A 44,404-nucleotide genomic window follows, 5' to 3' on the forward strand; every position below is an offset into this window, starting at 1 on the left:
CTATAAAATCTCCGGATATAAAACGATTATTAATTAAATAAATATCTCTTAAATAAAAGAAATAGAAAAACAAGGCTAAAGTTGTAAATATTAAAAGTAGCAAAACATATTTTTTATTTAAAAACAATAATAAATTAATAAAAATAAAAACCATTAAAAATAAATAATTATTTATATCAATTAAAAAAATCAAAAGTAATAAAGTCGATAATATCGCAGGAGTTATTAATTTTCAATAAGAAAATTGTTTTGTAAAATTTCAATAGTTTTTTCACCAACTCCTGAAATTTCTAATAAATCTTTTCATTGAACCTCATAATTATTTTTTACTAAAAACTGATAAATTTTTTCTGCAATATTCTTTTTGATTTTTAAATTTATTAATACATTTGAATCTACTACGGTTTTAATAGATTTTTTATGGTTTTCTAAATAAGGTATGTAAATTTTTTCTTTATTTTTTAAAATGTAATTTTTGTTTATGTTTTCTAAATTTGCTCCACTTTTTAAAATCGCTAATTTTAATAGATCATTTAATATACTACCGTTTTTTAGTTCGTATTCACCAGGATATTCAACTGCACCAGAAATTGATATTTTATTAATTTTAATTTTTTCATTTTTATCTTCATAATCTGGTTTTTCTTTTTGATATTTAACTATGCCAACGGTAAATAAAATAGCCGTTGATGATAATAAAAATGTAATTCCTATATAAATTGCCTTTTTACTTATATAAACCTCCTGTATTTAGTTTCTAATAATTAAAAAAGTATTAATTATAAATAAGAAAAAATAAAGAAAAACCCGCTTTTGACAGGTTTTTCAAAATTATTTTATTCACTAAAATAAGCGTTATGTCAAACTTCTTGTACGTCTTCGTCATCTTCTAAGAAATCAACAAATGCTTCAATTTGATCAGCTTTTTCTTTATCTACTTCTACTTCTGAATTAGGAATATATGTAACTTCAGCGGTGCTGTAATTTTCAATTTTAAAAGTTTCATCTAAAGCTTGTTTTACTTTTTGAAAATCTGATGGTAAAGTGGTAATAATGTATAATCCATCTTCAACTTTAAAATCTTCGGCCCCAGCGTCTAAAGCGGTCATCATAACTTCGTCTTCGCTAGCAATTTCTGTTGAAAATTCGATTAAACCTTTTTGGTCGAATACGTAAGGCACAGTTCCTTGTTTACCTAATTGACCGTTATATTTGTTAAAGTAGTGTTTGATGTTTGAAGCTAAACGATTAAAGTTATCGGTTAAACAACTTACAATAAAGCTAACTCCACCAAAAGCGGTTCCTGAATATAAATATCCTTGAAAATTAGCAGCATCTTTTGACCCGCCAGCAACTTTGGAAATTGCTTTTTCAATGTTGGCTTTTGGCATACTTTTAGCTTTGGCTTTAGCAATAGCAAGTTTTAAAGCAGGGTTTGAATCGGGGTCTGGTCCTCCGATTGTTGCCGCAACAATTATTTCTTTAGAAAATTTTTGAAACATTTTTGATCTTTTAGCATCTTGAGCTGCTTTATGGTGTTTAGTAGTAGCTCATTTTGAATGTCCTGACATGTTTTCTCCTTATTTTAAGCTTAATTTCAGCTATTTTTTAATAAATTCTTCAATATTATAGCAGATTATTTATATATCTAATCTAATCGCTAGTTAATAAAAGTTTTTATGTTTAAAAGGCTAGTGAAAACTAATTTATTTATAAATAAATTAATTTCTTAAATCAAAAAAAAAAAAAAGAAAAGGTCGCCGCAGTTTAGCTATAATTTTTACATGAAAAAATCAAATTTAAATATATTTAATGCAAAGAAAATATTATCAATAACCAGTTTAAGTTCACTTGCAGTTCTTCCTTTTGTGTCTGTTGCATGTACTGATACTACTAGCGAAGGTGGAAGTGTAAATGGAGTAACTATTAATCAATACAAAGGTTTGATTAATGTTTTAAATGTTAATTCAGAAATGAACAAAAAACAAGTTCATGATGTTTTAGTTCAAGTCAAAGATCTAAACAAAGACGGCTTTTATATTAAAAAATTAAGTTTACAAAACAATGAGCATGATACCGACACTTCAATTGCTTTTAAAGTGGAAGGTTATTATCAAAAAGATAACGGCGAAAAAATTGATTTAAGTAATATCGATTTTTGAATTTCTGGTTTTCAAGTATTTAATCCTGATAAACCTAAACCACAACCAAATGGTGGTGCAAACGCTGGGGAAGATGTTCCTGATGAACCAAGTAATCCTAATTCAGAAAATAAACCATCTCTAAATATTCCTGGTAAACCAGCTGCTGCCGATAGTCCTGAATGAAAAACATATAGTGAAAAACAAAAAACTGATGCCGAACTTGAAGCTTATGTTGATGCTTTAAAAAAATACATGAACGTCTCAGAAGGTCCCAAACCTGCCAATAAAAATTATGACGAAGAAGCGCAAAAATACGGACAATCTTCATTTTTTGATGCTTGAATTAGAAACTTTTCTGTCGATTATGGAGATGGATTAGTTTTAAGACCAAACGGTAAAAAATATGCCGTTGCCGCTTATTGAAAAAGCGATCTTAAAAACAGAGGTCTACCAAGAGTAATTCCTAATGATAAATATAAAGACGTTTTATTACAAAGTTTTCAAATTTCGATTACTAATTCTAATAAATATATTAATGAAAGAAAAGCTAATGTTGGTATCGGAACAGCTTGAATTTTAGATTATAAAATTGAAGAAGGTCAAGAATATCCAACCAAATGATATTTAGCAACTAATTTACACGTCGCTCAAGATTTAACTAAAACTTATAAAGATAACAATACTAATTATTCAAATATTGTTACTGACGAAGATTTAAGAAATACCAAAGCTAAATTAGATGAATTGGAAAAAGGTTTACAAGAACAACTAGAAAAATACAACGAAATCTTAAAAAATCAAGGCCAAGAAGCAGCAGATCAAAGTGAACCGGCTAATAAATGAAGAGAACTAAACAAAGAGTTAAAACTTTTAGAAGCTAAATCAGTTGGTTTGACCGAAGATATTACTTTATATCACTTTAATGAATTAACGCCATTACAACAAGATTTAAACGTAACTAACCTTGCTAATACTGTTGATAGATTTAGTTTTAAACCTTCACAAGTTAAAATAGTTTATGCCGGAAACGACTTTTTAAATCAAAACCCAAGTGATTATTTAGCTAATAATTCACCATACTTTAATAATCAAGAAATGGCAGACTTTGCAGTTTTAGAATTTGATTTTAGCAATCCTCAAAATAAATATTCTTATGTTTCACAAGCTGATGGTTTAAAAGATATTGAAGTAAATTCAGTTTATGAATTAGCTAAAAAAGCAACCGCTAATTACGCTAATTGAGATAAAGATCGTCAACTTAAATTTAATGATAAATCAATGTTAGATATCCCTGAAAGTTTAGCTAATGAAACTGAAAAAGTAACTTTAACTAACGGAAGAGAAATTTCTATTCCAAGAGATGATGTTAATTATATAGCTCTTGGTTTTCCTAATGCAGCAACAGATAATCGTTTAACCAACGAAGAAATTGAAAGAATTGGTCGCGAATCATTAAGTTTTACTTCTTCAGTTTGAGTTAACAAACCTTTTAATATGAGTAAGTTTACTTATGATTTCGGTTCAGGATTAAATAAAGGTTTTTCATTTAGAAACTGAACTTATAAAAAAGGTGTTACAGATATTTTAATTACTAACCCTGTAATTGACACTTTAAATAATAATTCTTCTTATTATTCAGCCAATTTAAAGGATACAACTAGTCCATATCAAGGACAATTTTACCTAAACTACGGTTTAGGAATGATACCTGGGGCTTGAGAACCTTTACAAGGGGCTTCTGGATCTTCAATAAGAGATATTAATAATAATTTGATCGCTATTAACTTTGCTGCCGGTGATACTAATGGAGTTTCACTTCAATCTATAGCCCAAGCATTTAGATCTAATGGTTATGATTACGGTGACTTATACGGTAAATATAAATTAGAGGAATATGACTTAATTTATGGTGGTGGTAAAAACCAAAGAACTTCATATCGTCAAGCTTTATTAGCAGCATATGGAGATAACTATAAAACCAATCTTTTTGCTTCGGGTTTATCAGATGAAAATGTACCTGAACAATTTAAATTTAATAAATAGATAAGGAAGGGATATGATAAAAGCTAAAAAAACAAAAATTATTTTAAGTGTATCCCTGAGTTTAGCAGCGGTCGTTTCGGCGGCTGCTATTACTGGTTTTGTAGCTTTAAATAATAGAAATAACAAATTAAAAAATGATTTTCAAACTTATGAAAAAAATATTAATAATTCTTTAAATAGTGAAATTAAAAGTGATGATGGCAGTTCAACATCAGCACGTGATAATTTACCTAAAAAAGATTTTAATGTTGTTGTTACATACAAAGACAACGATCAAATCATTAAACAATATAACATTACAACCAATGATTTAAATAACGTAAATATCGAAGCCTCTTTACCCGAAGGTTATGAACTAGTTGATAGCAATATCAATTTAAAACACGTTAATTTATCAGAAGATAATTCTAAAAATGTTATTTATGTACGCCCTAAAAAAATCGTCCATAAAACAACATTGATTTTTAAATTAGATGCAAATACTAGTCAAGAATTTAAAAAAATTGTTGTTGAAACCATCAACAATGAACTTTTAGATTATCAAAAATACATTCCCGAAGGTTATCATCTTGTTTCAGAAAACCCAACTATTATTATTGATAAAGAAAATGTATTAGTTATTGCTAAAAATGTATCTGAATATAAAACTATTTTTAATTTTAAGTATAACGGCGAAAATATTGATACCCAAGAAATAATTTCTTATAACGATCAAGCTGTTGTTTGAATGGATAAATTACCACAAGGTTATAAAATTAAAACCGGTTTTCAAATTCCGGAAGTTTTACCTGGTAATACGTACGACATTCAAATTGAGCCTAAAATAGTTAAACATAGTACTACAGTAATTTATCAAACCCAAGAAGGGTTAGAAATCTCTCGTAAAGTTTTTGAAACTAATAACGAGGATAAGGTTGAATATCAAAATTTTGTACCTGATGGATATCATTTGGTTAATCAAGAAAACGAAGTTAAGATTGATCAAGAAAATATAGTTATTGTCGCTAAAAACGTTAACGAATTTACAACTACTTTTAATTTTATTTACAATAATAAAACCATTGAAAGCGCCCAAGTTAAATCTGAAAATGATAATCCTGTTTTATGAGAAGCTAAAGTGCCAACTGGTTATCAAATTAATAGAGAAAAAAGTTTACCTGAAATTAAACCTGGTGGTAATTATGATATTGAAATCGAACCTATTGTTATTAAACACGAAACAATTATTATTTTTAAAACTAATGACGGTCAACAAATTTTAGAACAAAGCGTAACTACTATTAATAATGATCCTGTTGAATGAAAATCTTTAATGCCTAAGGGTTATCACTTAGTGGGCGATGAAAAAAATGTTGACATTAAAGTAGATCAAACTAATGAGTTAGTAGTTGCCAAAGATATTGTTAAATATACAACAACTATTAATTTTAAAGAAGGCGGAAGACTAGTTGAACGGGTTGATTTTACAACTTATAATAATGATCCAATAGATTGAAAAGCTAAAATTCCAAGTGGATATAAATTAGTTAATGATAATAACATTAACATAACCCCAGGAGAAACTATTGATATTCAAGTTGAACAAATTTTAATTAAACATAAAACTCAATTAAAATTTGTTTTACAAAATAAAAAAGTAATTCAACAAATTGAAGTAGAAACAACTGGCGATGAAAAAATTAAATTAAATCAATACGTTCCGATTGGTTATCATTTGGCAAATTCAGATCAAAAAATTAATTTAGATCAATTAAACGAAATTGTTATTGCTTTAGACACTGTAACTTACCATACAACTTTTAATTACGTTAATGGCTCAGAAACGATTTCGTCTGTAATTATTACAACTAAAAATGATCAAGAAGTTAATTGACAAGCTCAAATTCCAAGCGGTTATAAATTAAAACCAGGATTTACTATTAGTAATTTACAACCTGGTAAAACTTATACTGTAAGTGTTGTAAACGATAATATTAAAGACGTTGACGACGATAAACCTAAACCTTTACCAAAAGAAGAGGAAAAAGTTGACATTACTCCTTATGTTGCTAAAGCTGGACCAAATATTGATGTAAATAATATTAAAGTTGATGAACCTAAAATTACAACCGGCGAATCAAAGGGTAAAGAGGTAAGTGCGGCTGACGCTAAAATTATTAAAAATGCTTTTGCTGATATTCAAAAATTATCAGGAATTGTTGTGTCTGGCAAATTAAGTGAAGCCGATATTAATAAACTAGCCGATGCTTATAAAGCAATATATGAAATGAGTTATACCAACGACGGTATGCAATTTAATAACGATTATTTTAAAGATTACATTAAATTTATTAATGATCCAAAAGGCAATCCTAATTTTACTTTCCCCGGTAAAAGAGATGGCGAAGATTACGCTGCTTTATGAAAAACTATGATGGACAATTACATTAAACAAATGGATTCATTTTTAGCAAAAGGAATGATTCCGGTATTGCATTTAGGTTCAATGAGTTTAGGTAATACTTGAGGACCTATAAACCCTGCTGATAATAAAGTTAGAAATAAAATGATTCAAGATAATAAAAATAGAATTTTATCTAACGATAGCGAATATAACCGTAATCCATCAGCAATAGTTAATAACGAATTTATCGGTTGAAAAAAATCTAATGCTACTAGTGAATATGAAAGATACGGGGCATCATCTTCAAAAGGAATTAATGTTTATAGATATACCCCAGCACCATCAAATAAATATGCTATTGACAATAATTTAGGCGATAAGATTTTTGTAGTATTAGATGCAGCTAATCCTCAAGGTTATGCAAGTTTTATTCAATTTATGAATGATGTAGTTAATAATAACAAACAACTCGATGGGGTTATTATTCAAAACATGGGTAAATTTGACGAAAAACAAGATTTCAAAAACATTTTAGCAAGCATACCTAGCGTGGTAAAAAGTGTTACATTGTTCTTTGAAGGGTATAATACTGCTTCTTTAATTGGTTTACATAATAAAAAAATCCAAGAATTGCAAATGTATTCAGGTTTAAACAATATTTCTGATAAATGAGCAATCGACCCTAATAGCATTAATGATGTTAAAAATATAGTTTTTGAATACAACAATAACTACATGAATAATAAAGATCAAAAAGTAGCCGGTGGTATTGTCTTTAATACGCTTAAATACACCAAAGGCTCAAACCTAGCTGAAATTAATGCCGGTCAAAAAATCGCATTTGTAACTAAAGGGGATCAAAGAGTGTTTCAAGGAGCTTTTGGAGAAGGAAGTTGACCTACTTATTTAGATTTTTCTGAAGTTCCAGAAATCCAAAGTTTAAAAGATATTAACTTATATGGTAAAGTCTTTTATCAACTAACTTTATTTGCTAAATCAAATGTTTTCGAAGTAACTGGGGCTAACCTTGTTAAAGATCAATGAAATGCCTTAATTGTTAAAGGTCCAACTAGATCTAAATTGATTTTTAAAGGCGGAGCGGTAGATAGTCTATATATTAAAGGTAATATTTCTGATTTACCAAACGGATATAATGCTCCTTTATACGGATTATTAGAAGCAGGAAGATATGAATTTAGTAAATATTATGTTGATAATCAAGCGATGGCTGATGTTTTAAATCAAACACAAGCGGCTAGAAAATTCAACGTTCACTTTGTGGTTAAACCAGCAAGTTTAGATAATAATGATGAAGGATTTGATTATGACTTCTAAAAAACTTAATTCTAGCTTGCTACTTAAATATTTAACTTTTACTATTCTAACGTTAGGTTTATTTATCTTTTTACTCCTAGCTAGCAAACTTATTAATATTCCTGAATTTTTTAGTTATAAATACCTATTTAATAATGAAAGTTTGGAATTAAAAGCAAAAAACTTTTTAGTTTTATTACATATTTCAATGTTTATATTTCTATTGGTTTTAATTAGCTTTTATAACCTAAGAAACCAACGACTTAATATTAGAAAGAATAAATATTATTTGCCTTGATTTATTATTTATAACTTGTATTTTGTTTTGGTGCTAATTTTAGCTTTCGTTTGAAATAAAACAAGTTTAAATTCATTAGTTTATCAATCTTTATTATTTATTGGGGTTTATTTAATTAATCTAAGTTATTCAATATATGGTTGAATTGTTAAAAAAGAGGTTTTACCTACTTGAAAAAAATATTTAAGCTTAGAAGTTATTTCTTATATTACAAAAGCAATTTTATTGTCAACATTAATTATTCTTTTATATGTATTCACTAAAAATAAAACTGCCAGTGAAGTTAATAACTTATTTGTAGAAAATAATTTAATAAATTGATTTAATAAAACATTAATTAATAACGGTTTTTTAGGTTATTTATTATTGTTTTTATTAGTGGTAATATTTATAACTTTAATTATTGTTAGTTATTTATATTTGGCGTTTGCATATAGCTATAAAAAAGAATTTTTATATGATTTAAAATATATATTTAATGTAATTATTAGTATTTTAATTAGTTTTACTGCTTGATTTATGATTAGTTTATTTACTAATAAATATCAAAATGGTGTGTTTAACGAAAAGTCTAATCAAGTTTGAATTTCAATAATATTTATTGTTATTACTATTGGAATTTTAACTTTTATTGGTTTATCACCAAGAATATTAAAAACTAGAAATCAAATTATCAGTTATTATTCAATAATTACTTTTGCTTTAGAACTTTTACTAGCAATTATTTGACTAATAATTAAATTATCTGGAACCTCACAATTAGTTAATTCAATTAATTTAGGTTTCTTTGCGATTAATTTATTAATTGTTTATGGTTTGAATAAAAAAGTATATAAAACTAAGTTCAATAAAGATAATTACTACTTATTATTTGTTTATCTAAGTTTATTATTTAGTTTAATAACACAACAATTAAACGTATTACTAGCAAGTTATGGTTCAACCCAATTATCTTTAACTCAAACAGCATTTGATTTTGCTGATCTAGGCATCATGTTAATTATTGCTGTTTTAGCTTTAAATCTAATTATTAAAGGTGTTGGTTGAATTATTAGTTCAACTAACTTGATAAAACAATATAAAAAACAAAATCTAAACGAAAAAGGAGTTTTAAATGAATAAAAAAATCTTAAAAGATCAAAAAGCTTATCAAGATCAAGTTTTTGCTTTATATTTTGACATTCAAAAACAAGCAAGTTTAGATTTTGAACTTTTAATTAATCAAACAATAATTAAAAATCCATTGTTAAAAGTAGTTAAAGAAGCCAAAGAAATTAAATCAAAATTAGATCAAGCTATAAAAAATAAAAAACAAATTATTTTCGATAAATTTAACATTAATTGAAATAGAAACGATAAATTTAGTTTTACTGATTTAATTCCTATTATTGATTATGAAATTGATAGCAACAACATTGCCTTAAATTTAAAAAATAATCAAGATATCTTAATTAATGAATTTCTATTAAACTTAAACACCTTAATCGATGAAGTTTTATTTGTTAATCAACAAATTATTAAAATAAATAATGACATTTATATTAAAGTAGATTTTGAAACTCAGACTGTAAAAATTTTCTTTTCACCAAATTTAATCAATGAATCTTAAAGAATTACTAGCTAAAAAACAAAGCTTAGAAAATATTAAAAAAATTATTGATTCAGAAAAAAATCTTACTTTAATCAACATTTTAAAATTAGCTAAAAATAATAACTTTTATTTATCAAGATCTTTTGTTTCTCAAAACTTTTTAAACAATATCAATAAATATTATCAAACTGATAGTGAACTTTTATCCGATAAAAAAGCCAAACAAACTTTGTGAATTTATATAACAGAAAGCGAAAAATATCAAACCGATCCTTACCAAAAACATGAAGCCGATATGTTAAAGACAATCAATTTAAAAAATGATTTTATGATAGCTATCGGTCAAAGGGCGATTGATTTTGCCAATAATAATAAAATTAATTTAGCTTTCGAATACAAAGAAAACAATGTTGCTTATTTATCTAAATTTTTACCCAATTTAATTCAGAATTTTTTAGATAAAAACGGTTTATATAATATTAATTACGTCATTAACTCTTCACGGATTACGAATAGTTGAATTGAAGTTTTACCGCTTAATAATTTCGCTTTAAAAATGGACGATCAAGAAAATATATTAATCGACAATATTGATTTTAGAAAAATTAAAATTTATCCAGATATTAATTTATTTGTAGATAGCGAACTAAATGCTTATTTAAGCTATATTACGCTGGCTTTATTAAACGAATCTTCTATTGTTAACGAAAAATATAATTTAATTGCTGAAAACCAAAAACTAAATGATTTAGATAAACGTTTATTAGCTTTAAATAAACATATTAAAAGAGAACAACAACAATTAGAACAAGAAGAAATTGCCATTTTGTCTTACAAAAAAAATGGGTTATATTCTAAGTAGGTGTTATGACAATCGAGTTTATTTCCGAAAGTAATTACAAAAACTTTTTACAAGTCGAAAATCTTGAAATCAATGTTAATGGTAGTGATGCTTGAACTAAGATTCAGACAAATTCAATTGGAAGTTTTAAAATTTGTTTCTTTAGAGTTAAAAATAACGATGAATGATGATATTTCATATTAGAAAACGTTTTTATTAAATATTTTAATGACAACCTAGTTGTTAATTACTCAGGTAAATTAAATTATTATTTAGAAGATTTAAAAGATATTAAAGAATATAAAAATATTTTAAAAGTAAATCAAACAAAGATTAACGAATATAAAGCTTTACAAAATTTAAATCCTTCTTCTGCTTATCAAACCCAAATTAATAACTTGGAATTAGAAGATAAAAAAATAAAATACAAAATTAATTTTTCATTAGGAGAAGCTCATGAAATTAAAAATTAAAAAAGTTATTTCAACAATGCTACTTGCTCCTAGTTTATTAATTCCTACGGCTTTGATAGCAGCTGAAAGTAATAACGAAAACAACAAAGAAGAAAAAGAAAAAACAGTTGATAAAGATTTTGAAAACTTTAATGATAAAGAAAATCAATTAATCGAAAAAAGTATTGAAAAATATGTCGATTTTGCTATCAATGAACTTAAAAATAAAGTAGAAAAATTATTAGATAATGCTAGTTTAGACGTTTTAAAAGAAAATTTAGTTAAGATAGTTTATTACAAAAAATTAATTAAATATTTAAGCTCTAACAAAGCAGAAATAATTAAAAAACCAAATGAATATGGATTAGAAATAGTTTTTCCTTACGTTTTATCTCAAAATAAAAATTATAAAAACGGCGAAATTATTTTTGAAGATGAAACTTATACAAATATTATTATTGGCGATACAGAAAAAAGTAATTATCAAAGTCAAATAACAGGTGAAAACAATCAAATTAAAACCGATAAAGAATCAACTATCAATACAATTGATTGGAAATCTCTAGAAGAAACGACCCAAACTTATTTTGATGAGTTAGAAAAGAAATTTGAAAGTGTTTTTATTGATGAAGATGATTTGCCTCAAATTGGTAAAAATACAAAAGTTATTAGTCCTGAAGAATCTTTATCAATCGATTTGGCAGTTCCTGATGGCTATGAAAATTGAAATGCTTATTTAAAAACTAAAATCAACAAAAGATTTATTAATTTTGATTTAGAACAAAATCAAAACTTTAACCAACAAAACCAAGAAGAACAAGAAAAAGAACAGCCTGAAATACCGCCTATTATTCCACAAGAAGAAATAATTAATGACCCTTTAATTGATTTTGCTAGAGAAAATGTAGCGAGACTTTCACCTTATGTTTCTTATGAATATTTTGGGTTACATAATGATAATTTAATTGGTGATCATATTGAAGATAGTTCGAAATATTTTTGATTTAAAAATCCAATTGTAACTAGATATGAATATAAAGTTTTAAATATTTTAAAAACTGATGAAGGCTATAAAGCAAATGTAATGTTAGTTGATAAAAATCATCCAACAAGTAGAACAACTTACATTACCGATTTAAAACGTTTTGAAAATCGGCAAATAAGCAAAGCTAATGAACTAGCTTATAAAATTATTCAACAAAGCTTTGATCGCTTTTATCAAGCCTTAGGTATTAACGATGATCTTTATTTTAAAAATTTAAGGTCGCAAAAACTAGCTTCAACGGTCTTTAATATGATTGAAGGAGCCTTAACTGTTTTACATAATGATTATTTTGTAAATGCTTTAAATGATTTTATAAGCAAACAAGCTAATTTATTGAACGATAATTTAACTATTGAAGACGAATTAATAAAAAAAGAAAACAAAGAATTTATTAATGAAGTTAATGGTTTATTTTTAACCTCTTTAAGAGTTTTAAAAATAAACGGAAATGCATATTGATTATATTTAGGTAATTCTTATCAATTTGTTTTTAATCAATTAAAAGATTACATTAGATCAATTAAAGAAAATATTGAAAATAATTTTAAAAATGCAAATAAAAATATTAATAACTATTTAAAAGCTATTGAGGTTTTACAAGAAGATATTATTTATTTAAAAAATGTTGGTATTGGTTCGACTTATAGTGTTCTTAAACAATATAACACTATTATTGAACTAATAACCAAAATCCAAAATCAATTTATTAATATTTCGACTTTATCGCAAGAAGAAAATATTGATTTTGATAATCCAACTAAAAATAGTGATAATTGATTAAAAGCTTATCAAAACTTATATCAATCATCCTACTTTCAACCCGATGCTTCTAAAAAAATAATGATTTCATTAGGGGCAATCACTTTATTAATTTCAATTATCTTTTTAATTATTACCGTGATTTTATCTAAATTAAAAAATGTTAAAAATAATAAAGGAAAATTAATTTTAAGCTCAACAATATTGGCCGTTGCCATTTTAGCAACTGTTGTTCTATTAGTTGTGGGAATAGGAGTTTTATAATGACAAAAAAATCAAATTTAAGAGTAAGTGCTATTATTGACTATATTGTTGAGATTGAAGGGAAATACGACTTTAGTCAAAATAGTTGATTTACTAATAAAGAAGGCGATGTTTCTTTATATTTATTACAAGCTAATGAAGATAAAGCTTATTGTATTTCAAATGATGAATTACATAAAATAAATATCGGTGATGAAGTATTTGAAAAAGAAAAAGATATCATCACAGAAAGTAAATTCTTTAATTCGATAATTGATATATATGGAAATGTTTTAACTACTAATGCAACTAGCAAAAATAAATCAAAAGAATTACAATCAGGTTCAACTTTATACGGTAAATTTATTCCATTAACCGAATATAAACCTATTGATACCCAATTAAAAACCGGTTACTTAATTATTGATTTAATTACACCAATTGGTCTAGGTCAAAGACAACTTATTATTGGAGATAGAAAAACCGGTAAGACACATTTAGCTTTAAATACTATTATTAATCAAGCCAATAAAAATATTAAATGTATTTATGTTGCTATTGGGCAAAATAAAAACTCTGTTAGTGAAGTTTATCAAACCTTAATTAATAGTGATGTAATGAAAAATACTATTATTATTCACGCTTCGGCTTCTAATCCTTACGAACAATATTTAGCACCATATATCGGAATGTTGCATGCGGAAAATATTTCAAAAGAAGATGATGTATTGATTGTTTTTGATGATTTAACAACTCACGCTAATATTTTTAGAGAAATCGCTTTATTAACTAATAAACCGGTTGGTAAAGAAGCTTATCCTGGCGATATGTTCTTTGCTCATTCAAGATTACTAGAAAGATCAGGTAATTTTAAAAATAGAAAATCAATTACTGCTTTACCAATTGTGCAAACTATTGATGGAGATATAACCTCTGCTATTGCATCTAATATTATTTCTATTACAGACGGTCAAATTGTAACTAGTTCTAAACAATTTGATTTAGGCAAAAGACCAGCTATTGATATTGATTTATCTGTTAGTCGGGTAGGCGCTTCTGCTCAATCTAAATCAATGGCAAAATTAGCGAAACAAATTGCTAAATTATATAAAGCTTATAGACGTCAAATTAAGCTTGCTAATATTAATTATTCATTAAACGAAGAAGCTAATAATTTAATGAATAACGGTCAAATTATTGAAAAAATGTTTAATCAACCAAATATAGCTAAATATGATGAAAAAAGTGTTTTTATTTTTTCTAAATTATTAATTTGAAATATTTTAAGCAAAATTGATACACCCGAATTATCTTGTTTAATTATTACTAAATTAATCGACCAAGATAATCAATCAAAAGATTTATATGAAGCTTTAAAAAATAATAAAGACGTTGATGAAAATATGATAAAAAATTACTTTGCTTTTATGCTTAAAGAAGTAGCTAATAAATTAGCCTTAAATTGAAATATTAAAGTTGAAAACGAATTTATTAAACCAGAAGATAAATTAATTAACAATATTATTGCTGAATTAGGAGATAAATAATATGGCAGCTAAAATAACTAAAATTTGATCTGATGTTGTTGAAGTTACTTTTGTTAATGAAGAGCTTCCAAAAATTGACACAGTTTTAGAAATTGAAGATAAAAAAACAACTCTTTTAGTTAAAAAGATTAATGATGAAAATAGTTTATTGGCTGTTATTATTACTTCAAATAATCAAATAAGCGTTAATGACAAAGTTAAAAATACTCAAAAAAGTTTCATGGTTCCGGTTGGATCAAAAGCAAAAGGCAATATTTTTGATATAACTGGTAAAAATTTAGTTGATGAAAAACAAAAAGTCACCTTAGTTGAAATGAATTCAACAATAAACGTCAAAAAAGAATACAAAATCCAAAATAAAATTTTAGAAACCGGAATTAAAGCAATTGATTTTTTTATTCCTATTATCGAAGGTTCTAAAATTGGTATTTTCGGGGGAGCCGGAGTCGGTAAAACTGTTTTAATGAAGGAAATAATTTTTAACCTTTCAAAACAAAACGATAAAACTTCTTCAATCTTTATCGGAGCCGGAGAACGTTCGAGAGAAGGTGTTGAACTTTATCAAGATTTATCAGAATCTGACTTGATGAAAAATTCGATTATGTATATTGCAAAAATGAACGAAAATGCCGGAGCAAGAATGAATATTGTTCCTATTGGAATAACTTCGGCTGAATATTTACGTGATGTAGAAAAAGAAAATGTTTTATTATTTATTGATAACATTTATCGTTATTTACAAGCTGGAAACGAAGTAAGTGCTTCGATGGATAAAAAACCTTCTATCGGAGGATATCAAGCCACTTTAAATAGTGACATCGCAGCTGTAGAAGATCGTATTTTCGCTAATGACAAAGGTTCTATTACTTCATTTCAAACCGTGTTTTTACCAATGGACGACTTTTCTGATCCTTCGGCGGTAGCAACTTTTAAACACTTAGATGGAACCATGTTTTTATCTCGTGAAATTGCTTCAAAAAATATTTTTCCTGCTTTTGATCCTCTTTTATCTAATTCAGCTAGTGTTAATAACAAAATAATTTCACAAAGACATTACAACGCTATTGTAGAAACTAAAAAAGTATTGCAAAAATATAAAGAATTAGAAGATATTATTTTAATTTTAGGTTTTGATCAACTTGACAAAGAATCGAAAATAATAGTTAAAAAAGCAATGCAACTTCAAAATTTCTTTTCTCAAACTTTTGCAATGGCGGCAAACTTTATGCAAACTAAACCACAATTTGTTTCTTTAGAAAAAACTATTGATTCAGTTGAACGTATTTTATCAGGAGAATTTTTAGAAATTAATCCAGAAAAGTTTTTATACATTGCTGATGTAAGCGAAATAATATAGCAAAATGCCAGTTTATTATGCTGGCATTTTTTATATTGGATCTTTAAAATAACTTTATTTTAAAAAAGTTAAATATAGTAAAATTTTAAACATGATTAACATTATATTTTACCAACCTGAAATAAGCCATAATACCGCAAGTATTATTAGAACTTGTATGGCAGGAAATGCTAAATTACACATTATAAAACCAACAGGTTTTGACATTCATCCACATTGGCTAAAAAGAAGTGGAGCAGGGCATTATTTAAGCGAAATTCAACATGAAATTCATGATAGTTATGAATCTTTTTATCAAAAATACGGTAATAAAAATATTTATTACATTACTCGTTATGGATTAAAAGGTTATGATGAAGTTGATTTTCAAAAAGAAGCCAAAGATAGCGGTGAGGTTTGAATTATGTTTGGAACCGAAAGCACCGGTATACCTAAAAGAATAATGCAAACTAATATTGATAACTGTTTAAGAATACCAATGGTTAAAGAATGTCGTAGCTTGAATTTATCCGTTTGTGGAGCAATTGTTTTATATGAGATTTTAAGACAAACTGGTTTTCAAGACTTATCTAAATATGAAGTACAAAAAGGCAAAGATTTTATTTTAAAGAAGGATTAATATGATTCACTGATTTCCGGGCCATATGGCAAAACAGTTTAAGCTTTTAAAAGAAAAGCAAAAACTGTTTGATTTGTTTATTATTATTTTAGATTCAAGAATACCTTTATCTTCATTTAATAGTGAAATTTATAAAATTGCTAATCAAAAAAATATTTTATTTATTTTTAATAAATCAGATAAAACCGATATGTCTAGATTAGAAAAATTTGTCGATCTTTATAAAGATAAAGGTCATACAATTATTACTAATTTAAAATCAAATAAAGCTTATAACAAAATCAATCAAGCCCTAAACAAAGCATTTTTAGATCTCAAAAAGAAAAACGAAGCGAAAGGCAAACTTACTCCTTCATTAAAATGTGTTGTTTTAGGGGTTCCTAACGTTGGTAAAAGTACTTTTATTAATTTAATGGCTAAATCAAAAGTAGCCAAAGTAGGCTCGATTGCCGGAATTACTAGATCAGAACAATGAATTAAATGCAAGAATTATTTATTATTAGACACTCCTGGTCTTTTAATGCCGAAAATTGAAAATGATTTAGTTGGGGCTAAACTTGCAATTGTAGGTTCTGTGCGTCAAGAAGCAATTAATCAAAACGAACTAATTCAAGAAATTTATAAATTAGTTTCTACTTATTATCCTGAACGTTTAATTAGTTTAGGCTTGCAACCTGCTTTTGAAGAAATAGATATTTTAAACAATATCCAAAAATATGCAACGGATCGTAATTTATTACTTAAAAATAATGTTTACGATACTAATAAAGCTATCAATCAATTGATTAGTTATTTTAAAAATATGGATAATGTTATTTATGATCATCTAGAGGTAGAAAATGCCTAGAACATTTGAAGATTTAGATAGATTTTACGCTGTTAAACATAAAGAAAATTTAATTGAAGAACCAATCAATTACGTTGCTATTGGTGATCTTTATGCATCTGGATTTAATAGTAAAATTGGTTTTAATACTAATTCAAAATTAATTAATGGCAATATTAATGGTTTAGGTTATCCTGATTTTTTTGCTCGTTTATTAAAGCTTAATAATAATCAACTTAATTCATATTACAATTTATCTTTACCAAGTGGTAATATCGAACTAACTGAAGCTCTTGTGAAAAATTCAAAAGCCGAGCTTAAAAAACTTTCTAATAAGTTAGATTTAATTCAATCCATTGATTGAGATTCACATAATGTGTTTCAAAATTATTTTAGTAATATTTTTAATAATTGAGCGATTGAAAAAAATGATTTTTCAATTTATCAAAAAACCTTAAAAGAAGCTAATCTAATTACAATTAGTTTGAGTCTTGAAGAAGTTTATACTTCCTTACCTAATGGTTTAATTTTTTCTCTTCGTAAAATGTCTGCTGATTTTAAAGAGCAAACAATTAAAACTATTTGCGAACAAATTGATTTTGCCTCTCATACAATAATTGAAAAATATTTAAATTTAATTAAAGAGATAAAACAATTAAATAATCAAGCCAAAATTATTATTGTTGGCTATCCAATGATAATGCAAGATTATAAAAATATTTTTAATTCTTTTTTATATCGTCATGACGTAATTAAATTTGATTTATTTAAATATATTTTTAAAACTGTTAATTTTATTCAAAAACAAGTTGCTAAACATTCAGATGTTGAATATGTCGATGTTTATGATGAAAAATATTGAGCTGATAAAGCTGAATATTTATTTGAAAACTCTATGGGAGTTTTCCCTTGTGAAAAAGGTTATAAAAAAATCGCTTTTGATTTGTATACGAAGCTAAGTTTAGATCAAGATGATCTTAATTTAATTAAGCAAGATATCCATCTTAAAAAAGCTTATATTTTAGATTTTGAATATTGACAAAAAGACGTTTTATCTCATAATAAAATATTTAAAAATAACAATAATAAACTTTTGTTTGAAAGAGTTTACGGCAACAATTTAAATCGTAATATTTTAATTAGCGATAGCTTTGAATTAGCTTATAACAACCAATTAAGCCCTTATTTAAACATAAGTGATATTATTAATCTTTTTGTTCGATATGGTAAATATAATGCTTATATTATTGCTAAAAAATATTTAGTTAAAAAGTTTGATAATGCACCCGAACAATATGAATCTATTAATTTAATTATTGATTTTTTAACTAATGATATTCATAGCAAAGAAGTATTTTTAACGTTTTTAAAAAATGGTAGATTAAACAAAATTTTATTTATCTTGCAAAATAAATTGCGAGATATTAAACTTAAAAACGGGTATATCGATTTTAAAAATGTTAAAACTGCTTGACATGAAATTATTAAAAATAACCAAGATTTAATTTATAGCGTCTTTAAACAATTTTTCTCAGCCGGAATCATCGAAAAAAACAAAGAATTAATTAAAAAAATATTTAATGCTTTTGTTAGTGATGCTTTAAATACCTCACTTTTAAATTTCTTATTTGGCTTTAAAAATGATGATAGTAAAAATAGTATTAGACAATATTTATCTTCACTTTCAAGCTTTTCAGAGTTTTTAAACTTTATCTTTGATAGTATTGTCAACTATGCTAATAAGTATTCTAAATTAAATAACTTTGATGAGTTATGAAAATTGATTATCGTTGAAAATAAATATAATTTTATTTACAATTTTGACAAGATTTTTGTTGAATTAAGTAATGAAAATCAAATCGAAAAAACTAGCGAATTTATTTATAAAACGATTATATCGACAATTAGAATGCAAAGTTTAGAAGTAAGGGATTATAAACAAGTAAAAAGTTCCATAACTAAGATTTTAAGCTTATTAAGAGTTAATACTAAGTTTGTCAATAATCTTTTTATTAAAATTCTAGACAAGTTTAAAAATGTATCTTTATACGATTGAATCGTTAATAAAAAAATACCTAAAAAATCTTCATTTAAATGAATTAATATTTTAGGTTTAAATTCAGGGATTGGCGTGGCTTTAAAAATCCTTAAAGAAGTTTTAAAAATAAAAGCTATTATCAAAAAAAATAAAATATAAAAATCACGAATTTTAACTTAAATTAAGTTGAATTCGCGATTTTTTATTATCCTTTAAGTGGATCTAAACCACCTGGCATTTTTAAATTTCCGGCAGCCATTTCTTTCATTTGTTTAGTCATTCTTTCAAAGTCAGTAACTAACATGTTAAATTCACGAGCTGAACGTCCTGAACCTTTTAAAATTCTTTCTTTTCTTTTAGCGTTTTTTAGCACTTTTGGATTTTTCTTTTCATAGTTAGTCATTGAATCAATTAAGTAAGTATAAATTTTAAATTTATGTTCGGCTTCTTCAATTTTTTGATCATCAATTTTGTCGCTTAAACCAGGAATCATTCTTAAAATAGCCTTCATCTTACCAAGTTTTTTAATTTGGGCTAAACTGTTCATTAAATCGGTTAAATCAAATTTACCGGTTAACATTTTATATCCGATTTTTTTAACGGTTTTTTCATCGACTTCTTCGGCAGCTTTTTCGATTAGGGTTAAAACATCTCCCATACCCAAAATTCTTTCTGCCATCCTATCAGGGTGAAAAATTTCTAAACCACTAATTTTTTCTCCGGTACCAATAAAAGTAATAGGAACGCCTAATAAATGAGTAATAGATAAAGCGGCTCCACCTCTAGCGTCGGAATCTAATTTAGTAATAATAGTTCCGTCTAGCCCTAAATCTTCGTTAAATTTTTTAGCAGTATTAATTACGTCTTGTCCACTCATGGCATCAACTACTAAAAAGATATAATCTGGTTTAATATATTTTTTAATATTTTTAAGTTCGTCCATTAATTGCTCATCTATCGCTAAACGTCCAGCTGTATCGATAATAATTAAATCATTATGATTTTCTTTACTATATTCAATAGCACTTTTAGCGATATCAATCGCATCATTGCCTGTTTTGGTAAAGAAATTAGTTTGGGTTTGTTTAGCTAATTGTTCTAATTGTTCTCTTGCGGCAGGACGGTAAATATCATCCCCAACTAAAAGCGGGTTTTTAGCTATGCCTTTACGTTTAAAATAAACTGAAAGCTTAGCTGAGGTTGTAGTTTTACCAGAACCTTGAAGTCCAACCATCATAATTTTGGTTGGTATATTATTAAGTTTAACTTCACAAGTTTTTTGACCTAAAATAGCGGTAAGTTCATCTTTAAAAATCTTAATAAAAGTTTGTTCTTTATTAAGTTTTCCGATAACTTGACTTTCAAGAGCTTTAGCTTTAACTTGTTTAGTAAAAGATTTAACGACATCTAAATTAACATCGGCCTCCAACAATGCTAACTTAACTTCACGTAAAGTTTCTAAAATATCTTCTTCTTGAATAGAAACTTTTTTTGACATTTTTTGCATCGCTTTTTGCATGCGATTTTGTAAGAAATTAAACATATTAGAATTATAACAAAAGAAAAAATATCGCTTTTATTTAAATAAAAGCAAATATTTAAAAATAAAAATAAGAGAATAAGTAGTTTTAAAAAGAAACAAGCAATTTTATTTAAATTAGTTTTATTATTTTTAATGATTAAATTTAAAAAACATTGCAAATTAAGTTATTTTTTAAAATAAATTTAAATTAAGAAAATATTTTTATCTTGATAAAAACAAATAATTATTTTGCTATTTTTTAAGTTTATAAATTATCTTGTTTTTAATATATATTAAAAATAGCTGTTTTTGTGTTAAAATTTTAGCATTAATTTTGTATATAAAGAGGTCATTTGATGAGTAATCTAGATAAAAACATTCAAGAAATAATAAATCATTTAAAAACTAGCGGCTTTGTTTATCAAAATTCAGAAATTTATGGCGGAGTTATTAATACTTGAGATTATGGACCATTAACCGTTAATTTAATGCAAAGTATTAAAACAGCTTGAGTTAGAGAATTTATTAACAAAGAAGGCAATTTTCAAATTGATTCAAAAATTATCATGAACCCAATGGTATGAAGAGCAAGCGGTCACCTTGAAAACTTTGCTGATTATTTAATTGAAAACAACGTTAATAAAAAACGTTATAGAGCTGATCACATTGTTAAAGATTTATTCCCAGAAATAAATGTGGAAAAAGCTACTTTCGAACAATTAGAAAGCATTATCAAAGAAAGAGTTAAAGAATACGACGGAACTAAATGTGAATGAAATACCATTAGACCATTTAACCTAATGTTTAAAACTCAAATGGGAGCGATGGATACTACTGCTTCACAAACTTTTTTAAGACCAGAAACAGCCCAAGGTATTTTTATTAACTTTAAAAATGTTTATCGTACCACAAGAGCTAAACTTCCCTTTGGTATCGGACAAATTGGAAAAAGCTTTAGAAATGAAATAACTCCAAGAGATTTTATTTTTAGAACCAGAGAATTCGAACAAATGGAATTGGAATACTTCTGTGAAGCTGAAGATAGTGATAAGTTTTATCAATATTGAATAAATAAATGTGCTAACTTTGTCAAACTTTTAGGTTTAAAAGAAGAAAACATTAGAATTAGAGCTCACGAACAAGAAGAATTAAGTCATTATTCAAAAGGCACATCCGATATTGAATATTTATTCCCATTTGGTTGAGGAGAACTTTTAGGAATTGCTAACCGTGGAGACTATGATTTAAGTCAACACATGAAACATTCTGGCGAAAGTTTAGAATACGTAAGAGATGATGGATCAAAAGTTATTCCTTATGTAATTGAACCTTCAATTGGATTAGATAGATTAACATTAGCTTTATTAATTGATGCTTACGAAGTTGAAAAATTAGAAAACGACGAAAGAGTTGTACTTAAACTAGATTACAATATTGCTCCTTATCAATTAGCAGTATTTCCTTTAATGAAAAAATTAAGCGAAGAAGCTAAAGCGATTTATCGTCAATTGCAAAACGAAACTAACATTAGAATAATTTATGATGAAAGTGGTTCAATTGGAAAAAGATATCGTCGTCAAGACGCGATTGGAACACCTTTTGCTTTAACAATTGATTTTGAAACTTTAGAAAATCAAACAGTAACAATCAGAAATAGAGATACAATGGAACAAGAAAGAATCCATGTCTCAGAAGTTGAAAATTATTTAAAAAGATTTAAAAAATAATTTAAGGAATTAAATGGAAGAAAATGTTTGAGAACTAGTTTTATCGAAGATGGATATTATAAGCGTTATCGCCGAATCACTACCTTTGATAAAACAAGGCAAAAACTTTAAGGCTTGCTGCCCTTTTCATGGTGAGAAAACACCTTCATTTGTTGTTTCACCTGAAAAGCAAATCTTTAAATGTTTTGGTTGTGGTAAAAGTGGCAATGCGATTAAATTTGTAGAACTGCAAAAAAGTTTAACTGCAATCGATGCATTAAAATATATAGCCAATAAATTTAATATTGATATTAGTCAGTATGAAAAAAGATTATCACCCAAACAAGATAGTCAAGAGCATTTAGATATTTATGAAGTTAATAAAACAGCTTTAGATTTATTTGAATATGAACTATTAGTTAAGATAAAAAATAACAAAGACTTACAAAGCTTTGTTATTAAAAGAAAGTTAAATAAAGAATTAATTAAAGCATTTAAAATTGGGTTTGCTGATAAAGAAACTAATTTATATAAGTTTTTAAAAGGCAAAAATTTAAATGAATTTGCAATCGCTAATGCTTCATTAATAACTACTAATCAAAAAAACTTTTTTAATAATCGTGTTATTTTTCCAATTCAAGATAAGAACGGCAATATAGTAGCTTTTTCTGGAAGAAGCTTAAATAGCGAAGATACGCCTAAATATTTAAATTCAGCGGAAACAAGCGTATTTGTTAAAAATGAAGTTTTATTTAATTTTTATAATGCAAAAGCTGAAATAAATAATTTAAAAGAAGTTTACTTAGTTGAAGGTCAGTTTGACGTAATTGCAATGTATAAAGCCGGTTATAAAAATACCGTTGCAGCTATGGGCACTTCGCTTTCTAAACAACATTTAGAATTATTAAAAAACTGTCAAATTAATTTATTTTTTGATAATGATAAAGCCGGTAAATTAGCAACACAAAAAAATTTAAGACAGATTTTATATTGAAGTAAACAATTAAATATAAAGCCTTATTTTATTATCAATAAAGCCGATAAAGATGCTGATGAACTTTATAACCTTGACGAAGGTAAAACTTTAAAAAACATCGTTGAAAATAAAATTGATATAGTTGCCTATTTATTAAATAATTTTGTCGAAGTTAAAAATTCAAATTTAAACGATACGGAAAAAATTAATCAATATCAATTCTTATTTGAATATGTTTATTATTTAGAAACTGATTTGCAATTGGTTTTAAAAAATAAATTATTAGAAAACAAAATTTTTAACGCTGAAATTTGCGATGAATTATTTAAAAATTATGTAAAACCAAATTTCCCTTCTTCTAATTTTAAAGTTAATAAAGAAAAAGCTAAATCTTCTTTAAATTATGTAAATGATTATCCTATTGATTTAAACACAATAGAACCTTCATTTATTGAAGAAGATTATCAAATAAATATCAATCATTTTCCTAAACCTAAAAATAATAAATATAAAAAAAATAATCCGCCTTTAATTGGCAGAGCAAGAATTATTGCTTTATTAATTAAAACAACATTACAGCAACCTCAATTCGTTAAAAATTGAAAAATTGAGAATTTTAGCAGAATTAATTATTATGGTTCGCAAAGTCAATTAAAAAATTTAATTTGTTATCTAGTTAAATTAATTAAAGATCAAAACTTAACTGATAAACAAGATTGAATTAAATATATCGAAAATGACCATAAATTAAGCAATAATATCAAACAAGAATATTTGCAATTAATAGCCCAAATTAATGATATTGCTGAAACCAGTTATAATAAGGATCAATACGATCAACAAATAAATAAACTAAATGATAGTTTGACCACTAAAAAATTATTCACTAAGAGAAAGGTGTAATATGAAATCAGAATTAAAAGATATGCAATCTTCAATTGAAATCGTTGTTGAAAAACTAAAAGAAGAATTAAAAAAACAGCAGAAAAAAAATAAAGATAAAGCCGCTTTTACCCAAGATGAAGTTTTTGCCTTATTAAATAAGAAAAAACTATATGTAGGCGAAGAGGAAGCCGAATCATTATTAGAAAAATTACTAGCGGACGGCGTTATTCAAGACGAAATGGATGCTGAGGACAACGAAGAAGTTGACGAAAACGATATTATCTCAAATCGTGATGACGATGAAGAAGAAGTAAAAACTGACGAAGAAGAAAGTTTTGACGAATCAAAATTACAAGAGTTAGACGGTGAAGACATCGACGAAGACGAGGAAATTGACGTCGAAGAAGTTTATGACGATAGTTCTATTCGTAAAAAAGACGAAGAAAGTGAAGAAGATTTAGACGAATATTCTGATAGCGACTTCATGATTAATAAACATGACTATGGTTATGAAGATGAAGAAGATGAATACTACGGCATGGATTATGACGATGACTTTGATGAATATAGCGAACACAAAGTTAAACCAAAGAAAAAAGAAGATGCTTTTGATGCTAATTCACTTCTAAAAGATTATGACAGTAATGATATTAGATTATCTTCTACCAGAGAATATTCTGCCGAAGATAATGCCTTAGCTAATAAATTAACCGAAACCAATGACATCGTTAAATGATACATGAGATGAATTGGTAAATACGGTAAACTTTTAACTCCAAAAGAAGAAAGAGATTTAGCTATTAAAATGGAAGAAGCTAAAGCAGCTGGCAATGATTATAAGTTTAAAAAAGCTCGTGATATGCTAGTGAAAAGAAATCTTCGTTTAGTTATTAATAATGCAAAAAGATATAAAAATAGGGGATTAAGTTTTATAGATCTTATTTCAGAAGGAAACGCCGGTATTATGAAGGCGGTTTCTAAATATGATTACACCAAAGGTTTTAAATTCTCAACTTATGCAACTTGATGAATAAGACAAGCAATTACAAGAGCAGTAGCAGATCAAGCTAGAACCGTTAGGGTTCCAGTTCACATGGTTGAAACTATTAATAAGATTTTAAAAATAGAAAGAGAATTGCAACAAGAAAAAGGTTATCAACCAACTGACGAAGAAATAGCGGCTAAATACGGTGGAGATTTTACTGCTGATAAAGTAAGACATATTCGAAAAATTAATATCGACCCAATTTCATTGGATAAAAACATTGGTAAAGAAGAAAATTCATCATTTGCCGATTTCGTTAAAGATGAAAGCATTATGAGCCCAACTGATTATGCTTCACATCAAGAATTAAGTGTGATTTTAAACGAAATGATTGAAGAAGGGTTAACCGAAGAAGAAGATCGTTTATTAATTAGAAAAAGATTTGGTATTAGTGATCTTAAAGGGAACGAATATAAACCTCATACTTTAGATGAATTAGAAAAAGAAATGGGTATTAGTAAAGATAAAATTAGACAACTTGAAACTAAGGTTTTAAGAAAATTAAAACACCCTCAAAAACGTAAAAAATTAAAAGAATTTTATGCTAATAATAGTTATGAATCAGACTAGTGTTAAAAAACCACTAGTTTTTTATTATTTAAAATGACGCATAAAAAAGCAAATCAAAAAGCGTATAATAAAAGTGAAAATATATTTGAAGATTAAATTAGAAATTAAAGGGAAAAACAATGAAAAAATTTTTAAGTTATTTTTTATTAACTAATTATTTATTGCTATTTTTAGCTTTGGTGATATATCTGCCAATATTTTTATTAGTTATAACAGGTCAAAATGTAATGGGTTATCAAATTGAAACTAACCAACCACATACCGATCATTTAGTTATTTACGATTTATATTATTTAAGAGATTATATTTTATTTGTTTTGATGGCTTTTATTAATTCCTTATTCATTTTTATATTTTTAAAAGTGAACAAAAACAGTTGATTAGTTTCATTTTTACCATTTGCTTATGTAAATAAAATAAATTTAAAAAATTACAGCAAAAAGAAAGCAAATGTTATGGTGAGTGTAATGTTTGGCTTTAACCTTTTAGCAATAGTTTTACACTTATTTTTTAGCTTAATTACACCTCATTCAGTAGGTTCCTTAATTAGCTTTATTATTTATTTAGTAATTTTTTCTGGAGCAATTATAGGTTTCTTTACAACTTTATTAATATTAATAAACAAAAAGAAACTTTTAAAAAATAAAGCAATATCTAATTAAATTAGTCAATTTAAATTTAAAACCATAGAAATAAACATTTCCAAATTGTTTTATTCCTATGGTTTTTTATTTATTAATATTTTAAAAATTTTGCTTAATTAATTCGGCGACTTTTTCGTTAGCTACTTCTTTTAATTCTTCGAAGCTAGCTTTAATAATATTTTCATATGTTTTAAAATGATTTAATAATTTATCTAATGTTTTAGGTCCGATTCCTTTAATTTTTAATAAGGGGTTATTAAGCATATTTTGTTGATGTTTTTTAAGATATTTACTTCTAGCAAAGCGATCAGCTTCCGTTTGAATATAAGCTAAATAATTAAAGACATCTTGATCTTTAATTTGTATAACATTACCATCGTTATCCATTAAATATTTTGTTTCATGGCGATCGTCTTTAACTAAACCGTATAAAGCAATATTTAGCTTTAATTGAGTTAAAACTTTATTTACTTCTTTAATTTGTTGTTCTCCACCATCACAAATAATAAGATCAATTATTGCACTATTTTCTTTTAAATAATTTAAAGCACTATGATAAATAAATTCCACATCAGCATATCTAGACATTTCAAAGTTTAAATTGTAATAACGATAATATTTTTTATTTGGTAAACCATTTTCAAAATAAACAGCACCACCAATTATTTCTTTTGTCCCTTTTAAAAAAGAATTATCAAACATTACAATTCGATTAGTATTAATACCTAAAATAGCTGCTAAATTTTCGTTAACTAAAATAGTTTTGTTATATTTATCTTTAAATTTTTCTAACTTTATAGCTTCATTATTTTTAGCATTATCATAAGCTTTTGCAATCAAACTTTTTTCAAAAGTATTATTAGCAAAAACAATGTTTTCTCTAAAATCAAAATTTAAAAAATCATATTTATTATCTAAAATAATTTGATCTACTTCTGGGTTTGTTTCGTAAAATTGATCTAAAAATTCTTCAATAAAAAATTCATCAAAAGTTTTTATTTTTAAAGTTATGTCTCTTTGATTAATTAGAGCTCCATCACGATAATTTAAAATATGAATTAACATAAATTCATCAACTTGATAAAAAGCAAATACATCAATTGATTTATTACTATTAATAAAAATATTTTGTTCTTGTTTGTTGTAATTTAAAAGATCTAATATTGAATGATAAAACTTAGCTTGCTCAAAAAATAAGGCTTTATTAGCTTTTTCTATTTTAGCTTCTAAATCTTTTTTAAAGATTAAACCAAATTTCATAATTTTTTTAGCTTCTTCAAATTTTTCTTTAATAAATTCTTTGCTTTGATTTTTGATTAAAATGCCATCTTTTGACAACAAAAGATGTTTAAGGTAAATAATAAGCGGTTTAAAGTCTTTATTATTGGGAAGTGGTCCATAATATATGGCGTCTTTTTTAGTTTTATATTGATTAACTATTTCGATTTTAAGCTCTTTAATATCTGGTTTAATGCGAATATAAGGAAAAGAACTTTGAGTAGGAATTAAAACATTATAGAAAGGTTTATGCTTATTAATTAGTTTTCTTTCTTCAATTAAAGCTTCTCTTTCGGATTGGGTAATGATAGTTTCAAATGAAGTGATGTTTTCTAACATTTGCGGGGTTTTATAAGAATTAAACATCTTCTTATCGAAATACTGGCTCATCCGATTTTTTAGGTTTTTAGCTTTACCAATATAGATAATTTGATTATCTTTATTTTTCCATAAATAAACGCCTGGTTTATTAGGCACATCTTTAATTAAATCTTTACTAATCATGATTTTTAAATTATATAAAAAACCTAATATAAATTAGGCTTTTAAATTTTTGGTATCATCGAAAGCTTTAATTAAGCTATTCATTCTTGCAAATGGGTCAATGTTAAAATCGTTAGCTACTAATTCTAAAGCATTATTATTTTGACCTAATTTAGCTTGTTTTAATTCAGGATCATATCTAAAAGTTAAATAATATTTAGGTTTTAGTTGATTTATAAAATCGGCTTTATTTTGATTGTTTAAAGCTTTTCAAGTAATGTTTGGTTTAGCATTAGGAATTTTATTTTCAAATAAAAGAGCGTAAGTTGCGGCGTCTCAACCATTTTTTTGTCCAAATGAAACCGCTCCAATATATTGTTTATTTTGAATTTGTAAAATCATTAAAGCGTATTGAGCTACTGAAAATACTTTATTTTCTTTATCATCAATTATTAAAGCATAATAAGGATGAGTTAGACTAGCAACATAAGCTAAATCTTGGGCAGATGCTTCATAAAGTAAAATATTATCTCTTAAAGGATTATTAGCAAAAATCTTTTCCATTTCAACAAATGATTTTAAATTATTTTCATTAGCTGCTGGATTGCCAGATAATAAATGACGATCTTTTTTATCGACTTGATAAACTTTTCCTTCTTCTAATTTGGTATAAACTATCACGTTTTCTAAAATTTCGCCTTTTTCGGTCAATAAAACGTTAGCAGTAAATCTTTGATATGATGGAAACATTTCTCATCTATCAACGGCAAATAATTGTTCTAAATTAATTTCAAAAACAGTTCCTTCTACTTGTTGGGCTGTGTCTTTTTTTAATAAAAAGTATTGTGAGTCATCAACACATAAAGTATAACCATTTAAGATTGCTGGCATTTTATTAACTTCTTTACCAAAGATGTTTTCATAAAATAAGGGATCTTGCAAAGTTCCGTAGCTAAAAACATAAACTTTTTCTTCTTTTAGATTCATATCTCCTCCAATAATATTATTAATATTATATACTCATACAATCAGTAATTAAAAGATTAAAAATACTAAACAAGATTTCGATATGTTATAATAAATAAGCCATGAGAATGACAACCTTGTAACTTGGTCAGGATAGAGATATAGCAGCCATATCGAGAAGTGTCGTGTCTTGTGGTTTTTTAATAAGGAGTTTTTATGATTTGTAATCGAGCATTAATACCTTTAACTCATTTAGAAAATGATTATTATTTATTACCTGTTTTAAGAACAATTGAATTTAGTATTTATATTAAGCTTTCTAAAATAAAACATGAAGGTGAAATATTACTAAGTGAATATATCACTAATTTTAGTGAATATGACAAAGCAAATTTTAACGGCGTATATTTTAAACCTCATGAATTTTTTATGACCACTGAAGAAGTTTTTGAAGAAGAATATCAAAAACAAGATAATTACTTTAAATGAGATTTAAATAATGAAGAAAATAATTATTATGCAAGCCAAGTTTATTTAACCTTATTAAAAAACCTATACAATTTTTTAGCTGGCAATAATGATGAAAACAGCTTAATTTTATTTGTTAAAGAAAATCATTTTTTCCGTCCATTTTATGTTTATTGCGATCCTAAATTAGCAAAACAAGATTACTTTGATATGCAAAAAGATCAATATTATCTAGATCGTGATATGCATTTAGTAGCAGCGGCACAAAATTTAAACATTGAACTTAAAAAAGCTTACGAACTATATAACGACGAAAAGAAAGATAGTTGATACCATCGTTATTTAAAAATTGCTTTATTATTCCCAACCGAAAAAGCGATTGAAATTGTTAAAAATAAAATGGCAGTTTAAATTAAATTTATTCTTAAAATAAGCCTATTTTATTAATAAATAGTTAAAAAATCTATTTTTTATGTCAAATAACAAAAAAATCCATGCATTTAACAACCAGTTAAAGGCATTTTTATTTGTTTGTTATATAATAACAAATTATGGCTAAGTTTAATAGAAAACCTAAAGCTTTATTAATCGGAGTGCTTTCTGTGGTTACTGGAATCAGTACAATGTTTCCCTTTGTTACTAAAAAACCAATCGAACCAGTAAAACCTCCAACAGTTATTAATAAAGAATTGATCGATTTAATTAATGAAACCAAAAGTTTATTACAAGATAACAAAAATAATATTGCAAATTACAAAGATTTAAAAAACTTAAACAGTTTATTAAAAGAAGCTAACAAGTTTATTTATTCTCCTGATAAAGAAGCGGTTAAAAACATATATGATAAATTAAAAGCAGCCAAAGATGAAGCTTCTTCTTTTGTCAGTGAACAATTAGTTTTAAAAGAATTAATAAATAAAGCTAAAGATGTAATTGCTAATAATAAAATACCAAGCAGTATAACTCATTTACTTACTGATAAAATTTTACCGGTGGCTAATGATATGGTATCTGGTAAAGGTAAACGAGTCGATAAACCAGATCTTTTAAATCAAGAAGATGAAATTAAAAAACAACTTGAAATTTATTATGACTTTATTAAAGAAAGAACAAGACGAGAAAAATCTTACCAAGATTATTTTTTAAACGAACCTATATCAACAAGCGTTAACGAGAAATATTTAAATTTATTAAGAAAAGCCAAAAAAGAAGCAGCCGAAGCATTTGCTTCAAGAGAAAGTTCACTTGAATATTTAGATTGAGTTTATATCCAAGTTTCCGATGCATACTCTAATGCCGAACATAATTCTGATTTATTAGAAAGACAAAAGCAATTCGTAAATGACATCAAACATAAAATCGAAAATTCTAATTTAAACGATTATAGTAAACAAAAAAATTACGAAGCACTTAATAATTTAGTACAAGCTTCTTTAAACGGTAATCGCGATAATGATACCTTAGAAAAAATTGATCAAGCTTTATATAAATTTGAAATTAAAAAATATGAATCAGAAGCCGAAATAGAAGCAAATGCTGTTTTAGATACATCTTATGACATTACAAGACATTACGATACTTCTGCTTATCCCGATATTAAAAAAGCAAATAATGAATTAGAAAATATTTTAAATAATCCTAATTCAACTCAAGAAGATATTAAAAAAGCAACCAATAAAGTTAAAGAAAAAGTAACTGAATTTGTTAATGCATTTAACAATGAAGTAACAAATACAACTTCTAATTTTTATAACGGTTGAGAAAATTTAGATTTATATAACAATGAAAAAGCTAATAGTGATGGTCAAAATGCTTCATTTATTAAAGATGATTTAATGGGTTGAAATAATACTGATATTAAAGAAGAAATTGCTAATATTTCTAAACAATATTTTGATAACGAAGAACAAGAATCCACTTTAACTGCTGATAATTTAAATGATTTCAAAAACAAAGTCGATAATCTTTATAAGATTGATATTTCTGATTGATCTAAACCTAATATTCCTGGTATTAGTCAAGAAGAAGTTCGTAATAAATATTTATCAGTTATTTATGAAACAACCAGAGTTTTAAGAGGTCATATATTAAAAAGTTTAACTGACGGAGCTAAATTTATTTCTGCTTCACGTTATATACTACCTAATAATATTTGATTGCAAATGATGAACAAAACTTTTGGTTATTATGCTAAAGATGGCAAACTTGAAGATGAAAATTCAAGTTTAAAGACTATTGATGAAACTCAAATAGACGAATATGCGACTGAAAACGGTTGATTTGTTCCAACTGATGAAAAACAGCTATTTACTCCTAATTGAGCTTATATGCCAACTTATAATGAAGATTACCCACTTTTTGTTGAAGATTCTTCTAAGATTTATTGAACGCTTTATCCATATTTCCAATATGCTTATTTAAACAATGAAATTTTAAATCCTTCAATTGTTTCTTTATTTAGAGAAGACGAAGAAGACGACGAAAACTATAACATGATTTTTGAAAAAATGGATAATGCAAATGTTGACAAAGACATTTATAGCAAAGATATGGATTTAAGTGAATTTTTAAGTGAAGATGCCTATAAAGCATTTTTAAAAAATCAAGGTAGTTGATTTGATCCTTCACAACAAGACTCAAATTACAAAGATCAAAATAAACCAGTTGAAGAAAACGGAAGCAAGTTTGAATTTAATTTTGATATTTTTAAATTCTTTATTAATTATCCATTTTCATCTTCTCAATCAGCAGCACTTGCCAAAAACAATATTAGTTCATTAAACGTTAAATACTTTAACGAAGCAGTAATTATGTTTAATGATTTATACCAAAAACAAGTAGAAGAAATTAGAGAAAAACTTGAAACTAAAAAAGCAGAATTAGAAAAAGATTCAACAAATAATAGTGAAACATTAGCAAAGATTAATAGTCTATTAGAAACACCAAAATACGAAGAAGTTAACAAACCATTAATGGATAAATATTCTTATTTTAACGATAGCTTTATTAGCAAAGCTAATGAACTTTTAAAAGATAATTAGTAAAAGTCTTAAAGCAGCAAATTTTGCTGCTTTTTATTTTCTGGTTTCATATATATATATATATATGAGTTAAAATACAAATAAAATAACAAAATCGGCATTTTTATGTGAAAAAACATATTTTTTTCACCTTTATATCTATTAAATTGCATCTTAAAATGTCATTTTTATATATAATAAAAATTATGCCCAGATGAAATAGAAAACAAAAAGCATTGTTAGTGGGTGTTTTATCTGTAGTTACAGCAATTCATACGATGTTCCCATTAGTTGTTAAAAAACCGGTTGAGCCTAATAAGCCATCTGATGTACTTAACAAAGAATTAATTAAATTAATTAATGAAACCCAAGAATTAATAGCTAATCAAAAAGACTATTACATGGCGGAATATAAAGATTTAGAAGAATTAATGAATCTTGTAAATGAAGCTAAAAACTACATTAAATCACCGGATAAAGAAGCCGTTAAAAATATATATGATAAATTGAAGGCAGCTAAAGATAAAGCTGCAAATTTCGTTAGTGAACAAAACATTTTAGAAAATCTAGCTCAATATGCCGAAATTACAAACACAGAAAAAGTGCCAACTGATATGGCTAATAAATTAGCTGATGAAATCAAGAAGGCTTTTGAGATGACATCAGGTAAAAATGGCGAAGAAATTGATTTAAACGACGTAAAAGAGCAAGAAGAAAAATTAAGAGCTCAAATGAAAGAAGTTGAAGACTTTAATACTAAACGTCGTGATTTAGAAAATAAATTTAATGATTTAAAAAATAGTTCACTTCATCCAAATGATAAATATCAAAGTGAGTTATATCAAGCTAAAAATAACGCAGAAAATAAATTTGCTGATAAAGAATCTTCATTAGCTGATTTAGAAAAAGCTATTAATGATTATCAAAAAGCTATTGATAATGCTAAGAAAAATGATGCTTTATTAAGAGAAGAAAACTCAAAAGCAGATGATATTAAACAAAAAGTTAATGATAATGCATATTTACCTAAAGAACTGAAAGATAATTATACTGAAAAGGTAAACAATATTCTTACCCCAGGCTTAGACCCACAAGCTGATAATGATAAAATTCAAGAAGTAATCGATTCACTGAAAGAATTCGAAGATTATATTACTAAACGTAATGAATTAGAAGATCAATTTAGACCGAAACAAAATGAAGTTGTAGGCTATGAAAATCAAAAATACAAAGAAGAATTAGAACAAGCTCGTCAAGAAGCTTTAGACAAATTTAATAAGCCAGACACTTCTATCGAAGATTTAAAGAAAGCCCTAGATGATTTAAATAAAGCTTTTGACAATTCTTATAAAAACTCTGATTTGTTAAGAGAAACAAAAGATTTAGCAGAAAAAGCCAGCGCCAAAATTGAAAATTCTAAATTAAGTGATAGAAATAAAGAAAAAAATAAAGAAGTGCTAGAAGATCTTATTAAATCAGCCCAAGCAGACGATGTTGATAATACTAAATTAAAAGAAATTGTAGATGCTTTAAATAATTTCGAACCAAAAGAATATTACACCGAAGTTCAAGAAGAAGCAATGGATACCGAAAAAGTAGCTGATACTATTTTGGACGCTTATGACACTTCTAAATTCCCAGATATTGATAAAGCTAAAAAAGAATTAGATGAAGTTTTAAATAATCCAAATGCTACTGAAGAAGAAATTGAAAAAGCAACGGAAAAAGTTAAAGAAAAAGTTACTGAATTTGTTAACGACTTTAACGAAAACGTAAGTAATACTACCAGCAATTTCTATAATGGATGAGAAGGCTTGGATTTATATAACAATCAAAAAGCTAATTCAGGAGAAGAAAACTCTTCATTTATTCAAAGTGATTTAATGGGTTGAGATAACCAAGGTATTAAAGATGAAATTGCTGATATAGCATCAAAATATTTTGATAATAAATCACAGCAATCTACTTTACACTCTGATAATGCCGAAGACTTTAATAAGGCCGTTGACGAATCATATAAAATCGACATTACCGATTGATCAGATCCAAAAATTCCTGGTGTAACTCAAAAAGAAGTTGAAGACAAATACCTATCAGTTATTTATGAAACTACTAGGGTTTTAAGAAAACATTTATTAAAAAGTTTAAATGATGGAGCTAAATTTATTTCCGCTTCACGTGGTGTCATTCCTAATAATATTTGATTACAAATGATGCATAAAACATTCGGATATTATGCCCTTGATGGAGAATCACCTGATCAAGATAATTTAAGTTTACAAAGCATAAATGAAACCCCTCTAGAAGAATATACTGAAGAAAACGGTTGAGTAATTCCCGATTCTGATAAAACCTTATTTTCTCCTAATTTAGATTATGTACCTACTTATGATGAATTATTCCCTGTTTACGTAACAGCAGAACAAGCTTATTGAACCTTGTATCCTTATTTCCAATATGCACAACTATATAATAAAATTTTAAATCCTTCAAATGTTAATATTGAAAGCGATCCAAACGAAGACGGTAATTACTTACAATTTGTTGAAAAAGAAGATAACGCGAGTGATAAAGATGTTTACAGTGAGGATGTTGAATTACAAAACTTTTTATCACCCGAGGCTTATGAAGCATATTTAAAAAACAAAGATAACTGATTTAATTCAGTCACGAAAAATGATAAAACTAATTCGACTGTGGCTGAACAAAATGGTATTAAATTTGAATTTAGTTTTGATATTTTTAAATACTTCTCAGGTATTCCTTGAACCTCAGAACAAGTTGACGAAATTGCTGAACATAATATTAGTTCATTAAATGCTAAATACTTTAATGAAGCAGTATCTATATTTAACGATACTTATCAAAAAGAAGTTGAAAACGTTAGAAATCAACTAGAGGCTAAAAAATTAGAACTAGAAAAAGATTCTGAAAACAATGCTGAAACATTAGAAAAAATCAATAATTTATTAGCTGCGCCTAAATATAGCGATTTAAAACAACCTTTAATGGATAAATATTCTTACTTTAAAGATCAATTTATTGAACCTGCTAAAGAAATATTAGAATAATTTTAAGCAACCAAAATTGGTTGCTTTTAATTTTAAAATGTATAAAAATTATAAAAAACCAAATAATAGCTTAAATTTAGATTTTTTTAACTTAAAAATTACATTTTTTAAGCAATTTAAATAGTACAATTAACTTTTTTATTAGTAATTTTATATAATAAGACTTATGGCTCATTGAAATAAGAAAAATAAGACATTACTAATCGGAATATTAGGTGTAACTACTTCAATAACTACTTTATTCCCGTTAATACATAATAAAAATTATCCAGTCGAACCTAATCAAATAGTAAATGAGAAATTAAAATTATTAATCCATGAAACTAATCAACTTAAAAATTCTAAGAAAATTAATTTAAATAATTATGTAGACCTAGAATTACTAAATGATTTATTAATTGAAGCTAATAATTATATTTATTCATCCGATACAAATGCCGTTGATAATATTTGTAATAAGTTAAAAACAGCTAAGGATAATGCTGTTGATTTTCTTAATGAACAAATCGTTTTAAATAATTTAGCTGATGAAGCCTTATTATTAGATACAAATAAAATTTCAACAGAAATAGCTAATCAATTAGCTAGTGAAATTAAAAAAGCTAAAGATATGGCATTAGGTCAAAGTGATTTAGTTGATTTAAATAAAATTAAAGAACAAGAAGAAAAATTAAAACTTCAAATCCAAACAATAAAAGAATTTAATGCTAAAAGGAATGATTTAGAAAATAAATTTAACAATTTAACTAAAAATTTACCTAATCCAATTAATAATAAATACCAAACCGAGTTAGATCTAGCTAAAATTGCAGGTGAAAATAAGTTTTCAAACAAAGAAACTTCTTTAAATGATTTAGAAAAAAATTTTAATGATTATCAAATAACTTTAAGCAATGCCAAAGAAAATAATCAATTATTAGTAAAACAAAATAATTTGATTGATGATATTAAACAAAGAATTAATAATGCAAATTTAAGCAAGGCTAATCAAGATAAAAATTTAAATAAATTAAATGAAATTACTAATTTGGGACTAGATTTACAAGCAAGTAATGAAACAATTAAACAGGTAATAAACAAATTGGAAAACTTTGAAATAAAAGAATATATTACTCCTGAACATCAAGAAGGTAACAACGTAGTTAAAGTAGCTAATTTAATTTTAAAAGATTACGATGTAACTAATCATCCTAAAATAAGAGATAGTAAAATTGAATTAGAACAAATTTTAAATAATCCTAATGCTTCAAAAGAAGATATTAAAATTGCTACTGATAAATTAAAAGAACATATTACTAATTTTGTTAATGAGTTTAATGAAGATATAACTAATACAACTAATAACTTTTATCAGGGATTTCAATCGCTTGAACTTTATAATACCGAAAAAGCTAATGAAAGTACGAATAATTCTTCATTTTTAGCTAACGATATTATGGGTTGAAATAATAACGGTATTAAAGAAGATATTATTAAAAAATCAGAAAAATATTTCTTAGGTCCAGATGAAGAAATAACTATTAATACTAATAGCAAAGAAGAATTTGATAAAGCAGTAAATAAAGCTTATAAAATCGATATTACCAATTGAGAAAATCCTAAAATACCTGGGTTATCAGCTAAAAAGGTTCATGATAAATATTTATCAGTTATTTATGAAACATCAAGAGTTTTAAGAAATAGATTATTAAACGGTTTAGCTGACGGTGGAAAATTTATTTTTGATTCTAGATATGAACTGCCAAATAATGTTTGATGAGAAATGATGCATAAAACTTTTGCATATATTCCTATTAAAGGTAGGGATTATTTAACGGATTCTAAACATTCAACTTTTGAAGAAATTAATAATTATCCAAGTAAAGACTATACGTCTGAAAATGGGTGATTTATTCCTGATGATAAACAATTATTAGACCCTAATTGAGAATATAGTCCAACTTATTGACCTGATTTTCCTGTAATTCATACAGTCGATGAAGTTTATTGAACTTTATATCCATATATTCAATATGCTTATTTCTTAAAAGATATTTTAAATCCAGAAGTAGTTACATTAGAAAGTAGTCATCCCCAAAGACCAAATGATCCTAGAATGGAATGGGTTAAATTAAATAAAGAAAGCGTTTATGGAGAAGATCTAGATTTAGCTAATTTCTTAACTAAGGAAGCTTATGAAGCATATTTAAAAAATAAAAATAATTGATATACATCTACAATAAATAAAACCGGAACAACTAATGAGGGAAATATTATTGAATTTGGATTTAATATATTTAAAGTTTTCGTAAATCAGCCTTGAACAACCGAGCAATTCAAAGAAATCGAAAAACGTAATATAAGCGTATTAAACATCGAATACTTCAATAAAGCTGTTATTATGTATAACAATGTTTATAGAGAAAAAGTAAATGATATTAGAAATAAATTAGAACTTAAAAAAGCTGAATTAGAAAAAGATAGCGAAGCAAACGCAAATGAAATTTATGAAATTGAAGAGCTTCTAGCTTATTCATCATATGATGAAATCAATTTACCTTTAATGGATAAAATTGACAAAATTTATGATGATTTTATTACTCCGGCACAAAACATTTTAGAATAAATAGAACTTAAAAAACACCTGTTTAGGTGTTTTTTTGATGTATTTTAATTTGTTTTTTATTGTTCTTTAATATATTTGTCTCATGTTGTTTTAAATAAGGTTGATAAACTATTTAAATTTTCTTTCATGATGTTTAAATCGGTTTTATTAGTAAAACTTGATTTTGCTATTTCTGCTTTTAATTTATCTTGATCTTCTTTTAATTGTGGATATTCGTTTAATTTATTTATCAAATCATTAGATTCGGCAATTTTACTATTTAATTTATTAGAAATATCGTTTCATTCTTTTTTATAAGCTTCAATTTTAGCATTCTTTTTTAATATTGAATTAGCGGTTTTTAAATATAAAGCTTTAATATCTTCAATAGAATCATTTTTATTATCTTTTAGGCTTTCATATTCTTTAATTAAATTTTGATATTCATCTTTTATATTAACCAACCCATCATTTTCTAAATCGCCTGAATTTAAAGCGGCTTTCATATCGGCAATATCACCCAAGGTTCTTTTATCTCAATATCCCAAAGTAAAGTTTTGATAAATATTTTTAATTTCTTTTAATGAAGTATCGCCTTTAATGTGTTTTGCTGCTTTATATTCATCTTGGTATAAAGGTTCTAGTTCTGGATATCTTTTATTAAATAAATTACTTTTGACAAAATCTCTTTCTCAAAGACGAATCATATCTGAAATTTGACTCTTAACCTTAGTTTTTTCTTTTTTATTTTTTTGATAAATTCCGTTTATTTCATCAATTATTTTTTGTAAATTATTTAAATTTTCTAATAACTCATTTTTATCATGATTATTTAAATATTTTTCATAATCAGAAATTGTTTGGGCTAATTTGTTTTCTTCATTTACTAAATCTTTAGCGTATAACTTATTTTTTAAACTTTTAGCTTCTCAAATTTTGTCGTTTAAATTATTTTTAGCTAAATCATATTCAGCTTTTTCAGACTTAGCTTGCTTAATAGCGTTATCTAAATCGGCAGTTTTTTGTTTAATTTGGTTTGCTTCTAAATTATCGTTATTATTTTCAGCGATATTAATTGCTGCTTGTAATTTTTCTTTTGTTTTATTTAAACCAGTCGAAGTTAAATCCGAATTTATATAATCTTTAGCTTCCTTAATTTTTCTATTTAATTCATCTAAGTTAGCATTTCTTTCTTTAAGATAATTATCTAAGGCTTTTTGACATTCTTTGATTTTGGTTTTTAATTTATTATTTAAAGCTGTTATATCGTCTTTGCTTCCGTTATTAGCTATTGATTTTTCGATTTCATCAATTAAAGCTTGTAATTCGCCTTTTTTATTTGCTAAACTTGAATCGCTAATTTTTTCGGCTAATTCTTTGCCGTTAATAATATCTATTTTGGCGTTATAAACGGTTTTAATATATGGTAATTTATCTTTAATTTCTTGTAAATCAACTAATTTAGAATCTGGATTATTTATGGCTTCTAATTGACTTAAAGTTTGATTGGTATATTCGATAACCGAATCATATTTACCATCTTTGTTTTTATACTCAGCAAACATTTCATAAAAACTTTTATCGGTATTAATTTTGCTTTTATTTGTTTTAACTAATTTAGCTTTTTCGTCATTTAAGTTTTTAATAGCATTTTCTGCTTTTTCTATTTCTTTATTTAATAAATCTAGTTTATTTGCCAAAGCATCTTTATTATCACTCTCAATATTGGTTTTAGCCTCGTTAATCTTGGTTTCTAAATTAGTTTTAGCTTCATTTAAAACTGGATCCGACATTTGATTGATTAAACCTTCACCTTTTGTAATTAAAGCTTGTAAATCAGCTTTATTTTTATCATAAACGCCTTTATCATATTCGGCTTTAGCTTTGGCTCTTCTTAAATCCATTTCTTCTTCGAAAATGTTATTTAAAGTTCTATCTTCATTAACTAATTTGGCTTTATCGATTGCTTTTAATAAATCATTTTTTTCTTCATTTAAACCAGGTTTATTTTCTAAATTATCTTCTTTTCATTTTTCTACTTGAATAATTAAATTATTCATGGTATTTAAAGCTTGATTTTTCTTGATTTTATATTCTTCTAATTTAGCTTTAGCATTATTTAATGTAATTTCTAAATCGTTATAATCTTCATTTAATTGATTGGTTGTTTTAGCTTCTTTATAATTTAAAGCTTTTTGAATTTCTTCGGTTAATTTATCTTTTTCTTCTTGTAAATAAGGATCATTATTCATATTAGGTAATAAATCTTGAGCTTCATTTAATTTATTATCTAAATTTTCTTTTGCTTTATTATAATCGAGTGTTTCTTTTTTAGCTTTATTTAAAGATTCTGAAAGATCATTATTTATTTGCTTAATTTGTTCTGCATTTAAATTATCAAGATTTTGTGAAGCTTTATCAATTTGATTTTGTAAAGAGGCTTTTTCACTACTTAATCCGGCTTTATTAGCCATATTATTTTTCAATCAGTCTTTTGCTTCTTTTAATTTATCATTTAGTTCATTTATAGCTTTATTTCTAGAAGTATTAAAGTTATCAAATTCATTTTTAGCTTCTTTCATTTTAGCTAATAATTTTTCATCTAAATCATCAATTTCTACCACTGTAGCATTTTTATCATTGATTTTAGTTTCTAGTGCGTTAATAGCTTCAACTAATTCTTGTTTTTTAGAAGCTAATGAATTATCTTTCATTTGATCAGCTAGTTTATTAGCATCAATAATATCAACTTTAGCTTTTCAAATAGCTTTAATATTATTTAAATAATCAATAGCATCTAAAAGATCTTGTAAATTAGTTGCTTCTTTATTAATGTCTTTTAATTTATTAAGTTCAGAAGATGTATAAGAAACAGCTAAATCATATTGATGTTCTTTGTTTTTATTATCATTAAAAGCATCGTAATAACCTGTTGCTTCATCGATACCTTGTCTTAATTTTGCCATAGCATTAGTTTTGTCTTCTTTTAACTTTGTTATAGCTTGATTGGTTAAATTAATTTGATTATTTAAATTTTCAATGTCTTCTTTTAATTGATCGATATTATGATTATCTATTTCCGCATTAGCTAAATTAATAGCTTCTTGTAAATCTTGTTTAGCTTTATTAATATATGGGTCTTTTATTGAATTAATAATTTCTTTTGCTTTGGCAATTAAATCATTTAAATTATTTTTAGTTTTTTCATAAGCGTTTTTATCTGCTTCGGCTTTAGCTTTAGCCCTTCTTAAATCCATATCTTCTTTATCAATGTTAGCTAAGTATAAATTATTATTGGCTAATTTGGCTTTATCAATTGCTTTTTGTAATTCTTGCCCTTCTTTAATTAAACCTAATTTATTATCAAGATTAGTTTGTTTTCACTCACTAACTTGTTTAATTAATTTATCCAAGTTTTTAAGTTTATTTTCTTTTTGTTTATTGTAATCATCAATAGTTTTTTTAGCTTTTTGAAGAGTTACATTTAAACCAAATATGTCATTATTTAAATCATTTATTGAATGAACACCAATTACATCATTAGCATTATTAATAGCATTATTTAATTCGGTTTTAGTTGTAGTTAAGTAAGGATCTTCATTAAATAAAGGTATACATTGTTGACTTTCAACAATTTTATCTTGTAATTTTTGTTTAGTTTCTTGATGTTCTTTTAAAGTTTTCTTAGCTTCATCTCAAAGCTTATTTAAATAAACATCAGATTTATTTGTTTCATCTAATGTGTTATAGTCTTTAATTTTTAATTCTTCGGTCTTAAGGTTATTTTCTAATTCATCTCTTTCTTTTGTAAGTCCTACAACAGGTTCTAAATTTTCTTTGCTTCATTGTCTAATTTTCTTAATTAAGTAATTTAAATCTGTCTTAGCTTTTAATAATTTGTTTTTTTCAATATTTCTATTTGCTTGATTAATTAAATCGTTTAGTTTTTTATCGGCTTTAATTAAATCTTCTTTAGAAATTTTTTCTTTATTTAGCAATTCTTGATCTTGTTTAATTTTATCTTTTAAACGATCGGCAATAACTTTATCTAAATTTTAATTATTAATAAGTTCTTTAGCTTTATTAATATCTTCTTTTAATTTATCTTTTTCCGGATTTATATTAGATGGTTTAATTAGATTAATACTAGCAATTAAAGCTCCGCTTAGAGTGGCAGTAGCTAAAGCTGCTAATAATAAACAGGTTATTTTCTTATTTTTTGCCATAAATACCTCGATATATTTTTAAATTAATATAAATATTATAAAATTTAAGCTTTTGTAGTAATTACAATTGCATAAAATCAAGCTAAATTTGAGAATTTTTTTGACAAAAAAACACCAAAAATTAATTTGGTGTTTTATATCTGTATTAACTTTATTTTTCGGCGTCGCTAAAATCTTTTTGAGCTTTTATTAAAGCATTAAATAAATCTGTTTGTTGATCTAAAATAGTGATTGGATCGGTTTTTTCAGTGTAATTTAGATTTTGTAAAGCTTGTTCTAAATTTTGTTTGTCTTCTTTTAGTTGTGAATATTTATCTAATTTAGGTAACAATTCTAATGCTTCTTTTTGATATTTTTTAATATTTTGATCGTATGTATTTCAATTAGTTTCTACTCTTTTAAGCTCAGCGTCAACAGATTCTCTTTGATCTTCAAATTCTTTTGAAATATTATATAGCTCTATAGCTTTAGTTAGAGTTTCTGAGCCACTATATTTTTCGGGATTATCACCAATAGCATTTCATTGATTAATAGCATTTTCATATTGATCTTTAATATGAGCTAAAGCTTGATTTTCAAATCATGAATTTTCTAGTTGTTTTTTCATGCCATCAACCGCTTCAATAGCTCTTCTTCATCCAAGAGAGAAAGCTAAATTATTTGAAATTTGAGTTAACTCGGTTAAATTTTGAGATTCATCAGCATTAATTCCGGCTTCAAAGTATTTATCAAATTTATTTTCATATTGAGGATATTTGTTGTTTCATTCAGATCCTGCATGATAATATCTATTTCAATATTCTAAAGATTCATTAATTTTAAATAAAGTTTCGTTTTTATCTTCTTTATATTTATTAATAGCTTCGTGAGCTTTTTCGATTGCTTGATCTAAAGCAGCTTTATCGTTAATTAATTGCTCTTTATTATGATTATCAACACCTTGATTTGCTAAACTAATAGCTTTTTCTAAATCTTTTTTAGCTTGAGCTAAACTTGAATCTTGTGATAAATCCGGTAATAAACCATTGGCGATGCCAATTACACCTTGTAAGTTATCATTGGCTTGATTTCAATTTGCTAATTCTTGTTTAGCTTCTGTTAAATCTTGATCTAAATTATTAAGTTTTTCATTTAGTTGTTCTTCATTAGCTTGATCTAAATCACTTTTAGCTTGTTCTACTTGATTTTCCAACTTTTCTTTAATACTTTGCAAACCAAGTTTAGTTAAATTTCCTTTAATTCATTCTTCTATTTCTTTAAATTTATTATTGATTTCTTCTATTTTATCTGCTTTATTTTGATTATTTTTAGCAATAGCGTCCTTAGCTTCTTGTAAACTTGGACACTTTTTGTGGACAGTTTATAAATATGAATAAACATCTCAACATTGTTGGGGTGTTTTTCAATTTAAATTTGATTGTAATCTTTCGTTGTTATATCATTCTATATAAGATTTAATT

Annotated in this window: 29 protein-coding genes, 1 other RNA gene and 1 pseudogene; 21 read left to right on the forward strand and 10 right to left on the reverse strand. The window is 25.7% G+C overall.

The annotated features are described in order from the left end of the window. The 3 genes and pseudogenes from FJO69_RS07205 to FJO69_RS02005 form a co-directional block, all read right to left on the reverse strand. Window positions 1-307 (reverse strand): annotated as a pseudogene (locus FJO69_RS07205) (hypothetical protein); the annotation flags it as partial. Beyond that, on the reverse strand, window positions 226-750 hold the full coding sequence (locus FJO69_RS07680) for an MAG0490 family ComEA-like DNA-binding protein (RefSeq protein WP_368853736.1): 525 nt from the start codon (window positions 748-750) through the stop codon (window positions 226-228). The gene FJO69_RS07680 and the pseudogene FJO69_RS07205, both read right to left, overlap by 82 nt. A gap of 86 nt (window positions 751-836) precedes the next feature. Then, complete coding sequence (locus FJO69_RS02005) at window positions 837-1,571, reverse strand: YebC/PmpR family DNA-binding transcriptional regulator (protein ID WP_140781327.1); 735 nt, start codon at window positions 1,569-1,571, stop codon at window positions 837-839. A gap of 213 nt (window positions 1,572-1,784) precedes the next feature. Between FJO69_RS02005 and mip the strand changes: the two genes are divergently transcribed. The 12 genes from mip (at window position 1,785) to FJO69_RS07250 (ending at window position 19,659) form a co-directional block, all read left to right on the forward strand. Further along, window positions 1,785-4,187, forward strand: coding sequence for an Ig-specific serine endopeptidase MIP (gene mip / locus FJO69_RS07215; RefSeq protein ID WP_140781328.1), 2,403 nt, complete (start codon window positions 1,785-1,787; stop codon window positions 4,185-4,187). Window positions 4,188-4,200: 13 nt separating this feature from the next. Next, window positions 4,201-7,905, forward strand: coding sequence for a putative immunoglobulin-blocking virulence protein (locus FJO69_RS07220; protein WP_140781329.1), 3,705 nt, complete (start codon window positions 4,201-4,203; stop codon window positions 7,903-7,905). Next, complete coding sequence (locus tag FJO69_RS07225; protein WP_140781330.1) at window positions 7,895-9,304, forward strand: MSC_0624 family F1-like ATPase-associated membrane protein; 1,410 nt, start codon at window positions 7,895-7,897, stop codon at window positions 9,302-9,304. Before FJO69_RS07220 ends, FJO69_RS07225 begins: the two co-directional genes overlap by 11 nt. Continuing rightward, window positions 9,297-9,791: an MSC_0623 family F1-like ATPase-associated protein gene (locus tag FJO69_RS02025; RefSeq protein ID WP_140781331.1), complete on the forward strand. Its 495-nt coding sequence runs from the start codon at window positions 9,297-9,299 to the stop codon at window positions 9,789-9,791. Before FJO69_RS07225 ends, FJO69_RS02025 begins: the two co-directional genes overlap by 8 nt. Beyond that, window positions 9,781-10,635, forward strand: coding sequence for an MSC_0622 family F1-like ATPase gamma subunit (locus tag FJO69_RS07230; protein ID WP_140781332.1), 855 nt, complete (start codon window positions 9,781-9,783; stop codon window positions 10,633-10,635). Before FJO69_RS02025 ends, FJO69_RS07230 begins: the two co-directional genes overlap by 11 nt. A gap of 5 nt (window positions 10,636-10,640) precedes the next feature. Further along, a complete protein-coding gene (locus tag FJO69_RS07235; RefSeq protein WP_140781333.1) occupies window positions 10,641-11,087 on the forward strand; it encodes an MSC_0621 family F1-like ATPase epsilon subunit in 447 nt (148 codons plus the stop codon). After that, window positions 11,071-13,134: an MSC_0620 family F1-like ATPase-associated subunit gene (locus FJO69_RS07240; protein ID WP_140781334.1), complete on the forward strand. Its 2,064-nt coding sequence runs from the start codon at window positions 11,071-11,073 to the stop codon at window positions 13,132-13,134. The genes FJO69_RS07235 and FJO69_RS07240 overlap by 17 nt, the downstream gene beginning before the upstream one ends. After that, a complete protein-coding gene (locus tag FJO69_RS02045; RefSeq protein WP_140781335.1) occupies window positions 13,134-14,660 on the forward strand; it encodes an MSC_0619 family F1-like ATPase alpha subunit in 1,527 nt (508 codons plus the stop codon). The genes FJO69_RS07240 and FJO69_RS02045 overlap by 1 nt, the downstream gene beginning before the upstream one ends. A gap of 1 nt (window position 14,661) precedes the next feature. Further along, window positions 14,662-16,017 carry an MSC_0618 family F1-like ATPase beta subunit gene (locus FJO69_RS02050; RefSeq protein WP_140781337.1) on the forward strand — a complete coding sequence of 452 codons (1,356 nt, stop codon included), beginning with the start codon at window positions 14,662-14,664 and terminating at the stop codon, window positions 16,015-16,017. A gap of 91 nt (window positions 16,018-16,108) precedes the next feature. Continuing rightward, window positions 16,109-16,636, forward strand: coding sequence for a tRNA (cytidine(34)-2'-O)-methyltransferase (locus FJO69_RS02055; protein ID WP_140781338.1), 528 nt, complete (start codon window positions 16,109-16,111; stop codon window positions 16,634-16,636). A 25-nt stretch (window positions 16,637-16,661) separates the two neighbouring features. Next, entirely contained in the window at window positions 16,662-17,483 is an 822-nt protein-coding gene (gene ylqF, locus FJO69_RS07245) for a ribosome biogenesis GTPase YlqF (RefSeq protein ID WP_277872280.1), read from the forward strand. Next, window positions 17,476-19,659: an SGNH/GDSL hydrolase family protein gene (locus FJO69_RS07250; protein WP_140781342.1), complete on the forward strand. Its 2,184-nt coding sequence runs from the start codon at window positions 17,476-17,478 to the stop codon at window positions 19,657-19,659. The genes ylqF and FJO69_RS07250 overlap by 8 nt, the downstream gene beginning before the upstream one ends. 46 nt (window positions 19,660-19,705) lie before the next feature. Here the strand turns inward: FJO69_RS07250 and ffh are convergent, their stop codons facing one another. Continuing rightward, on the reverse strand, window positions 19,706-21,043 hold the full coding sequence (ffh, locus tag FJO69_RS02070) for a signal recognition particle protein (protein WP_140781344.1): 1,338 nt from the start codon (window positions 21,041-21,043) through the stop codon (window positions 19,706-19,708). Window positions 21,044-21,378: 335 nt separating this feature from the next. Between ffh and FJO69_RS07255 the strand changes: the two genes are divergently transcribed. From FJO69_RS07255 to FJO69_RS07270, 4 genes are all read left to right on the forward strand, one after another. Next, on the forward strand, window positions 21,379-22,749 hold the full coding sequence (locus FJO69_RS07255; RefSeq protein WP_170177209.1) for a glycine--tRNA ligase: 1,371 nt from the start codon (window positions 21,379-21,381) through the stop codon (window positions 22,747-22,749). Window positions 22,750-22,762: 13 nt separating this feature from the next. Continuing rightward, window positions 22,763-24,607 carry a DNA primase gene (dnaG, locus tag FJO69_RS07260; protein WP_140781348.1) on the forward strand — a complete coding sequence of 615 codons (1,845 nt, stop codon included), beginning with the start codon at window positions 22,763-22,765 and terminating at the stop codon, window positions 24,605-24,607. A 1-nt stretch (window position 24,608) separates the two neighbouring features. After that, window positions 24,609-26,204, forward strand: a complete 1,596-nt coding sequence (locus FJO69_RS07265) for an RNA polymerase sigma factor (protein WP_277872281.1) — start codon at window positions 24,609-24,611, stop codon at window positions 26,202-26,204. Between the two features lie 119 nt (window positions 26,205-26,323). Beyond that, complete coding sequence (locus FJO69_RS07270) at window positions 26,324-26,866, forward strand: hypothetical protein (protein WP_140781350.1); 543 nt, start codon at window positions 26,324-26,326, stop codon at window positions 26,864-26,866. A gap of 81 nt (window positions 26,867-26,947) precedes the next feature. On the opposite strand, the gene uvrC is transcribed toward FJO69_RS07270, so the two are convergent. Both uvrC and FJO69_RS07275 read right to left on the reverse strand, forming a co-directional pair. Next, window positions 26,948-28,630, reverse strand: a complete 1,683-nt coding sequence (uvrC, locus tag FJO69_RS02095; protein WP_140781353.1) for an excinuclease ABC subunit UvrC — start codon at window positions 28,628-28,630, stop codon at window positions 26,948-26,950. Between the two features lie 33 nt (window positions 28,631-28,663). Beyond that, window positions 28,664-29,596 (reverse strand): gamma-glutamylcyclotransferase family protein, encoded by a 933-nt coding sequence (locus FJO69_RS07275; protein ID WP_140781355.1) that lies wholly within the window; start codon window positions 29,594-29,596, stop codon window positions 28,664-28,666. A gap of 93 nt (window positions 29,597-29,689) precedes the next feature. Between FJO69_RS07275 and ffs the strand changes: the two genes are divergently transcribed. The 5 genes from ffs to FJO69_RS07295 all read left to right on the forward strand — a co-directional run bounded on the left by ffs (window position 29,690) and on the right by FJO69_RS07295 (window position 38,739). Then, window positions 29,690-29,780: signal recognition particle sRNA small type (ffs, locus tag FJO69_RS02105), an RNA gene on the forward strand. A gap of 11 nt (window positions 29,781-29,791) precedes the next feature. Continuing rightward, window positions 29,792-30,454 (forward strand): hypothetical protein, encoded by a 663-nt coding sequence (locus FJO69_RS07280; RefSeq protein ID WP_140781357.1) that lies wholly within the window; start codon window positions 29,792-29,794, stop codon window positions 30,452-30,454. Between the two features lie 140 nt (window positions 30,455-30,594). Beyond that, the gene (locus tag FJO69_RS07285; RefSeq protein ID WP_140781359.1) at window positions 30,595-33,084 is read left to right on the forward strand and encodes a hypothetical protein; all 2,490 of its coding nucleotides are present in this window, start codon (window positions 30,595-30,597) and stop codon (window positions 33,082-33,084) included. A 185-nt stretch (window positions 33,085-33,269) separates the two neighbouring features. Next, the gene (locus tag FJO69_RS07290; protein WP_140781361.1) at window positions 33,270-36,134 is read left to right on the forward strand and encodes a coiled-coil domain-containing protein; all 2,865 of its coding nucleotides are present in this window, start codon (window positions 33,270-33,272) and stop codon (window positions 36,132-36,134) included. Window positions 36,135-36,300: 166 nt separating this feature from the next. Beyond that, window positions 36,301-38,739, forward strand: coding sequence for a synaptonemal complex protein 1 (locus tag FJO69_RS07295; protein ID WP_140781363.1), 2,439 nt, complete (start codon window positions 36,301-36,303; stop codon window positions 38,737-38,739). Window positions 38,740-38,795: 56 nt separating this feature from the next. On the opposite strand, the gene FJO69_RS07300 is transcribed toward FJO69_RS07295, so the two are convergent. The 4 genes from FJO69_RS07300 to FJO69_RS07685 form a co-directional block, all read right to left on the reverse strand. After that, window positions 38,796-42,716: a hypothetical protein gene (locus FJO69_RS07300; protein ID WP_170177210.1), complete on the reverse strand. Its 3,921-nt coding sequence runs from the start codon at window positions 42,714-42,716 to the stop codon at window positions 38,796-38,798. Window positions 42,717-42,773: 57 nt separating this feature from the next. Further along, window positions 42,774-42,944, reverse strand: coding sequence for a hypothetical protein (locus FJO69_RS03070; RefSeq protein WP_170177211.1), 171 nt, complete (start codon window positions 42,942-42,944; stop codon window positions 42,774-42,776). Between the two features lie 151 nt (window positions 42,945-43,095). Then, a complete protein-coding gene (locus FJO69_RS07305; protein ID WP_170177212.1) occupies window positions 43,096-44,157 on the reverse strand; it encodes a hypothetical protein in 1,062 nt (353 codons plus the stop codon). A gap of 147 nt (window positions 44,158-44,304) precedes the next feature. After that, a partial coding sequence (locus FJO69_RS07685; RefSeq protein ID WP_368853734.1) for an IS3 family transposase occupies window positions 44,305-44,404 on the reverse strand: 100 nt, incomplete at its 5' end.

The organism is [Mycoplasma] falconis, assembly GCF_006385795.1.
GTDB lineage: Bacteria > Bacillota_I > Bacilli_A > Mycoplasmatales > Metamycoplasmataceae > Metamycoplasma > Metamycoplasma falconis.